Here is a 57,671-nt window from a genome sequence, read left to right on the forward strand (position 1 = left end):
CGGCCGGGATTGTACGGACGGTCGAGCAGAACGGTGGTGCAGCCGGCGGCCTGGCCGCAGGTGACGTCGCGGGCCTGGTCGCCGACCAGCCACGAGCGCGAAAGGTCCACGCCATGCTCGCGGGCCAGATCCAGCACCAGGCCGGGCTTAGGCTTGCGGCAGGCGCAGGCGTCGGCGTTGTCGTGCCGGCAGGCGGCGACGGCGTCGACGGGCAGGGCGGCGCGCAGCTTGTCGTGGATGGCGTCCAGCGTCTCGCCGGCCATCAGGCCGCGGGCGACGTCGGGCTGGTTGGTGACGACCAGCAGCAGATAACCGGCGGCCTTCAGGGCCTCCAGCGCCTCGCGGGCGCCGGGCTCGATGATCAACTCGTCCGGCGAGCGGGGAGAGGCCGGCGTTTCGCCGCGCCAGACGATGCTGTTGAGCACGCCGTCGCGGTCGAGAAATACGGCTGGGCGGAGGGCGCTCACAGCACGATCCTCCCCTCGGCCAGCAGGCGTTGGCCTTCGGCATGGCTGGCGGGCGTGTCGAGGCCCAGGCAGAAGCCGTCCGTCTCGATGACCTGGCCGCGCAACGAGCGGCCGGCGGCCAGCATCTGCGGGAAGACCTTGCGGCCGAAATCGACCAGGCGGCCGGTCTCGATCAGGTCGAGGATCGAGGGCTCGACGGCATAGACGCCGGCGTTGACCAACGGCGAGCGGGCGGCCTCGCCCTCGGTGAAGGCGACGATCGCGCCGTCGTCGGCGATCTCGACCCTGCCGCCGGCGATGCCGGTGTGGACGTGGGCGCCCTGATCGAACAGCGCCAGGGTCGCCTCGGCGCCGGCCGCGCGATGGCCGTCGATCAGGGCGTCGAGGTCGCAGCGCAGCAGGTTGTCGCCGTAGACGACCAGCATGGTGGCGTCGAAGGCCTGACCCAGATTGGCCAGGGCGCCGGCGGTGCCCAGCAGCGCGGGTTCGAACAGGTAGCGGACGTTCAGCCCGAAGGCCGAACCGTCGCCGACCTCGGCGCGGATCGCGTCCGCGCCGTAGTGCAGGTTGATGAAGACGTCGCGCACGCCCGCGCTCGCCAGCCAACGCAGGTTGTGCGCCAGGATGGACGCACCGCCGAACGGAAGCAGGGGCTTGGGCAGGTCGCCGGCCACCGACCGGATCCGACTGCCCATGCCTGCAGCCAGCACGAGCGCCTTCATCGCGTCTGTTCCCTAGAGCTGGAAGCCGGCGGCGACGGCGTCGTCGTAGAACATCGCCACCGTCTCCTGCGAGAGATCGGCGAGGTCCTTGCCGGCCATGGACAGCTTCTTCAGCACGTCGGGGGTCGAGGTGATGATGTGGCAGCCGCAGTCGCGGGCCTGGTAGATGTTGAGCACCTCGCGGACGCTGGCCCACAGCACTTCGGCCTTGGGACGGCGGGCGGCCATGGCGACGGCGGCGCGCATCACCGGCATCGGATCGACGCCGGTGTCGGCGATGCGGCCGGCGAAGACCGAGATCACGGCCGGCACGTCGGCGTGCAGGGCGTCGACGGTCTCGGCGACCTGCTCGAGGGTCAGGATGGCGGTGACGTTCAGCTTGACGCCTTCGGCGGCGAGCTCGCGCACCATCGGCAGGCTGCTTTCACGACGCGTGTTGGTGATCGGGATCTTGACGTAGACGTTCTCGCCCCAGGTCGCGATCTTGCGGGCTTGGCGGGCCATGTCCTCGAACTCGTCGGAGAACACTTCGAACGAGATGTGCTTGTCGGGAATGCGCGCGATCAGCTCGTGGGCGAAGGCCTCGTAGTCGGTGATCTGGGCGCGGCGCATCAGCGTCGGATTGGTCGTGAAGCCGGCCGCGTCGCCCTGTTCGTTCAGGCGCGTGAAGTCGGCGAGGCTGGCGCCGTCGGCGAACAGCTTGATCTGCGACGCCAGTGAGGCAGTGACGATCTCTTGCGGGGCGAGACGTTGCAGCATGGGACGATCTTTAGCTTTCGGGGTTGGCTTGTGGACCGGATCGGGACGCGGTGGCTACTTGGCTGGCTTGGATTGCAAGGACTTTGCCAAGGTGAAGCTCAGCTCGAACCTGCGCTCGGCTCGGCGATGTGGCCGACCGCGCGACGCCAGCCGAGCTTGCCCAGGCCGTGGGCCATCAGCAGGCGGCCGTTCAGGCGGCGGCGGGACGCGAACTCGCCGGTGACCAGGGTGATCAGGCCGCCGGCGACCACCTGGATCAGGCCCTTGGACATCAGCTCGCACCAGGCCAGCGCCGGGTTGCGCGCGCCGTCGATATAGATGGTGACGTAGTGCTGGGTCTCGCGGCGGGTGCGCAGCAGGCGGTAGGGAATCTCGGTGCGGTGTGGGGCCACGGCCTCGGTGACGAAGGCCTTGCCGGCCCAGACGATGCGGCGGCCCTGCCGGTGCAGGCGGGCGAACAGCTCGGCGTCCTCGCCGCCGGCGTCGCCGAAGGCCTCGCGCATCGGCGCCTCGCCGTTGGGAAAGCAGCGGGCGGCGTCGAACAGAGAATTACCCGTGCCCAGGCCGTAGCGCGGCTTGCCGTCGGCGCGGGTCAGGTCGATCAGGGCGTGGTCGGCCAGATGCAGGTCGCGCACGAACTGCGAGCCCGTCGGGTCGTAGGCCGGCGGCCGGCCATTCTCGAAGGTCGCCAGGCGCGGACCCACCGCGATGTCGGCGTCCGTGGCGCGCAGGGCGCCGACCAACTGGTCCAGCCAGTCGGCGGCGGCGACCTCGTCGTCGTCGATCATCGCCAACAGCGGGCCGCGGGCTTCGGCGAAGCCGCGATTGCGCAGGGTCGACATGTTGCGGGTCAGATCGACGACGTAGCGGAGCGGGAAGGGGGCCTGGGCCGCCAGTTCCTCGACCACGGCGCGGCCGCTGCCACTGGGATGGTTGTCGACCACCACGATCTCGATCGCCAGGCCCAAGGCATTGGTCTGGGACAGGCACGAGCGCAGGGTCTCGGCCAGCGAGACGGGCCGATCATAGGTGGCGATGGCGATCGTGACGTCGGTCACGCGGCCTTCTCGTCGATGAAGCCGATGGGCGCGCGGTAGGTCAACTTGCCCAATCCCTTGGCCATGCCGATCCGATGGTCGAAGCGTTCGCCGCCGACCCATTCGAAGGATACGACATAAAGGCCGGCGTGGATGCAGAGCTGAGCCATTCCCACCAGCGTCACCTTGACGCGGGTCAGCAGGGGGCGGTCGTTGGTGGCGATGCGCGAAGCGGCATAGTGCTGCGAGCCGCGCTTCATGCGGGTGATCATGTAGCTGGGCTTGGTGCGGTCGGTCTCGATGAACTCGCGGACCATCGCGGTCGGGCACCAGACGAAGCGCTTGCCCGACAGGGCTAGGCGGAACAGCAGGTGGGTGTCCTCGCCGTTGCCGTCGCCGAAGGCCACGCTGAACGGCTCGGCCATGTCGAAGCAGGTGGCCACGCGGAAGGCGGCGTTGCCGCTGCCCAGGCCCTTGCCCTTCTTCCGCAGCCGCCCGAACAGGTGGATCGGGGTGTCGGAAGGCTCCTGATAGTCCAGCGTGTAGCGCCAGCCGTGCGGATCCCACGACGGCGGCGCGCCGGCCTCGAATTCCGGATGCTTGGGACCGAACGCGGCGTCGGCGCCGGTGCGCTCCAGGCAGGCGAGCAGCTCCGACAGCCAGGCCGCATCGGGGGCCTCGTCGTCGTCGATGAAGGCCACGTAGCGGCCCTTGGCGGCCTTGATGCCCAGGTTGCGCACGATCGAGACGTTGCGGCGCGGATCGGCCAGATAGGTCATCGGCGCGACGCCTAGGGCGGCCAACCGCTCCACCAGGCCCTCGGCCAGGCGGTCGGGATGGTTGTCGACCACGATGATCTCGAAGGCCACGCCCGGCGCCACGTCGGGCCTCAGGCAGGCGACGAGCGTGCGTTCCAGCAGGTGCACACGGTCATAGCTGAGAATGACCACGCTGATGTCGATCGCCATGTTCAGACCCCCGTGCCCTTGATCACCACCAGGGCGGTGCGGGCCAGGATCTTGATGTCCAGCCACAGCGACCAGTTGGCGATATATTCCAGGTCGCGGGCGACCCAGTCGTCGTAGTCGTTGATGCGATGGCGGCCCTCGACCTGCCAAAGGCACGTGATGCCGGGCTTCACCGCCAGCTTCTGCTTCTGGTAGTCGGTGAAGCGCGCGTATTCCTGGGCGCGCGGCGGGCGCGGGCCCACCAGGCTCAGATCGCCCTTCAGCACGCTCCACAGCTGCGGCAGCTCGTCCAGGCTGTACTTGCGCAGCACGCGGCCCAGCGGGGTGACGCGCGGATCGTCGGTCAGCTTGAAGGCCGGGCCGCGCATCTCGTTGCGGGCCTGAAGCTGGGCCTCCATGGCTTCGGCGCCCTGGATCATGGTTCGGAACTTGTAGCCGGTGAACGGCCGTGCGTCTTGCCCCACCCATCGGCAGGGGAAGAAGGCGGGGCCGCGCGTGGTCAGCCGCACGGCGATGGCGATGCCGGCCAGGATCGGAGCGAGCACGACGAGAAGGCCCGCCGAGATCAGCAGGTCCATCAGTCGTTTCAACGCGCGTTGCAGATTCAAGCAAAACCCCTGGGAACGGCCCGTAAACCGATACTTGGCAGGTTAGGGGCGACCCTCGTAAGAATCCCCTACCTTGGCCGTCCTTTTCGCTTGGGCCTCTTAATGCTCCGTTCGTTGCCCGCTTCTTCGTCGCCGTTCGCGGAAGTGCTGTTCGCCGGCCTGCGTTTCACGCCGATGAGCGTGAAGCAGGCGGTGTCGGCGCTCGCCCTGCGGCCGGCCGCCCTGCCGTTCGCCACCTTCGTGACCCCGAACGCCGAGCACGCCTGGCTGAGGAAGTCCGATCCGGTCTTTCGCGCCCATACCGACGCCTGCTGGATCAGCACCAACGACAGTCGCGTGGTCGGCCGCGCCGCGCGCCTGGCCGGTCTGGAGCTGGACTTCGCGCCCGGCGCCTATGTGGTGCGGGCGCTGTTCGACGAGGTCATCAAGCCCGACACGCCGATCTGCATCCTCGGCGGCGCCCCTGACCTCATCGATCGCCTGAAGGCCCGCTACGGCCTCACCGCCGTCGCCCACCACAATCCCCCGATGGGCTTCATCCGCAAGCCCGAGGCGGTGGCCGAGACGATCGAGTTCGTGGCCGCCAACCCGACCGCCTTCGTCTTCGTCTGCATGGGGCCGCCGCAGTCGGAACTGTTCTGCCAGCACCTGATGGAAGACGGCCGGGCGACCGGCATCGGCCTGTGCGTCGGCAGCTCGCTGTCGGTGCTGACCGGCGACTCCAATCCCGCCCCCGACTGGATGGAGCGCTCGGGCCTCGTCTGGCTCTATCGCCTGGTCAAGGAGCCCGGCCGGCTGTGGCGGCGCTATCTGGTGCGCGGCTTCTACGCCCTGTTCCTGGCCTGCCGCGACATCCTCGCCCTGCGTCTTGGCCTGGCCAGGAAAGCCGGGCGCGCGGACACGAATGTCTGACGACGCGCCTCGCCGGCGCCACCTCGACGACTGGCGCGCGGCGGTCGACGCCGAGCGACGCGAGGAGGCCCGCAAGGGCGGCAACCTGATCGCCCTGTGGGCCGGGCTCGTGCTGGTGCTGACCCTGCTCTACGTGATGATCGGTTCGACGCCGTATCTGCACGAGCGCGACCTCGACCCCCTGACCGGGGCTGCGACCATGTCGCCGATCAACCGGACGATCTGGCTCAGCCTGCTGGTCCTGGCCCTGCCGATCCTGTGGTTCCGGCGCGGCGAGGTGGTCGAGATCTCCAAGCGGCTCTGGCCTTTGCTGCTGGCCTTCGCCTGGTTCGCCGCCACTTCGCGCTGGGCGCTGGACCCGGCCGCTTCCAGCCGGCGGCTGTTCCTCTACATCGTCGACCTGATCATCTGCGTGGCGGTGGTGGCGGGGCTGCGCGACGCGCGCCGCATCCACTTCGCCATGGCCGTGGCCTGCCTGATCGTCATGGCCATCGACCTGGGCTCGTGGATCTTCGCGCCCGGGATCTCGATGACCGACATTGGCCTGGCCGCGATCCACACCCACAAGAACACTCTCGGGGCGGCCATGCTGTTCTCGGGCCTGGTGATCAGCCCCTATCTGCTATTCCCGACGGCCCTGGGACCGCGCCTGTTCTGGAGCGCGATGTTCCTGATCTGCGTCGCCCTGCTGATCGCCAGCCTGTCCAAGACCAGCATGGCGCTGCTGGCGGCGTTCGTGGTGCTGATGCCGCTACTGATGGGCCTGCTGAAGCTGCGCGCGCCGCTGTTGCGCGCGGCGGCGGCGGCGGGTGGGCTGACGGTGCTGGGGCTGCTGGTCGGCTGGACGGCCTTCGCCTACGCCACCGGCCGCGACCCGCTGGAGCCGATCGCCGGCGTCACCTTCACCCAGCGCACCGACGTCTGGGCCTTCGCCCTCGACCAGTTCGCCCAGCATCCGCTGAAGGGCCTCGGCTTCGGCTCGTTCTGGGACATCGATCCCAAGGTCCAGCCCAGCCTGCAGAGCGACGCCTGGTTCGCCCAGCCCGACGCCTACACCAACGAGTCCCACAACGGTTACATCGACCTGCTGGTCACCACCGGCCTGCCGGGCCTGGCCGTGTCGCTGTTCCTGCTGGTCCGCTGGGGCGGGCGCGGCCTCGATCTTTTGCGCCAGGGCCTGGGATCCAAGGACGAGGCCGTGCGCGCCGACCTGCCGCACGCGGTGTTCCTGGCCGTCTTCCCGCTGGTGTTCTTCGTCCACAACTGGATGGAAAGCAGCTACTTCACCGCCAACGCCATGTTCGGGATCATCATCCTGCTGGTCGGGGTGGACCTCGACATGCGCTACACCCCGGCGACGCCGCCGCCCGAGCCTAGGGCGCGGCGGGCGCTGGACGCCGGCGCGCCGCGATTGCTGCCGCCAGGATGGCGGCCATGACCGCCAGCTCCAGGGCCTGACCCGCGGCGGTGCCGAGCACCGCGCCTGCCGGACCCAGACCCTTGATCAGCGCCAGGATCGCGCCGGCCGCCACTAGCGAGGCCGCGGCGTTGGCCAGGGCCAGGGCCTTGAACGCCTTCAGCACCTGGATCGCGGTGCTGACGACCGCCTGGCCAAAGCCCAGCGCCGCCGCCAGGCCCCACAGCGCCACCATCCAGTCGGCGTCCTGATACTTGCCGCCGAACAGCCGGGCGGTGATCGTCGGCCAGGTTTCGTAGATCAGCAGGGTCCACAGCCCGGCCACGACGGCGCCGGCCGCCAGGGCCGCGAGCACGAGGCCGCCATAGCCCAGCCAGTCGCCCGCGTCTCGGCGGCGGGCCAGGTCGCCGCGCGCCACCAGCCCCCAGGACGAGGCGAGCAGGGGGATCGGCCGCAGCAACTGCTGCGTCGCCGTCAGCGCGGCCAGGGCCGAAGGCCCGAAGGCGCCGGCGGCCACGAAGACATAGAAGCGGGTGAGGAGTTCGGTGCTGGAGACGCCCAGGAAGATCCAGCCCGATTGCCGGGCGTAGCCGCCATAGGTCAGCAGCTTCCGGCCGGGAACCCACCAGCGGCCTTGTCCGCCCGCCGCCACGGCCATCCCACCGACGCCGACGAGGGCATAGGCCGCACCCAGGGCCAGCAGCAGCGGATCGGCGCCGACCGCGTGGTTGGGGATCACGACCACCGCCAGCGACCCGGCCGCCAGGACGCACACCAGGGCCGTCTGGATCGTCGCCTGGCCAGGCCGGCCGCGTGAGAACACCAGGGCTCGCACGTACTGCTGCAGCAGATAGGCCGGCACGAACAGCGCCGCGGCGGGCGCGCCATAGGGATTGCCGCCGGCCCGCCAGGCCAGGGTCACGGCCAGCACGACCGCGCCGGTCGCCAGCAGGAACAGCAGGTTCACCCCGTGCATCAGCCGCTCGACCGGAAGTCGCTCGGGAGCGGTCGCTTCGCCGGGCGCCAGGACCTGCAGGTGGCAGACGGTCAGGGCGTTCTGCAGGCTCGACAGCACGAAGCCGACCGCGGCCCAGAACGCGAAGGCCCCGTACTGCTCAGGCGCCACGAAGCGGATCAGCAGCAGGTTGACGCCGAAGTTCAGCAGCGACCAGAGGGCCTGTTCGATCGCCGAGATCAGGTAACGCGACACCGAAGGTCCCCCTGGGGCCGCGTCAGTACCGCGCCCCGTTGTTGATCGTGTAGCTGAACGAGAAGGGCAGCACCCCGCTAATGTACTGCTTCACGAACAGATTGACCTCGGCGATGGCGCTGCGGGGCACGAAGATCAGGTCGCCGGGCAGGATGGCAAAGTCGCCGCCGTCCTGGCCGCCGAGGGCGGCGCGGACGTCGACCGTGCGCATCAGCAGGCGCGGATCGCCCGGCCGCTGGCGCAGCACAACGACCTTGCCCGTGCGGGCGGTGTCCTGGAAGCCGCCGGCCGCCATCACCGCCTGGGCGGCGGTCAGCTGGCCCTTGATGGTCTTGACGCCGGGCTCGCGCACCTCGCCGCCGACATAGATCTGCGCCGCGCCATAGCTGGCCACCAGGGTCTCGACCTGTGGATTGCGTAGCACCGAGGCGTAGGCGCGGGTCAGGGACTGGTTGAGCTCTTCGGCCGTCTGTCCGGCCACGGGCTGGCCGCTGACCAGCGGGAACACGCCGCGGCCGTCCGGCCCGACCAGCACCTGGGCGTTGAGGTCCGGCTCCAGCAGGAAGCGCACGGCCAGTTCGTCGCCCGGCCCGACGCGGTAGCGATAGTCCTGTGGCGTCCACGGGGCGAACTCGACGCCCGGATCTACGGCGCGTCCATAGGCCGGCCCCTGCGCGGCCGTCGGCGCCGAGGCGCAGGCCGTCAACATCAGCGTGGCGACGCCGGCCGCCGCCCATCGAGCCCAGGACAACACGTGAATACCTCCGCCGGCCAAGCCGTCTCGACGTTCACCATGACCGCCGCCGGTTAGGATTTCGTTGGCGAGCGACAAGCCTGTCCGGGCGGCGTCCGGGCGCGGCAAAAAGCAGCAGCGGGGCCTTGCACGGCCGGGTTTTGGCCCGAACGTCAGCGTAGCGCGGTTTGGGCGTCTCGGGCGTCAGTGTTTGTTAAGACGTGGCCCCGTATCCGATGGTTAACCGCCATGCTGGGCGGCCTACGTCCGAACGGGTGCGCCCTTTTCATGAACGCGGCGGTGATGGAGCAGGGCGCATACGCCCGCGGCGGCTCGACCGGCCGCATTCGCTCGCCCCTGACCGCTCGCGAACTGCTGACGCCGGCCTTCTACTACAAGCGCGAGGCGCTGCTCGCCTTCCTCATTCCGGTGATGCTGGCCGTCATCGCCGTGCTGCTGGCCCAGCCCATCTTCACCGCCCAGTCGCGCCTGCTGATCCTGTTGGGCGACGACTATGTGTTCCGTAGCGACGTGTCCGGCGCCCAGCCGGGCCTGTCCTTTGACCGCGCCCAGATCGTCCACGCCGAGATGGAGATCCTCTCTTCCAAAGACCTGCGCGCCAAGGCGATCGACAAGGTCGGGCTACAACGCGTCTATCCCGATCTCGTCGGCCAGCCCAACGCGCTGGAGACCGCCGCCGCGCAGCTGTCCAAGGACCTGGCGATCGACAACGTCCCGCAGTCGAACGTCATCGAGCTGTCGTTACGCAACCGCGACGCCCACGTGGCGGCCGAGGTGCTCAACACCCTGGTCGGCCTCTATATCGAGCGTCGCCGGGCGATCTTCGAACAGTCAGACCTGACCTCGGTCAATGACCAGCGCGACCAGCTCAACGCCAGGCTCGCCGAGGTCGAGGACCAGCTGTCCAAGTTCTCGCTCAGCCACGGGTTCGGCGACTACACCACCGAATTCGCCACCGTGCAGAGCCAGCAGGCCTCGCTGACCAGCCAGGTGCAGGCGATCGACCAGCAACTGGCCACCCGCGCCGGCCGCGCCTCGGCTCTGTCGCGCAAGCTGCGCGCCACGCCCCAGACCACCGAGCTGTCCAGCGACCGCGGCCGCTCGCAGCAGGTCGAGACCCTGACCGGCAAGCTGCTCGACCTTCAGGCCCAACGCCGCGCGGCCGCCGCCCGCTATGTCGACGGCTATCCGCTGGTCGCCGATCTCGACCGCAAGATCGCCGACCTCCAGGGCCAGATCCGCGCCGTCCCGAGCGACCAGGTGACCAACGTCCGCCGCGGGGCCAATCCGGTCCACCAGCAGATCGACACCGAGCTGGCCGACTCCGAAGGCGACGTCGCCGGCCTCAGCCGCGCCCGCGCCACCGCCGCCCGCGACCTCAAGGCCGCCGAGACGCGTCTGGCCGAGCTGGTCCGCCTGGGCCCCGAATATCGCGAGCTGCTGCGCAAGCGCACCATGCTCGAAGGCTCGTTCTCGGAACTGGCCAAGCGCTCGGAAGACACTCGCGTCTCCGACAACCTGTCGAAGTCCAAGGCCAATGTCCGCGTCATCCAGCGCGCCGACCCGCCGGTGAAGGGCAAGAGCGGCCGGGCGATCCTGCTGCTGGGCGGCGTGATCGTCGGCCTGGTCGCCGCCACCGCCGTGGTGCTGGTCTCGGCCGCCTTCTCCGACGTGATGATCTCGCCGCGCGACGTCGAGCAGAAGCTGGACCTGCCGATCATCCTGGCCGTGGCCGACGCCCCGCGCGCCAAGCGCCGCCGCGACGGCCGGGGCGGGGGACCCAGGGCCTCCTACCTGACCTATGAGGACAGCAAGCTCCTGATGCGGCTGCTGAGCAGCGTCGCACCGGGTCCTGGCCGCGTGATGCAGCTGATCGCCGCCAACGGCGAGGAGGGCGTCTCGAGCCTGACGCTCGACCTGGCGCTGCTGGCCTCGGCCCAGAGCGCGCGCCGCGTCCTGCTGATCGACATCGAACCGCCCGAGGACCGTCCGGCCGCCCAGGTGCTGGCCGAGAACGGCGCCAGCCTGACCCGCATCGCCGGCGACCGTTTCCAGGTCAGTGGCGGCTCGCTGCACGTCACCCTGCCGATCGGCGCCGGCGACCTGGCCGTGGCCGAGTCCCAATGGCGCGACATGATCGAAACCGCGCGCCGCGACTACGACCTCGTGCTGATCGACGCTCCGGCGGCGGCCCGTTCGGCGGCTGGCCTGATCGTCGCCCCGCTGGTCGACATGACCCTGCTGGTCGTCGAGGCCGAGGCCACCCGGGCCGCCGTCGCCCGCGCCCTGACCGAGCGCATCGATTCCGCCGGCGGCGAGGTGCTCGGGGCTATCCTCAACAAGCGCGGCTTCTATATTCCTCGCCTGATCTATTCCTGGATCTAGGAGCCTGCGCATGGGGCGTCCGCGCCTCTCCCGTCGCGCCTTGCTGGCCGCCGCCGCGCTTGGCGCGGGCGGTTCTGCTTTCGCGGCCACGCCCTTTCCGTCGCTCGCCAGGATCGCCGCCCGGTCGGGCCGGGTGTTCGGCGCGGCCGTCGAGCCCGAGCAGCTGGAGCGCGACCCGGCCTTCGCCGCCCTGGTCCAGGACCAGTGCGCCAGCCTGACGGCCGAGAACGTCATGAAATGGGACGCCCTGCGACCCGGTCCCGAGACCTTCGCCTTCGACCGCGCCGACCGCCTGGCCGCCCAGGCCCGGGCCATGGGCGCACAGCTCTACGGCCACTGCCTGCTCTGGCACGAGGCCTGGCCAGCTTGGTTGCCCAAGGAAATGAGCGCCGGCGCCGCGCGCTCGCTGATCGAGCAGCACATCCAGCGGGTGGCCGGGCGCTACGCCGGCGTCGTGACCGCGTGGGACGTCGTCAACGAAGCCGTAGAGCGCAACGATCGCCGACCCGACGGCCTGCGCGTCTCGCCGTGGCTGAAGGCTCTGGGTCCGGACTACGTGCCGCTGGCCTTCGAAGCCGCCCGATCCGCCGCGCCGCGCGCCAGGCTGGCCTTCGCCGACTACGGCCTGGAATATGACGACGTCAGCTGGATGGTCGAAAAACGCGGGACCATGCTGGCCCTGCTGAAGCGCTGGAAGGGGGAGGGCGTCCCGATCGACGCTCTGGCCATCCAGGGGCACCTGGACGCCTCGCGTCCGCCGTCGTTTGGAGCCGGACTGCGCCGGTTCCTGGCGCAGGTCGCCGACCTGGGCCTGGAGATCTACGTCACCGAACTCGACGTCGATGACCAGAAGGTCGTGGGCGATCCGGCCCGCCGCGACGCCGTGGTCGCCGACTGCTACGCCCGCTTCCTCGACGCCGTCATGGCCGAGCCGGCCGTGCGCCGGGTGACCACCTGGGGTCTTTCGGACCGCTACAGCTCCAAGGCCCAGTTCTCGCCCCGGCCGGACGGCGCCAAGGTCCGCCCGCTGCCGTTCGACGACGGACTACGCCCCAAGCGGGCGGCCGACGCCCTGCAACGGGCCTTCGACCACGCGCGCTGAGGCGGCCGGGCTAGCGGCCCGCCGCCTTGGGCTTCACCTCGATGATCGTTCCGTCCGGGCCGTGGGTCAGCGGCTCGATGGCGATCGAGCGGCGATGGTCGCCGCCGCCGGGCAGCAGCTTGTCGTGATAGAAGAACCAGGTCCGGCCCTTGTCCTGCAGGATGGCCTGGTGGTTGGTCGAGATCTTCAGATAGTCGAAGATCACGCCGCGATAGGCGTAGGGGCCGAGCGGCGTCTTCGAGGTCGCATAGACGATCTGGCCCGGCCAGCCGGTCGAGAAGCTGAAATAGTACAGACCCTTGCGCTTGTGCAGGAACGGGGCCTCGCCGTACTTCTTCTTCGGATCGTCGGTGGGAAAGCCGGTGACGGCGATGTCCTGGATCGGGCCGGCCAGGCTCTTCATGTCCTTGCCCAGCTTGACGATCTTCGGCACGCGGGTGCCGAACAGCATGTAGGCCTGCCCGTCGTCGTCGATCAGCACCTGCGGGTCGATCGGCTCGGCGCCGGCGTTGGCGTCGCGGGCCTTGTCGACCAGCGGCGCGCCGATGGCGTCCACGAACGGTCCCTCCGGACGGTCGGCCACCGCCACCCCGATCTTGTCGCCGCCGACGGGGGCGTAGAAGTAGTATTTGCCGTCGCGATAGGCGGCCTCGGGCGCCCAGGCCTTGGCGTCCGGCTTGGCCCATTTGAACACCGACACGCCCAGGAAGGCGCCGCCGTCCTTCCAGGTTTTCAGGTCCTTGGAGGTGTAGAGCCGCCAGGTCGTCGAGTCCCAGTACTTGCCCGAGTTCGACGCATCGTCGGTGGCGTACAGGTAGTAGCCGCCCTTGAAGGCATGCGGCGACGGATCGGCGTTGAAGCGCGGGCTGATCGGTTCGCCAGCCAAGGCAGGGCCCGCCAGCAGGGCGGCGGCAAGGCAGAGGGCGAGACGTTTCATCGAGAACTCCTGGGACGCGGCGGTGGTCATGCGGACGGCTATTGCGGCGGGGTGGCTTCGGCGGGGCGGGCCTTGTCGGGCGTCGTGCCCGCACCGGTGAACGGCTCCAGGCGGAAGCTGACCCGGGTCGGCTCCAGTCGCGTACGGTACTTCATGTGCGGCAGGCCGAAACCGTTCCAGGTGGTGTCGCCGCCGACGCCCCATTGAACCGCATCGACCAGCAGGGTCCCGTCGCCGTGCGGGACGATGTCGGACGACTTCCAGGTCCCCGGCGGGCGGCGATAGAGGTCCTCGTAGGGGAAGGCGAGGGCGGTCATCATCGAGGGCTTGTCGGCCTCGACGCGCAAGCCTTGGGCAGCGCCGCCGGAGAGCTCCAGCCAGCGCACGTCGATCTTGTTGCCGGTGTCCTGGGGCCGCATGTAGTCGTGGTTCTGGTCGGCGACCGCGCCTCGCCACAGGCCAATGGGCGCAGAGGTGTAGCGGTCGACATAGGTCTCGTGCGGGCCCCGGCCGAACCATTCGACGGTCTTGGGCTGGCCGGGCAGGGTGAACCACAACCCCACGCGCACCGGCGGCGGCAGATCGTCCTTCAACGGCGTCAGGTCACCCGTCACCGCCACCGTGCCGTCGCCGGCCATGGCGTAGGTGGTGACGAACTTTGCCGCCCCAGCCCCCAGGCCGTAGTCGACGACCACCTCCGCGCCCTGTGCCGTCTTGCGCGTGGTCACCGCGCGCAGCTGGCGCGTCTTGGTCATCACCTGCCAGGGACGTTGCTGGGTGGAGAGGCCCGTGCCGGCGTCGTTATCGGTCTCAGCGCGGAAGAAGTTGGGCTGGCCACCCTGGGCCAGGACGACGCCGTCCTTGGCATAGGCGGCGACGAGGCCGGTCGCGCGGTCGATCTTCAGGGTCGCACCGGCCGCTGACAGGGTGACGGCGTCCTTGCCGTCGGCGATGGTCACGACACCCGGACGGGCGACGACGGGCTTGGGCGTGGCGGAGACGGCGAACTGCTCCCAGCCGACCACGAAACCGGCCGGGGTCATCGGGACGGCGTCGGGCTTGGCCTTGGCGCGCACGGTGACGAAATATTCGACGCCCGGGACGGTGGCGATTGCGGGCAGCGGCAGGGCCAGGGTCTCGACGCCCCGCGCCTTGGTCGACAGGGCGGGCAGGGCGCCTGACGCCACCTCGACCCCGTCGGCCTCCAGCACCCAGTCGAAGTCGAAGCCCGACAGGTCGCGGAAATCGTGGCGGTTGGTGACCGTCACCTTGCCCGTCGCCGGATCGAAGCCCGAGAACTGGATCGGCGAGAGCACCTTGCGGGCTTCGTAGAACTGAGGGTTCGGCGTGCGGTCGGGCTGGATCAAACCATCGCCGAACTCGATCTCGCCGCCGGGATTGGGGCCATATTCGCCGCCGTCGCCCCAATAGCGCCGGCCGTCCTTGGTGTAGCGGTACATCGACTGGTCGACCCAGTCCCAGATGAAGCCGCCCTGCAGCTTGTCGTAGGCGTAGATGGTGTCCCAGTAGTCCTTCAGGTTGCCGCCCGAATTGCCCTGCATGTGGGCGTATTCGCACTGGATCATCGGCTGGGTGCGGGTGGGGTCGGTCGCCCAGTCCACCATCTTGGTCACGTCGTCGTACATCGGGGCATAGATGTCGACATAGGTGTTGGGCACGTGCTCCCAGGGGCGAGCCCCCCAGCCGAGATAGGAGATCAGCCGGCCGGGATCGCGCTTGCGGGCGGCCGCGGCGGCCTTTTCGAAGTTCTGGCCGACGCCGGCCTCATTGCCCAGCGACCAGAAGATCACCGACGGGTGGTTCTTGTCGCGCTCGACCATGTTCATCACGCGATCGACGTGAGCGCTTTCCCAGGCCGGGTCGAAGCCGATCTGGCGCTTGGCCCGCTGGTCGGGATCGGCGTTGCCCCAGCCCATATAGGCGTGGCTCTCGATATTGGCCTCGTCCATGACGTAGAGGCCGTATTCGTCGGCCAGGGCGTACCAAAGCTCGGCGTTGGGATAGTGGGCCGTGCGCACCGCGTTGAAATTGGCGCGCTTCATCAGCTCGATGTCGCGGCGCATCGAGGCCTCGGAGATGACGTGGAAGGTCTCCGGATCGTGCTCGTGGCGATTGACGCCGCGGATGACGATCGGGCGGCCGTTGACGCTCACCCGGCCGTCCTTGATCTCGACGGTGCGGAAGCCGATCCGCTGGGGCGTGGCCTGGACGACCTCGCCCTGGGCGTCGATCAGCTCGACCAGCAGGGTGTAGAGGTTGGGCGTCTCGGCGGTCCATTGGCGGACGTTCGGGACGGTGGCCGACAGGCTGACGGTGCGGGCCGCGCCGGCCGGGACCTTGGCCTCGGTCTTCAGCACCTCGCGCTCGCCGTCCAGCAAGGTCATCCGAGCCGTCAGCGGGGCCTTGCGGGCGGTCAGGGCCAGCTCGGTGGCCAGGGTCCCGTCGCGATAGGCCTTGTCCAGCCCAGCCTTGACGAACAGGTCGGACGCCCGGGCCTGCGGCACGGCCTTGAGATAGACCGACCGCTCGATGCCCGAGACCCGCCAGAAGTCCTGGTCCTCCAGGTACGAACCGTCGGCCCAGCGGTGCACCTGGATCGCCACCAGGTTCTGGCCCGGCTTGACCAGCTTGGTCACGTCGAACTCGGCCGGCAGCTTGGAGTCCTCATAGTAGCCGGCCTCCACCCCGTTGACCCAGACCTTGTAGGCCGCCCCGGCCGCGCCGATATGCAGGATGACGTCCTGGCCCGACCAGCCGGCCGGAACCTCGAAGGTCCGGCGATAGGACCCGACCGTGTTGGTCGCGTGCGGGATCAGCGGGCGGTTGGCCGGGAACGGGTAGGTGATGTTGTTGTAGCGGGCCTGGTCATAGCCCTCCGCCTGCCACATGGCCGGCACCTTGATGCTCTTCCACGACGAGGCGTCGTAGTCCGGCTTTTCGAAGCCGCTGGGCACATCGTCCGATGACGGACTGAACTGGAAGCCCCACTGGCCGTCGAGGGTCAGATAGCGCTCGGACCGGGTCATGTCGCCGGCCAGGGCGGCGGCGCGGCTCTCGAAGGGGAAGTGGGTCGCCACGGCCGGCAGCGTGCCGCGGGCGTTGACGGCGGGGTTCTCCCAGTCGGGGCGGGCGGCGTCGACCTGAACGGGGTCGACGCGGGGCGCTTCCTCCGCCTGGGCGGCGAGGCCGATCGCCAGCCAGGCCGCGCCCGCCATCATGCTTGCCTTCATTCGTCACGCTCCCTCGCGCGAGCCTTAGCCGGCCCGCGTCGCTTTTCCAGCCCGGTCGCGCTCGACGCTCAGGCGCGGCCGCGTCTTCCGTTGCGTACACCGTTCTATTTTTGGCCTGACCAATTTGCAATTTCGAAAAATATTTTCTAGATTGTCTCAAGAAAATAATATACAAACCAATTTAACAATACAAAAAAGCCCAGCGATATCAAAGCTATCGTCGTCTGGGTTCGGGCGCGGCGCCGCGTGGATCTGTCATCCACATTGCCCTGGCCAATCGAAAGATTGCTGGGGCCGGTAACGCGAGAGGGGCAGGCCGATAAGCCGTCATTCAAGACGGCGGCCATAACGAGGAGGGAACGACATTGAAGTCCAAGATCAGCCCGACGCGCGTCCTGAAGGTCGCGCTTCTGTCCGCAACCGTCATGGGCGGCCTGCCGGCTTTCGCCATGGCTCAGAGCGCCGCCGCGCCGAACGACACGGTCGACACCGTCATCGTGACCGGATTCAAAAAGAGCTACGCCGACGCCGTTCGCACCAAGAAAAACGCCGTCGAAATCACCGACGGCATCTCGTCCGACGGCCTGGGCCGCTTTCCCGACCTGAACGTCGGCGAGGCCCTGCAGCGCATCCCGGGCGTCCAGATCAATCGTGAGGCCGAGGGCCGCGACGCCACCATCAACCTGCGCGGCATGCCCGGCGAATACGCCCGCACCACGCTGAACGGCCAGTCGTTCGCGGGGCCGGCCCTGCTGCGCGACAACCAGGGCTCGCCGCTGGGCGCGTTCAACTCGGACATCTTCTCGGCCTTCGTGATCGCCAAGTCGCCGATGGCCAACACCACCTCGGGCGGCCTGTCGGGCAATGTCGACCTGCAGATCGCCCCGGCGCTGTCGCGCAAGGACGGCGGCTATATGAAGGCGTCCTACGAGTACAACACCCTGGGCGACCTGGGCGCGCCGGCCGCGACCCTGGGCTACAACAAGCACCTGACCGACGACTTCGCGGTGTTCGGGACGATCGCCTACAAGAAGGAAAACTTCCGCCGCGATACGATCCGCCTCAACAGCTACGACTATCTGACCTCGGCGATGACGGGCCTGACGCCGACCCAGTTCAACGCTACCTACGGCCAGTACTTCTCGGCCGCCGCCTGCCCGACCAGCGCCACCTCCTATTGCCGTTCGCTGGCCCAGGCCCTGGGCGTATCGCAGACGGACGCCCAGGCCTTCGTCACCAGCAACACCGGCTCGACCAGCAAGAACGGCGTCTGGGCCAACAGCCAGATCCGCCAGTACACCCGGATGAACGTCGGCAAGGTCTGGTCGGGTTCTGCGGGCTTCGAATGGCGGCCGAACGACAACACCAAGATCGGGCTGATCGGCTTCTCGACCGACCGCAACCTGCCCGACACGACCCAGTATTTCCTGATCAACACCGTGACGCCGTCATCGACGGCCGGGGCGGGCACGGTGATCACCCCGACGGGCACGCCGGTCCAGACCAACGACGGCCGCTACCTGTACCAGAGCTACTCGTTCACCAACATGAACGCCCTGTCCTCGACGCGCCTCTACTCGCAGCATCAGAAGTCGGACGGCCTGCTGGGCACGGTCGACTGGAGCAACGAGCAGTGGCGCGTCGCCGCCGCCCTGACCCTGTCGTCGGGCGCCAACTCGTCGGTCGAGACCGAGGTCGACGTCGTCAACTACACCCGGGCCGGCGGCAACGGCATCTCCGGCTCGCTGACCACCGGCCTCGATGACATCGGCAACTTCCACTACGTGACCAACCCGACGCCGCAGAACTCGATCACCACCGGCCAGACCTGGACCTGGGGCGAGGCCGGCGATCCGGTCGCCTTCTACAACAACGGGACCCGCGCCAACTCGACCAACGCGATCTGGATCCAGGGCACCGAGAGCTTCGCCAAGAACGAACTGAACAGCGCCGCCTTCGACGTCGAGCGCTTCGTCACCGTCGGCCCGATCAAGAGCGTCCAGGGCGGCGTCCGCCTCGAGCGCGAGAAGTACGTGTCGACCGGCTATCGCGTCTACGCCTACGGCGCGCAGCTGCAGAACATCACCTCCAGCATGATGGTCACGGCGCCCTTCATCGACGACTTCATGGGCGGCAAGGGCGGCGACTACAATCGCAACTGGCAGGTCCTGAACGTCCGCGACTTCCTCAACGCGGTGCGTCCGGTCACGGCCTATCAAAGCGGCGGCCTGTCGACCCAGGGCTTCAATATCCAGTACGCCGACAGCAGCTACTACGATAAGAACTTCACCAACGAGAACGACATCAATCAGTTCTACGTGCAGGCGAAGTACGACACCGAGATCTTCGGTCACGGCGTGCGCGGCAACTTCGGCGGCCGCTACGAAGACACCAAGAACACCATCACCACCCTGGACCGCACCAGCGCCCCGAGCGACGCCATCGGCTCGTCGACGGCGTTCAAGACGGTCGAGTACGTCAACAAGTACGACTACTTCCTGCCGTCGGCGATCTTCGTGGCCGACGTCACCGACGACCTGATCCTGCGCGGCGCCTACTACAAGACCTATGTCCGCCCGCACCCGCGCCAGTATTCGCCGTCGACCAAGGTCAACCCGACCCAGATCCTCAACAACAGCCTGAGCTCGGGCTCGACCAGCGTCTACGACGTCTCGGTCACGGTCGGGAACAACAAGCTGAAGCCCTATCTGGCCGAGTCCTTCGACCTGTCGCTGGAGTGGTACAACCGCCCCAACGCCCTGATCTCGCTGGCCTATTTCCGCAAGAATATCACCGGCCGCATCGCCACCACGACCGATCCGGCGATCCTCTGCCCGTCGGACGGCTCGACCTGGGGCTTCGGCGCCCTGTCGTGGGACGGAACCTACTGCAACGCCACGGCCCTGAGCAGCAGCACCAAGCAGGTGCACGTCAACGCCAGCGCCACCTACAACCTCGACAAGGAGACCACCGTCGAGGGCGTGGAGTTCAACATCCAGCAGAACCTCGACTTCCTGCCGGGCCTCTGGAAGAACTTCGGCGGCAGCTTCAACTACGCCTACACGACTTCGAAGAGCCCGGCGATCGCCCCGTTCCCGGGCATCTCCAAGCACAATGTCAACGTCATCGGCTACTACGAGACGCCGAAGTACGGCGTGCGCATGGTCTACAACTATCGCTCCGACTACGGCCTGAACGCCAACGGCACCTACAGCGGCGGCTCGCGCTCCGTGAAGCCGCGCGGCCAGCTGGACATGTCGGCCTCCTACAACGTCACCGACGCTCTGACCGTGTCGTTCGACGCCTACAACCTCACCGACGCGGTCCGCTTCGAATACGAGAACGACTACCAGGTCTCGCGTTGGGTCGATTACGACGGCCGCACCTTCACCCTGACGGCGCGCGCGACGTTCTAAAGTTCACTCCCCCAGTGAAGCACTTGATAGCCGGTCCATTCGTGGACCGGCTATGTTTTCTCTCCCTTCGCGCGAGTCGCCGAAGGGACCAGACCGCAAGGATTTCGATGCCGGGACGACGCGCTGGATTTTCCGCCCTGTTGGCGGCCCTCCTGGCCACGACCGCTCTGGCGGCCGCTCAGGCCGCTCCCGGTCCGTCCCTGTACAAGCTTCCCGCCCTCGAGGTCGGTCTCGGCAACGACAACGAAGGCGACACCATTCCCGGGCCGACCCTGCCCAACGGCTCGATCCATCCTTCGCCCGAGACGCCCAATCCCAGCAACGCCGGCTACAACGCCGCCGAGCCGATCAGCGGCTTCGCCCAGCTGCATTCGCAAGGCTCTGGCGGGGTCACCACCTACGGCACGTTCCTGCTGTCGCCCCAGGTCGGCCAGCCCCAGTTCGACGAGGCCGCCCACCTGTCGCCCAAGGCCGACGAGGTCTTGGCCGCCGACGCCTATTCGGTGCGGCTGTCGCGCTACGACACCAAGGTCGAGGCGACGCCTTCGCACTATTCGGCGATCTACCGCCTGACCTATCCCGACACAGACCAGGCCCAGCTGGTGTTCGACGTCACCCGCAAGGTCGGCGGGCTCGTGGCCTCCGACCAGGCCGAGGTGAAGCTCTATCCGGAGCAGGGCAAGATCGTCGGCCACGTGAAGGCCAAGGGCTACTGGAACCCGGCCCTGATCGACATCTGGTTCGTCGCCAAGTTCGACCAGAAGCCCGTCGCCTGGGGCGTGTTCGACAAGGCTGACCGGCGCGCCGGCGCGACCGAAGGCAAGACCGGTCCGGACGAGCGCCTGGGCGCCTGGCAGACCTTCAAGACCACGGCCGGCAAGCCGCTGTTGGTCAAGATCGCGGTGTCCTTCACCAGCGCCGAGACGGCCGAGGCCCTGCTGGACCGCGAGATCCCGGACTGGAACTACGACCGCGTCCGCCAGCAGGCCCAGACGGCCTGGAACGATCGACTGGGCGAGATTGATGTCTCGGGCCTGGACGCGGCGCAGACCCGCCGGTTCTACACGGCCTTCTACCACGCCTCGACCCATCCCCGGGACCGCAGCCTGGACCAGTCGGCCAAGGAACTGGGCCGCCCCAACTGGGACGACCACTACACCCTGTGGGACACCTACCGGACGCTGTTTCCGCTGATGTCGGTGCTGCGCCCCAGCGACTACGCGGCCAACATCAACTCGCTGATCCACACCTTCGACAAGTTCGGCGCGGCCGACACGGCCATCATCGGCGGCCAGAACTATCACGTGGGGCAGGGGGGCGACGAAGTCGACAATGTGCTGGGCGAGGCGGCCCTGCGCGGCGCCGCCGGCGTCAACTGGAACGACGCCTGGCGGCTGACCCACTTCAACGCCTTCGAGCGCCGCCGGCCCCGTTATCTGGAGAGCGGCTATTTCGGGGTCGGCGACAGCAGTCCCGAGCCCAATAACCAGCGCGCCAAGTCGGGCTCCTCCACCCTGGGCTTCGCGCTCAACGACTATTTCGCCGGGGAGGTCGCGGCCAAGGCCGGCCACGCGGACGAGGCCGAGACTCTGCGCAAACGCTCGGCCAATTGGCGCAAGATCTGGAACCCCGAAACCGAAAGCGATGGCTTCCAGGGCTTCCTGATGCCGCGCTATCCGGACGGCAAGTTCCAGGACATCGATCCCAAGCTCGGCTGGGACGGCAAGGTCCACAACAATGTCGGCTACTACGAGGGCACGGCCTGGATCTATTCCTACGGTGTGCTGCACGACCTGCCGGGTCTGGTCGAGGCCATGGGCGGCCGGGTGCGCTTCAACGAGCGCCTGAACCACGCCCTCGACGCGGGCCTGATCGACATCACCAACGAGCCGTCCTTCGCCACGCCCTGGCTGTTCCACAACCTGGGCCGGTCGGACCTGTCGTCCTACTGGTCGGGCGAGGTGTTCAAGCACTTCACCGCCACCGCCTATCCGGGCGACGAGGACGCCGGGGCGATGAGCTCCAACTATGTCTTCAACCGCCTGGGCCTGTTTCCGAAGCTCGGCAGCGACCTCTTCTACCTGCACGGCCCGCGTCACCCGAAGAGCGTTCTGCATCTGGAAGGGGGGCGCTCGCTGGAGGTCATGGCGGCGAACGCCGGGGCCGACCGTCCCTACATCGCCGCGGCCAGCCTCAACGGAAAGCCGTTGGCCGGTCCCTTCATCACCCAGGCCCAGGTGCTGGCCGGCGGGGTGCTGAGCTTCACCATGAGCGAGAAGCCCGGCCAGTGGGCCTATGACGGCGCGGTGCTGGCCAGCGAGGCCGCCGTTCCGGCCCTGGCCGACGGCAAGACCTCGACGGTCTGGACCGCCTCGGCCGGGCAGTCCGCGGTGTTCACTCGTCCGACGACGACCTGCTTGAAGGCCTACACCGTCAGCGTCGGCGCCAATCCGGCCGACCCGACCGCCTGGCGGTTCAGCGGCTTCGACGGCAAGCGCTGGCTGAAGCTGGACGAGCGGCGTGGCGAGCGCTTCGACCATCGTCACGCGACCAGCAGCTTCGACCTCAAGACCGGCAAGGCCTATGCCCGCTATCGCCTGGAGCTGACCGCCGGCAAGGCCGTCGAGGTTTCCGAGGTCGAGCTGATCGCCGGAACCGCCTGCCGTTGAGGTTGGCGCGCCGCAGACCGTCTATTCAGTACAAGACCCGCCACGCGTAGGGAGGCCAGGGCCCATGAAGATGTCGAAGTCGATCTGGCGCGGCGCCCTGGCGCTCGTGCTGTGCCTCGGCGCCGTACAGGCCGCTCAAGCCCAGAGACGCGGCGAGGCGGGCGCGATCTTCACCGACAGCCTCTCGCGCGGCGGCTTCGTGCTGCTCGAGGCGGGCAGGGCGCCGACCATCGTGGTGGATCCCGCCGACGCCGCCGTCGTGCGCCACGCCGCCGACGACCTCGCCGACGACCTCAAGACCGTCACCGGCCAGCCGGTCTCCGTGTCCGACGCCCCCGCCGGCAAGACCGCGATCCTGGTCGGCACGCTCGGTTCCAGCAAGGTCGTCGACGCCCTGGTCGCGGCCAGGAAGATCGACGTCTCGCGACTGTCAGGAGCGTGGGAGAGCTTCGTCATCGCCTCGGTCGACCGCCCGGCGCCCGGCGTCGACAAGGCCCTGGTGGTGGTCGGCAGCGACCGGCGCGGCACGGCCTTTGGCGTCTATGAGGTGGCGCAAGGCATGGGCGTCTCGCCCTGGGCCTGGTGGGCCGACGTCACGCCCAAGCATCGCGACAAGCTGTTCGTCGCCGCCGGCGTCCACCGCTTCGGCCCGCCGTCGGTCCGCTACCGTGGCGTCTTCGTCAATGACGAGGACTGGGGGCTCTATCCGTGGGCGCTGAAGACCTTCGATCCCGAGCGCGGCGACATCGGGCCCAAGACCTATCGCCGGATCTTCACCCTGCTGCTGCGCCTGAAGGCCAACACCCTGTGGCCGGCCATGCACCACACGACCGCGCCGTTCAATTCCGATCCGGAGAACGCCAAGCTGGCGCAGGAGTACGGCATCGTCATGGGCTCGTCCCACGCCGAGGCCATGCTGCGCAACAATGTCGGCGAGTGGAAGGGCGACCCGGCCAAGTTCAACTACGCGACCAACCCCGACGGCGTGAAGGCCTATTGGGAAGAGCGTGCCAAGGCCAACGGTCCCTATGAGAGCCTTTGGACTCTGGGCATGCGCGGCATCCACGACACCGGCATGGTCGGGCCCAAGACCATGGAGGACAAGGTCGCCCTGCTGGACAAGATCATCGCCGACCAGCGCGAGATCCTGGCCAAGACCGTGCCGGGCGACGTCTCCAAGGTTCCGCAGATCTTCGTGCCCTACAAGGAGGTGCTGGAGATCTATCGCGCCGGGGTGAAGGTGCCCGACGACGTCACCATCGTCTGGCCCGACGACAATTTCGGCTACATCCGCCAGTTCCCCAGCGCCGAGGAGGCCGGCCGAAAGGGTGGGGCGGGCGTCTATTACCACCTGTCCTACCTCGGCTATCCGCTGGCCTATCTGTGGCTGGGCACGACCCCGCCGGCCCTCGTCCAGGAGGAGATGATCCATGCGTGGGACAAGGGCGCGCGCAGCGTCTGGATCGCCAATGTCGGCGACATCAAGCCGGCCGAGATCGGCGCCAGCCACTTCCTCGAGATGGCCTGGGACATCGACCGCTGGCGGGGCAAGAGCCAGCGCCAGTTCCTGGCCGACTGGACCGGCCGCGCCTTCGGCCCCGCCCTTGGCGGCAAGGCGGCCGACCTGCTCGACGCCTATTACCGGCTGAATTTCGAGCGCCGGCCCGAGCACCTGGAATGGCAGCCCCAGGCCGAGAACCGGCACCTGTCGAGCTACACCCCCGACGAGGTCAACGACCGCCTGCGCGCCTTCCGCAAGCTGACGGCCGACACCAAGGCGGCGACCGCCGACGTGCCGCCGCAGCTGGCCGACGCCTGGTTCGAGCTGGTCGAGTTCCCGATCCGCGTCTCGGCGGCCGCCAACGTGCGGTTCTTCGCGGCCGAGCGGTACAACGAGCTGATCGACAAGCAGCAGGCCATGGCCCGCTCGGCCGGCGGCGCGGCCGTCGAGGCCCAGACCGAGATCACCGCCCTGACCGACAGGTTCAACAACCAGGTCGCCGGCGGCAAGTGGCGCTGGCTGATGCCCGAGGAGCCGGCCGACAGCCAGTGGCGTATCTATCGCGCCCGTCCGGTGCCGATGCCGGGCGGCGGCCTGATCACCGATCCGGCCCCGTTCCTGGCCGTGGTCGACGGCAATGCGCCGGCCGGCTCGCCGATCGTCGAAGCCGAAGCCTTCGCCGCCAACAGCGGCTGGCGTCTGGTCGAGGGCGTGGGCCGAGGCCGCGGCGTCATGCTGGCCGACGCGCCGGGCGCGACCCTGACCCTGTCGGTCGATGTCGCCAGCGCCGACGGCCGCCGCGTGCAACTGGGCGTCCTGCCGATCTTCCCCGACGGCCAGGCCCAGGACATCGCCTTCGACGTCAGCATCGACGGCGGCGCGCCCGAACACGTGACCCTGCCGCGCAAGGTCGGCTCGCCGGCCTGGGCCGAAGGCGTGCTCGACAACCTGCTGAAGCCTGTCGTCGGCCCCTCGCTGTCGCCCGGGCGGCATACGGTGGTGGTGACGGCGCGTGTTGGCCGCGTGGGCCTCGACCGCGTCCGCCTGGTCGTTCCCGAGCAGGTGGCGACGCACGAGAACCACTGAGGGCGCTTCTCCCTCCCCCATCAAGGGGGAGGGGGCTTAGACAGTTCTGCTAAAGCCCGTTCGGCGGCGCGGTGAAGGTCGTCGCCCAGGCCGACGGCGCAGGGCCCATGGTCAGCTCCAGAACCCCGCCCTTGGCCAGTTCATCATGCGTGATCCAGGCGCGATCGATCGGCTTGCCGTTCAGCCTGGCCGCCGTGACGTAGCGATTGGCTTCCGACGCTTCAGGCGCGGAGACCACGAAGGTCTTGCCGCCCTCCAGCGCGATGGCGCTGCGCGTGAACACCGGCGAGGCGATGTAGTAGTAGGGCTGGCCCGCGTTCGGATAGAGGCCGACGGCGTTCCAGACGTACCAGCTCGACATCGCCCCGGCGTCGTCGTTGCCCGGCAGGCCCGTGCGGGTGGCGCGATAGTGCTTGGCCATCAGCTGGCGGGCAATCTCGGCCGTGCGGTCGGGCCGGCCGGCGTGGATGTAGAGGTACGGCGCCAGGATGTCCGGCTCGTTGCCCTGCGAATAGTGGCCGTCGAACAGGTGGTCGAGCCAGGTGACGAAACCCTTGGCGCCGCCGGTCTTGGCCATCAGCCCGGCCACGTCCTGCGGGACATAGGTCGAGTACTGCAGGGCGTTGCCCTCGTAGAACACCGCGTCCCACCACGGTCCCGAGCGGTCGGGATATTCGTAGGTGCAGCTGTAGTTCTCGACCCACTCGCCATTGGGATAGCGGGGACGCACGCAGCCGAGACTGTCATCCCAGATGTTCTTCCAATTGCCGGAGCGGGCGATGTAGCGCTTGGCGTGGTCGGTCTTGCCCAGGGCCTTGGCCACCACGCCGATGGCGTAGTCGTCATAGGCGTATTCCAGGGTGCGCGAGGCCGAGCGGGTCTGGGTGAACGGCACATAGCCGAGCTTCAGATAGTCCGCCAGCACGCGGCCCTGCAGGAAGGGCTGGTCGCTGTCGACCTCGCCGTTCTTGCGCAGCGCTTCATAGGCCAGGTTCAGGTCGAACCCGCCCAGTTTCTTGACCACGGCGTCGGCCACCAGGATGTCGCCGTTCGAGCCGCCCTGGGTCATGCCGTTGGCCCCGGCGATCCGCGAGTCGGGCATCCAGCCGGTGTGCTTGTAGGTGTCGATCAGCGAGCGAAGCATGTCGCGCTGCCGCTGCGGCTGGATCACCGTCAGCAGTGGGTGCAGCGTCCGGAACGTGTCCCACAGGGTGTAGAAGTCCTCGTAGTGGGGCTCATCGGACTTCCACCAGACGTTCTCGCCCGAAAGGTCGTGCGGCATCGTGTGCGAGCGATAGAGGGCGGAATAGAAGATCCGCTGCTGCTCGTCGCTGCCGCCCTGCACCTGGATCTGGGCCAGGGCCTTCGCCCACTCGGCGCGGGCGGCTTCATGATAGGCGTCGAAGTCCCAGCCGGGCATCTCCTGCGCCAAGTTGGCGCGGGCCTGGTCGGCGCTGACGAACGACACGGCCAGCTTCATCTGAACCTGGCGGTCGGTCGTGGTGTCGAGGGTCAGCCAGGCGCCCAGGCGGTTGGAGAACTCGCGCTCGGTGTCGTACTCGATCATCAGGCCCTGACGGTTGGCGGCGCTCTTGACCTGCGAGCCGCCCTCGGCGCGACCGACGCCGTGCTTGGCCTCGAACCAGCCCTGGCCGGCCGTCCACGAGCCGAAGGCCTTGGCCGGACGATCGACGACGGCGTGGAAATAGAGGGTGTAGGGCGCCGGATTCCAGCCGCCCTCGACCGTGACCTCGCCGGCCAGGGTGTGGTCGTCGATCAGCGCCACCTTGGCCAGCCGCACCCGTTGCCCGCGGCCGCGCATGGCGACCACCGAGCTGACGTCGAAGATCAGTTGGCTTTGCGTATTGGCCGGATAGGTCAGGCGCTGGAAGCCGACGCGGCGCGAGGCGGTCAGTTCCACCTTGATCCGCTCGGCCTCGCTGTTACCCAGCCCCACGGCGTAGTAGCCGGGCGAGGCCCGTTCGTCGGTCTTGCCAAAATGCAGGTGGTTCAGCTTCAGCGGCCCGACGCTCGGCGTGACCCGGAAGTTGCCGTACTTGCCCGAGCCGCCCGTGCCGCTGACATGGGTGTAGCTGAAGCCGATGATCGGGCTCTTGGAGTCGTAGCCGTTGGTGTCGGCGTTGGTGGTGTCGGGGCTCAGCGACACGAAGCCGAACGGCACGCCGGCGCCCGGCACGGTGTTGCCGCCGGTCACCCCGCCGCCGTCGACCCCGACGAAGGGATCGACCTTGCTGGTGAGGTCAGGCGGCCCGGACTGCGCCAGCGCCGCCAGCGGGGTCGAGATCATGACCGCGCCGAGCAGAAGGGCTCGAAAGGAACGCATCGTCGCCATCCTGGATACCGGCCGAGTCGAGTCAGGCCTTGTGGGTGCGGGCGTAGTGGTCGAAGGCGACGGCGGCGACAATGATCAAGCCGATCACCACCTGCTGGAAGTACGAGGTGACGTGCATGATGACCAAGCCGTTGGACAGGACGCCTATCAGCAAGGCGCCCAGGATGGTTCCGCCGACATTGCCCGAGCCGCCCGACAGGCTGGCGCCGCCGATCACCACCGAGGCGATGACCCGCAGCTCGTAGCCGGTGCCGGCCACGGCCTCGGCCGAACCCAGGCGCGCCGACAGCAGGAAGCCCGACAGGCCGGCCAGGGCGCCGATCACGGCGTAGACGCTGGTGACGACGAAATCGACGTTCACGCCCGACAGCCGCGCGGCCTCCTTGTTGCCGCCCACCGCATAGACCTGCCGGCCGTAGCGGGTGTAGCGCAGCACCACGTGGCCAATGGCCGCCACCAGGGCGAAGACCACGATCGGAACCGGCACGAACAGGATCTGGCCCGTGCCCCACCAGCGATAGGCCGCGTCGAAGCCCGAGATCGGGCCGCCGTCGTTGAGCAGCAGCGTCGCCCCGCGCCAGACGGTCATGCCGCCCAGGGTGACGATGAAGGCCGGCACGTGCAGCTTGGTCACCACCTTGCCGTGGACATAGCCGGCGACCAGGCCCACCAGGCTCGAGATCGCCAGGGCCACGAACCAGCTGGCCGGCGAGCCGCCCATCAGGTTGGTCACCACATAGGCCGCCGCGATCGAGGCGCAGGCCAAGAGCGAGCCCACCGCCACGTCGATGCCGCCGATCAGGATGACGTAGGTCATGCCGACCGCGATGATCCCGTAGATCGACACCTCGCTGAGAATGTTCAGCGCGTTGCGCAGCGTCAGGAAGCGCTCGTTGACGGTCCCGAACACGGCGATCAGCAGCAGCAGGAACAGGATCGTCCGATGCCGGCGCGCGAAGGCCAGCAGGTCGAAGCCACGGCCGGGCGGCGGCGCGGCGCGATCGGCGGCCGGGTCGGGCGAAAGGGTGGGGGAGACGGTCATTGCGGGCGGTGTTCCATTCCTGACGACACCGGCCGGGCGCCGGTCGCCATGTAGGCCATCAGGCCCTCTTCGGTGGCCGCTTCGGCCTCGAGATCGGCGACGACCGCGCCTTCGCGGAAGACGACGATGCGGTCGCTGACGGCCATCACCTCGGCCAGTTCCGACGAGATCACGACGATCGCCACGCCCTGGGCGGCCAGGTCGCACAGCACCTGGTGCACCTCGGCCTTGGCGCCGATGTCGATGCCGCGCGTGGGCTCGTCGACAATCAGCACCCGCGGCGCCAGGGCCATGGAGCGGCCCAGCAGCACCTTCTGCTGGTTGCCGCCCGACAGCTTGCCGATCGCGGTCTCCTGGTCGGCCATCTTGATGCGCAGCTTCTGGCGATAGGTCTCCACGAGGTCGCGCTCGGCGCTCTCGTCGACCCACTGGCCCAGGCGGCTGAGCCCGCCCAGGCTGGGCAGGCTGAGATTGTGGCGGATCGAGTGGTCGAGGAAGCAGCCCTGCTGCTTGCGGTCCTCCGGCACCAGCATGACGCCGGCGCGGATCGCATCGCGCGGCGACTTCAGTTTCAGCGGTTTGTCGTCCAGCTTGATCGAGCCCGAGGCGATGGCGTCGGCGCCGAAGATCAGGCGGGCCAGATCCGTGCGTCCCGCGCCGACCAGGCCGGCCAGGCCGACGATCTCGCCGGCGCGGACCTCCAGGCTGATGTTCTTCAGATAGCCGGGCGCGGAGAGGCGAGGGCGGCGGGGCGTCACGCCGTCGACCTTCAGCACTACCGGACCGGCCGGTCCGCAGCGCGGGCGGCGGGTGAACTCGACGCTGCGGCCGACCATCAGCCGGACCATGTCGGCCACCTCGACCTCGGCGACGTCGCCGCTGGCCACCCAGCGACCGTCTCGCATCACGGTGTAGCGGTCGCACATGGCCTTCACCTCGGCCAGGCGGTGCGACACGTAGATCACGCTGACGCCGCGGGCCTTCAGCCCGGCGATGATGGCGTGCAGGCGATCGACCTCGCGGCTGGAGAGGGCGGCGGTCGGCTCGTCCATGATGATCAGCCGGGCGTTCAGGGTCATCGCCTTGGCGATCTCGACCATCTGCTGCTCGGCCACCGTCAGGTGGCGGACGACTTCGTTCGGATCGAGCGGCAGGCCCAACTCGTCCAGCAGGTTTCGGGCGTCGCTCCGTAGCCTGGCCCAGTCGACGAGCCCCAGCCGCTTGGGTTCGCGGCCGAGATACATGTTCTCGGCGACGCTGAGCTCGGGGAAGAGGTTGAACTCCTGATAGATCGTGGCGATGCCCAGCTGCTGGCGACGCAGTGGCGCATCGCGCGGGTCCAGCGCCTGGCCGTCGAAGGTCACGGCGCCCTCGTCTGCGGCGTGGGCGGCCGACAGGATCTTGATCAGGGTCGACTTGCCCGCGCCGTTCTCGCCCAGCAGGGCGTGGACCTCGCCGGTTCCGACGACCAATCGGACCTGGTCGAGGGCCAGGACGCCCGGGAAGCGCTTGCTGACCTTGCTGACGTCCAGGAGGGTCATGGCGGCCTATTTGACCTCGGAGATGCGCGAGGCCTCGGTCAGATTGGCGCTGGTGATCAGCACCGGCTTCAGGCTGACCGACTTGGGGGCGGCACCGGTCTTGATCTTGTCGACGGCCTGGCGAAGAGCGGTGCGGATCTGCAGGCCGGGGTTCTGCTCGACCGAGGCGACCATCTCGCCGGCCTTGATGCGGGCCAGGGCCTCGGGGATGGCGTCGAAGCCCAGCACCTTGATCTTGGCCGAGCCGAAACCGGCGGCGCGCACGGCCTCCAGCGCGCCCATGGCCATGTCGTCGTTCAGGCACAGGATCACGTCGGGCGGGCTGTCGTGCAGCGAGGTCAGCACGTTCTGGGTGACGGTCAGGGCCTGGTCGCGCTTGGAGTTGGCGGTCTGCTCGGTGACGATCTTGAAGGCCGCGCCGCCGGCCGCCAGGCCCTCGTGCAAGCCCTTGACCCGCTCGATCGAGCTGGAGCTGCCGGGGTCGTTGGTGATCACCACCACCCGCGCGCCGGCCGGATAGGTCTTGACCACCCAGTCGGCCATGGCGCGGCCGCCGGCGACGTTGTCTGCGCCCACATGGGGAACAGGCGGCGTCGCGCCGGCGATGTTGCGGTCGACCGAGATCACCGCCACGCCCTGCCGTGCCAGCTCGTCGGCGGCGGTCGCCAGGGCCTTGGAGTCGGTCGGGGCGACGATCACCACCTTGGCGCCCTGCACGGCGGCGGCCTCGAGGTCGGCGATCTGCTTGGAGGAGTTGTTCTGGGCGTCCATCACCTGGACCTTCACGCCCAGCTTGGTCGCCTCGTCTTCCAATTCGCGGCGCATGGCCACGAAGAAGGGCTGGGACAGGTCGTTGAAGCTGACCACCACCTCGGCGTCCTGGCCGCCGCGCGCGCAGCCGCCCAGCAGCCCGCCCGCCACTGCCGTCGCCCCGAGTCCGGCTGCCAGACCAAGAAGGCGCCGACGCGACGTCAGGGGGCGGATCATGGCGTTTCTCTACTCGCTAATGGACTTGATTATCGGATGCTGAGCATCGCTTTCGTTACCCGACACATGCATGGAAGATAAATTCCATGTCAAGAATGTCGGGGAAATGACGTTTCATTTTTGCCGCCGCGACGGTGCGGCTGGCGAACGCCGTTGTCGATAGAGCCCTGGTTCGCGGCCGTTGTTAAGACGGATATCGGCCAACGACGGAATTCGAAGAAAAATTCCATCATGCTTGTATTTTGGAAAATCTGTTCGTATGGTGGCCGCGAATGGAACAGCCGGCGAGCCGGCCGCTCCTGATCACGATCTGGAACACCTAAGCGGCGGCTCGCGCCTCTCCTTGAGCCGCCGTTCTTTTTGCGTGGCTACAGCTTCACGAGCTGGCCGGTCCGGGCCGATTGGCCGGCGGCTTCGGCCAGGGCCAGGGCCTCCACCCCATCGACATAGCCGACCGACGGCGCGGCCTCGCCGCGGATGATCTGGGCGAAGTGGGCCATCTCGCGGCGGTAGGCCTCGGCGTAGCGGTCGAGGAAGAAGTTCTGGAAGGCGTCGCTGGCCGCGCCGGCCTCGCCCCAGACCGAGACGGTGCTTTCCGTGACGTTGTCGGCCCGGACCATGCCCTTGGCCCCGAAGGCCTCGATACGCTGGTCGTAGCCATAGCCGCTGCGGCGGCTGTTGCTGATCATGCAGATCTTGCCCGAGCCCGTGCGCAGCAGGATCTTGGCGGTGTCGACGTCGCCGGCCTCGCCGATCGCTGGATCGACCAGGCAGCTGGCGGCGGCGAACACCTCGGTCACCGGCTCGTCCAGCAGCCAGCGGGCCATGTCGAAGTCGTGAATGGCCATGTCCTTGAACAGGCCGCCCGACACCTTGACGTAGGCCACCGGAGGAGGGGCGGGATCGTGGCTGGTAATGTGCACCGTCTCCAGGGCGCCGACCACGCCGCCCGCCAGCCTGGCCTTCAGCGCCTGAAAGCTGGGATCGAAGCGGCGGTTGAAGCCCAGGAACAGCCTGGCGCCCGGCGCGCCCAGTTCGGCGGCCGCCGAGCGGGCGCGGGCCAGGTCCTGGTCGATCGGCTTCTCGCAGAACACCGCCTTGCCGGCCGCCACGGCCTTCAGGCTGTAGTCAAGGTGGGTGTCGGTCGAGCTGGCGATGATCACCCCGGCCACCGACGGGTCGTTCAGCGCCGTGTCGAGGTCGCTGACCTGGGCGCCGGTCTGCGCCGCCAGGCCCTCGGCCGCGACGGCGACGGGATCGACGACATGCTTCAGGCGCAGGCCCGGCTGGGCGGCGACGTTCATGGCGTGGATACGGCCGATGCGGCCCGCGCCCAGTATGGCGATGTCGTGCATGGGAACCTTCATGGTCTCGGGAGATTTCGCAGGGACGGATTTCGCGCGGGAGTGGGCGGCGCTGTCGCTGCCTGATCGTCCGATCGTGTCGCCTGGACCATGACCGCTCCCTCGTCCGGCTCGTAGGGCGGCCGGGACTTCGTGTTCCTGTAGCTTGGAATAAAAATTCCCTCTACAGGTAAAGTGGAATTCCTGGTCGCGAGCTGAACCCTGGCGTTCGCGCGCGGAACGGATATTCTAAATTTGACCGATCGTACGCAACCGATCGAGTGGGGGCCGGATGACCGAAGAGACCACGGCGGCGAAGGCGCCCGCCAGCGCCGACGAACTGCGGGCGGCGATTCTCGATCGCTATGAGACGCTCAGCAAGCGCCTGCAACAGATCGCCCGCTATGTGCTGGACGAGCCCAACGAGATGGCGCTGGAAACCCTGGCGGTGATCTCCGAGCGGTGCGGCGTGCAGCCCTCGGCCATCGTGCGCTTCGCCAAGACCTTCGGCTTCCCCGGCGCCAGCCAGATGCAGCGGCTGTTCCGCGACGGCCTGCTGTCGGGCCACGCGGCCCTGGGCTACGGCGAGCGGGTCCGCCACTTCAACGAGGCCGTCGCCCGCAAGCCCGAAGGGGGCGCGCAGGTGCTGGCCGAGTTCGTCGAGGGCAACACCCTGGCGCTCCAGAACCTGGGCCAGACGGTCAGCGAGGCCGACATGGCCAAGGCCGTGTCCCTGATCGACAAGGCCGAGGCGGTCTATGTGGCCGGCTTTCGCCGATCGTTCCCGGTGGCCTCGTACCTGGCCTATTCGCTGCAGCAGGTGAACAAGCGCACCCTGTTCATCGATGGCGTGGCGGGCCTGACCAAGCAGCAGGTCCAGACCATCGGCCCCAAGGACCTGCTGATCGCCGTCAGCTATCATCCCTATGCGGAAGAGACGGTGCAGGCCGTCGAGATGGCGGTGCAGCGCGGGGCCAACGTGCTGTCGATCAGCGACAGCTTGGTCAGCCCGATCGCCAAGCCGGCCGAACTGGTGCTGCACGTGCGCGAATCCGAGGTGCGGACCTTCCGCTCGCTGGCCGCCTCGATCTGCCTGGCCCAGGCCCTGGTCATCGGCTTCGCCTTCGAGGCCAGCAAGGAAAAGGGCAAGGGCCGCAAGGCCGTCTGAGCCCGTTCCACATCTCGTCAAAATGAAATGAATGTTGCGAGATTTTTAGAGTTAGAATATGCGTTACATAACGTCGGCGGGGAGGCCGGCCAGACAGTAGCGTGGAACCGGAATGGCGCACGACGCAAAGAGCCTTGATCTGATCACGGTCGGCCGTTCCTCCGTCGATCTCTACGGCCAGCAGACCGGCGGCCGGCTGGAGGACATGGCCTCGTTCGCCAAATATCTGGGCGGCAGCCCGACCAACACCGCCGCGGGCGGGGCGCGCCTGGGCCTGAAGACGGGGCTGCTGACCCGGGTCGGCTCCGACCACATGGGCCGCTTTATCCGCGAGCAACTGGTGCGCGAGGGCGTCGACGTCGCCGGCGTGCTGTCCGACCCCGACCGCCTGACCGCCCTGGTGATCCTGGGGATCCGCGACCGGGTGAACTTTCCCCTGATCTTCTACCGCGAGAACTGCGCCGACATGGCGCTGCAGCCGTCCGATGTCGACGAGGCCTGGATCGCCAGGGCCGGCGCCGTGCTGATCAACGGCACCCACCTGTCCCAGCCCAATGTCTACGAGACCAGCCTGAAGGCCGCCCGCGCGGTGAAGGCGGCTGGCGGCCGGGTGATCTTCGACATCGACTACCGCCCCGTGCTCTGGGGGCTGACCGGCAAGGACGCCGGCGAGAACCGCTTCGTCGAGAACCCGGACGTCACCGCCAAGCTGCAGGAGGTGGTCACTCTCTGCGACCTGATCGTCGGGACGGAGGAGGAGATCCACATCCTTGGCGGCTCGACCGACACGGTCACGGCGCTGCGAGCGATCCGCACGGGCGCGCCGAACGCCCTGCTGGTCTGCAAGCGCGGCGCGGACGGCTGTGTCGCCTTCCCGGGCGCGATTCCGTCCAGCCTGGACGAGGGCGTCAGCGCGCGCGGCTTCAAGGTCGAGGTGTTCAACGTGCTGGGGGCCGGCGACGCCTTCATGGCCGGCTTCCTGCGCGGCTGGCTGCGCGGCGAGCCCGTCGAGACCTGCTGCGAGTGGGGCAACGCCTGCGGGGCCATCGTCGTCTCGCGCCACGGCTGCGCCCCGGCCATGCCGACCTGGGTCGAGCTGGAGGCCTTCCTGTCCGACCGCGAGCGGCCGTTCCGCCTGCGCGAGGATCTCGAGTTCGAACACATCCACTGGGCCACCACCCGCGACCGCGTCTATGACGAGCTGACCGTCCTGGCCGTCGACCATCGCAGCCAGTTCCTCGACCTCGTCGAAGAAACCGGCGGCGATCCCGAGCGCATCCCGCACTTCAAGACCCTGGCCCTGCGCGCCGTCGAGACCGTGGCCGGTGGCGACGACCGGTTCGGCGTGCTGCTGGACGGCCGCTTCGGCTTCGAGGCCTTGGCCCAGGCCGCCGACCACGACTACTGGATCGGCCGCCCGATCGAGCTGCCCAAGTCGCGGCCGCTAATCTTCGAAAGCGCGCCCGACGTGGCGACCGAGCTGGTCGAATGGCCGCTGAACCACGTCGTCAAATGCCTGGTCTTCTACCATCCCGACGACGAGTCCGACCTGCGCGAGCGCCAGGAGCGCCAGTTGCTTCGCCTGTTCGACGCCTGCCGCAAGACCCGCCACGAGCTGCTGTTGGAAGTGATCCTGCCGGCCGGCCTGGACAGCGACAGCGGCACGGTCGCCCGCGCCGTCCGCCGCCTCTATGCGATCGGGCTTAAACCCGACTGGTGGAAGCTGGAGCCGATGGCCGATCCGGCCGCCTGGGCCGAGGTTTCGGCGGCGGTGGAGGAGAACGATCCGCTGTGCCGGGGCGTCGTGCTGCTGGGCCTGTCGGCGCCGGAGGCCGAGCTCCTGGCCTCGTTCGAGGTCGCCGCCCGCTTCCCGATCATCAAGGGCTTCGCCGTCGGTCGGACCATCTTCTACGACGTCGCCCGCGACTGGCTGGCCAATCGCATCGACGACGAGGCCGCCGTGGCCGCTCTGGCCGGCAAGCTTCGTGTATTGGTCGAGGCTTGGCGCCGCGCCCGCGCCGCCGTGGAGAAGGCCGCGTAGATGGCTCTGGTTCGTCTCACCGCCGCCCAGGCGACCGTCCGCTGGCTGGCTGCTCAGCATGTCGAGACCGGGCAGAGCGTGGTTCCGTACTTCGCCGGCGTCTGGGCGATCTTCGGCCATGGCAACGTCGCCGGCCTGGGCGAGGCCCTGCACGGCGCCCGCGACGTGCTGCCGACCTGGCGCGCTCACAACGAGCAGGGCATGGCCCACGCCGCCATCGCCTTCGCCAAGCAGTCGCGGCGCGAGCGGGCCATGGTCTGCACGACCTCGATCGGACCGGGCGCGACCAACATGGTCACCGCCGCCGCCTTGGCCCACGTCAATCGCCTGCCGGTGCTGTTCCTGCCCGGCGACGTCTATGCCAGCCGCCGGCCCGACCCCGTCCTCCAGCAGATCGAGGACTTCGGCGACGCCACGGTCAGCGCCAACGACTGCTTCCGGCCGGTGTCGCGCTATTTCGACCGCATCACCCGCCCCGAGCAGATCCTCGACGCCCTGCCGCGCGCTTTGGCGACCCTGCTCGATCCGGCCACCTGCGGCCCCGCGACCCTGGCCTTCTGCCAGGACGTCCAGGCCGAGGCCTTCGACTATCCGGAAACCTTCTTCGAGAAGCGCGTCTGGCGCATCCGCGCGCCGCGTCCCGATCCGCGCGAGCTGGCCGACTTGGTGTCGCTGATCAAGGCGGCCAAGCGACCGCTGGTCGTGGCCGGCGGCGGGGTGCTCTACGCCCGCGCCGAAGCCGCCCTGGCCGACCTCGCCACGGCCGCCGGCCTGCCGGTCGTCGAGACGCAAGGCGGGAAGGGGAGTGTGGCCTGGGATCACCCGCTGAACCTCGGCGCCATCGGCGTCACCGGCACGACCGCCGCCGTCGCCGCCGCGCAGCAGGCCGATCTCGTGATCGGCGTCGGCACGCGCCTCCAGGACTTCACCACCGGCTCCCGCGCCCTGTTCGGCGCGGAAGGCCGCAAGCTGGTGCAGGTCAATGTCGCCCCGCACGACGCCCACAAGCACGGCGCGGTCAGCGTCGTCGGCGACGCCAAGGCGGTGTTCGAGGCCCTCGCTGAAGCCCTGGACGGCTGGCGCGCGCCGGACGCCTGGACCGCCGAGGCGACCGGCGGCGTCGCCGGCTGGAACGCGATCTTCGACGCCGCGACGACGGCCGACGACCGGCCGCTGCCAACCGACGCCCAGGTGCTGGGCGCGGTGTGGCGGGCTTCGTCCGACGACAGCGTCGTGGTCTGCGCCGCCGGCGGTCTGCCGGGCGAGCTGCACAAGCTGTGGCGCACGCGCCAACCCGGCGGCTACCATGTGGAATACGGCTTCTCGTGCATGGGCTACGAGATCGCCGGCGCCGTCGGCGTGAAGATGGCCGCGCCGGACCGCGAAGTCCACGTCATGGTCGGCGACGGCAGCTACCTGATGCTCAATTCCGAGCTCGCCACCTCGGTGATGCTGGGCGCCAAGCTGATCGTCACCGTGCTCGACAACCGCGGCTTCGGCTGCATCAACCGCCTGCAAGCCGCCACCGGCGGGGCGGCGTTCAACAACCTGCTGGCCGACACGGTCCACGAGACCCTGCCGGACATCGACTTCGCCGCCCATGCCGCCAGCCTCGGCGCGCGGTCGGAGAAGGTCGCCAGCCTGGCCGAACTGGAGGCCGCGCTGCAACGCGCCAAGGCCAGCGACCGGACCTATGTCGTGGTCATCGACACCGACCCGGCGCCCAGCACCGAAGGCGGCGCCTGGTGGGACGTGGCTGTGCCCGAGGTCTCGAACCGTCCGGCCGTCAACGCGGCCCGCGCGTCTTACGAACACAAGATCAAGCAACAGCGTACGGGGGACTAAGCCTATGACCATCCGTTTCGGCGTCAGCCCCATCGCCTGGATCAACGACGACATGCCCGAGCTGGGCGGCGACACCCCGCTGGAGAGCGTGCTGGCCGACTGCCAGGCCATCGGCTTCTCAGGCGTCGAGCTGGGCGGGGTGTTCCCGCGCGATCCCTTGGTGCTGAAGCCGCTGCTCGACCGATACGGCCTCGACCTGGTCGGCGGCTGGTACAGCGGCAACCTGCTGGTGCAGTCGGCGCAGGACGAGATCGCGGCCCTGCAGCCGCACCTGTCGCTGCTGAAGGCCATGGGCTGCACCGTCTTCGTCCATGCCGAGACCAGCAACGCCATCCACGGCGACCGCGCCAAGGCCCTTTCGGCCACGCCGCGCCTCGACGCCGAGGGCTGGAAAGAGTTCGGCGCACGGCTGACGCAGGTGGCCGACTACATCCAGGCCCAGGGCCTGAAGTTCGCCTACCACCATCACCTGGGCACCGTCGTCGAGCGGCCCGAGGACCTGGAGGCCTTTCTGGCCCATACCGGTCCGTCGGTCGGCCTGACCGTCGACACCGGCCACGCGGCCCTGGGCGGTCTCGACCCCGTCTCGATCATCCGCAACCACCCCGAGCGCGTCGCCCACGTCCACTGCAAGGACATCCGCGGCGAGGTGTTCAGCAAGGTGATCTCGCAGGACGGCGGCAGCTTCCTGGAAGGTGTGCTGGCCGGCATGTTCACCGTGCCCGGCGACGGCTCGCTGGACTACGCCGCGGTGATGCAGGCCTTGGCGCAGATCGGCTATTCCGGCTGGATCATCGTCGAGGCCGAGCAGGACCCGGCCATCGCCAATCCTCGCGAATACGGCGAGATCGGCCTGGCGACCCTGAAGCGCGAAGCGGCTTCGGCGGGCCTGAGGGCGGCGTGAACCCTTTTGAACTCCATTCCTCGTCATCCCGGCCGCAGCGCGTAGCGCGGAGAGCCGGGACCCAGGGGCGACCGCAGTGCGCCGGCCCCTGGGTCCCGGATAGCCTCTGCGAGGCTTCCGGGATGACGGGCATTGGGATGGGCGGAGACTGTTGATGTCCAAGTTGCTCGTTCGCCCGCACGTGCCTGATGAGGCGGGGTCCGTCCTCGAGATCACCCCGCAGTCCGCCGGCTGGACCCATGTCGGCTTCCAGGTCGTCAAGTTGTCCGCCGGCGAGACCTTCGACGGCTTGGAACCGAGCCGCGAGACCTGCGTCGTGATCATGAGCGGGACGGCCGAGGTCAGCGCCGAGGGCGTTGCGTTCGGCCGGATCGGCGGCCGCGCTAGCGTCTTCGAGGACAAGGCTCCCGGCGCGGTCTACATCCCCGCCGGCGCCGGTTACGCGGTTGTCGCCGTGAGCGACGTCGAACTGGCCCTCTGCACGGCTCCGGGCAAGCGCGGCGGCCAAGCCCGCCTGATCGCCGAGGCCGACATGCCGCGCGAGGTGCGGGGCAAGGGGACCAATGTCCGCCACGTCCGCAACATCCTGCCCGAGACCGCGCCCGCCGACGGCCTGCTGGTGGTCGAGGTGATCACGCCTGGCGGCCACTGGTCCAGCTATCCGCCGCACAAGCACGACACCGCCGCCGAGGGCGAGGAGACGGCGCTGGAGGAGACCTACTATCACCGCCTGAACCCGCCGCAGGGCTTTGCCTTCCAGCGCGTCTACACCGACGACCGCAGTCTCGACGAGACGGTCTGCGTGCAGGATGGCGACGTGGTGATGGTGCCGCGCGGCTACCATCCGGTCGGGGCCCCGCACGGCTACGACCTCTACTACCTCAACGTCATGGCCGGCCCGCACCGGAAGTGGATCTTCCGCAACGACCCCGCCCACGACTGGATCATGCGGCAGGCCTGACCGCCGCCCGTTCAAGAAGGAGCGCGTCATGCGCAGCATCCCCCACTTCGTCGGCGGTCGCGCCGTCGAGGGCGTGTCCGCCCGCCTCGGCGACGTCTTCGATCCCAACACCGGCAAGGTGCAGGCCCGCGTCGCCCTCGCTTCCGCCGAAGAGCTGAACGCCGCCATCGCCGACGCCAAGGCGGCCCAGCCGGCCTGGGCCGCGACCAATCCCCAGCGCCGCGCCCGGGTGATGTTCGAGTTCAAGCGCCTGCTGGAAATCCACATGGACGAGCTTGCGGAGCTCTTGTCGTCCGAGCATGGCAAGGTGATCGCCGACAGCAAGGGCGACATCCAGCGCGGCCTCGAAGTCATTGAGTTCGCCTGCGGGATTCCTCACCTGCTGAAGGGCGAATACACCCAGGGCGCCGGCCCCGGCATCGACGTTTATTCGATGCGCCAGGCGCTGGGCGTGGTGGCGGGGATCACCCCGTTCAACTTCCCGGCCATGATCCCGATGTGGATGTTCGGACCGGCCATCGCCTGCGGCAACGCCTTCATCCTCAAGCCCTCCGAGCGTGATCCGTCCGTGCCGGTGCGCCTCGCCGAACTGATGATCGAGGCCGGCCTGCCGCCGGGCGTCCTCAACGTCGTCCACGGCGACAAGGACTGCGTCGAGGCCATCCTCGACCACCCGGACATCAAGGCCGTCAGCTTCGTGGGCAGCTCCGACATCGCCCAGTCGGTGTTCCAGCGCGCCGGTGCGGCGGGCAAGCGGGTCCAGGCCATGGGCGGGGCCAAGAACCACGGCGTCGTCCTGCCCGACGCCGACCTCGACCAGGCCACCGCCGACATCATCGGCGCGGCCTACGGCTCGGCCGGCGAGCGCTGCATGGCCCTGCCGGTGGTCGTGCCGGTCGGCGAGAAGACCGCCGTCGCTTTGCGCGAAAAGCTGGTCTCGGCGATCGGCGGTCTGCGCGTCGGGGTCAGCACCGACAAGGACGCCCACTACGGCCCGGTGGTCAGCGCGGCTCACAAGGCGCGGATCGAAGGCTACATCCAGCTGGGCGTCGACGAAGGCGCCGAACTGGTCGTCGACGGGCGCGGCTTCGCGCTGCAAGGCCACGAGGACGGCTTCTTCGTCGGCCCGACCCTGTTCGATCACGTCAAGCCGGCCAGCCGCTCCTACCAGGACGAGATCTTCGGCCCGGTGCTGCAGATGGTCCGCGCCCAGAGCCTGGAGGAGGGCATCCAGCTCGCCTCGCGCCACCAGTACGGCAACGGCGTGGCCATCTTCACCCGCAACGGCGACGCCGCCCGCGATTTTGCCGACCAGGTCGAGGTCGGCATGGTCGGCATCAACGTGCCGATCCCGGTGCCGGTGGCCTATCACAGCTTCGGCGGCTGGAAGCGCTCGGGCTTCGGCGACCTCAACCAGTATGGCCTCGACGGCGTGCGCTTCTACACCCGCACCAAGACCGTCACCCAGCGCTGGCCCAAGGGCGGCGCCGTGCTCGACCAGAGCTTCGTCATCCCCACCATGCGGTGAGCACGCCGCGCAGGCGAGCCTGACAGGTGGGCTGTCGGCCGGCGTCCGATCCTGACGCAGCGCGATGGTCCTTTGCCATCAGGCGGCGACTCGGGATGAGAAGGGCGTCGCGTCACGCGAGGATCTTCCATGACCCCAGAGGCCTTTTCGACCTTGGCCTTACGGCTCGGCGCCGCCGTGCAGGTGCGCCGCGTGCTCGACACCACCCAGTTTCGGGTCGGGAGCCGCGCCTTTGCGACATTGGGCTGGCCAGAGGCCGGTTGGGCGGTGGTCAAGCTCAGCCCCAGGGACCAGGTCGCGGCCCTGGCGCTCAGCGAAGCTGTGTCGATCGAGCCGCGGCGGCCGCGCAATTCCGGCGTGACCCTGGTCTGGCTGAAGGGGATCGACGAGGACGCCATGGCCTACATCCTGGCCGCCGCCTTCCGCGAGGCCTACGCCAAGGCCGCTCGCGCCCGTCCGGCCAGGGGCCGCGGCGCGGTGCTCGGCGCGGCCAAGACCGCGGGATGATCCGATGAGCGCGGGTATCAAGATCGTCGCTGTGCTCGCCGCCCGGCCCAGCAAGGGTGCGGCGCTCGAGGCGCTTCTCCTGGGCATGGCCGCCGCCTGCCGGGCCGAACCGGGCAACCTGCGCTGGGACGTCTGGCGCGACCAGGCCGACCCGACCCGCTTCGTTCTCGACGAACTCTATGTCGACGACGACGCCGTCGCCGCCCATCGCGCCAGCCCGCATTTCGCCGCCTATCTGGCGCGGATCGGCGACCTGGCCGAACGCACGGCGCTGGTGCTTGATCCGGCCGACCTGGGCTGAACCCGCCGTTGCGTTGACGGCGGTCGCGCCGGTTCTAATGTCAGCGCGTCCGGCCAGAGAGCGCGGTGATCACCAACAAGCAGGGGTAGGGAACATGGCCAAGGCGCAGGCGCTGAAGACGCTCGAAACCTGGCACGATCTTCTGGAAAAGCGCGAGTTCGACCGCCTGCGGCCGCTGGCGGCGCAGACCGTGGTGTTCCGCTCGCCGGCCTTCTTCACGCCCTATCCCGGCGTCGAGGCGCTGGTGCACATCATCGCGACCGTCAACACCCTGTTCGAGGACTTCGCCTATCACCGCGCGTTCTGGTCCGAGGGCCATGAGGCCGTCGTCCTCGAATTCAGCGCCCGGCTCGGCGACAAGATGTTCAAGGGCATAGACATCATCTCCTTCGACGACGCCGGCAGGATCACCGAGTTCGAGGTGATGATCCGCCCCGCCAACGCCGCCGTGGCGCTGGGCGAGGCGATGGCCGCCAAGGCCGGCCCCGGCCTGAAGGCGCTGCTGGGCAAGCCGGCCTAGCCAGATCCGTCACGCACCTCCGGACTGGGGCTCCCGGCCTGTGCGCTGGCAGGTGAAACGCGCGCCTGGAGCGGCGATTTTCGCCATGTCATTGCCGGCGAGATTCCGCTAAGTCCTTGAAAATCTTGCGAAGCCGCTGCAGCTCCAGTCTGCTTGCCTTTGCTGGGAATTCATTGAAATCAAAGCCTTATGACGAAATTCTCCGTTGCCCCGATGATGGATTGGAGTGACCGGCACTGCCGGTCGCTGCACCGCGTGCTGTCGTCGCAGACCCTGCTCTATTCGGAAATGGTCACCACCGGCGCGGTGCTGAACGGCGATCGTGAGCGTCTGCTGGGCTATACCAGCGACCAGCATCCAGTGGCGTTGCAGCTGGGCGGATCGGAGCCGGCCGACCTCGCCGCCGCCGCGCGCATCGGCGAGGACTACGGCTACGACGAGATCAACCTCAATGTCGGCTGCCCCTCCGACCGCGTGCAGAGCGGCCGGTTCGGGGCCTGCCTGATGCGCGAGCCCGACCTGGTGGCCGAGTGCATGGCCGCCATGGGGGCTGCGGTGAAGGTTCCGGTCACGGTCAAGTGCCGCATCGGCGTCGACGACCAGGATCCGGAGGAGGCGCTGTTCACCCTGGTGGACAAGTGCGCCGCCGCAGGCGTCACCAGCTTCGTCGTCCACGCCCGCAAGGCCTGGCTGCAGGGCCTGTCGCCGAAGGAAAACCGCGACGTGCCGCCGCTCGACTATCCGCTGGTCTATCGGCTCAAGCGCGAACGCCCGAACCTGTTCATCGCCATCAACGGCGGCGTGCCCGACGTCGACGCGGCGCTGGAGCACCTGCAGCACGTCGACAGCGTCATGCTGGGCCGCGCGGCCTATCACGAGGCCGGCCTGCTGGGCGAGGTCGATCGCCGGGTGTTCGGCCTCGACGTTCCGGACGTCACGGCCTTCGAGGCGGTCGAGCGCTACCGGCCCTATATCGCCCAGGCCCTGACCGACGGCTGGCGGCTGGCGGGGATCACCCGCCACATGCTGGGCCTGTTCCACGGCCTGCCCGGCGCGCGGGCCTGGCGGCGGATCCTCACCGTCGAGGGCGTCGCCGACGGGGCGGGGCTGGAGGTGGTCGATAAGGCCCTGGCCGCCGTCCGCCGGGCGGTCGACGAGCGCGAATCCAGGGCGCTCGAGACCACGCCGGAAAGCGCGATCGCACCAGCCGCCAGCTAGGTCACGGAACCTTGACGCCTTTCGACGAGTTTGCCGCCAGAGACTGGAAGGGAACTCGGATATGAAAACGCGGATTTTTGTTGCGAGCCTCGGCGCGGCCCTGCTGGCGGCGGCCGGCGGCGCTCACGCCCAGGAAGGCGGCAACTTCGCCGTCGGCGGCAACATCGGCACGCCCGGCGCCGGTATCGAAGCCCAATATCGCCTGAACGACAGCTTCGTGGTCCGCGGCGGCGGCGACTGGCTCGACTACGACCACGACGAGACCTACAGCGGCGTCGCCTACAAGGGCAACATCACCTCCAAGACCGGCGGCGTGTTCCTCGACTGGCACCCGATGCAGGGCGGGTTCTTCGTCTCGGGCGGCAGCTATTTCGGCAAGCGCAAGCTGGACCTGTCGGGCGCCCCGACCGAGAACACCGAGATCGGCGGCGCGACCTTCACCCCGGCCCAGATCGGCACGATCAGCGGCCACGTCGAGCTGTCGGACGCCCAGCCCTTCGTCGGCCTGGGCTGGGACAACACCTTCAGCGGCGACGGCGGCTGGGGCTTCCGCGTCCTGGGCGGCGTGTCGTTCAGCGACAGCCCCAAGGTCGACCTGACCGCCTCGGGCGGCACCCTGTCGAACGACCCGACCTTCCAGCAGCGCCTGCGCGAGGAAGAAGCCGAGGTTCGCGACGACGCCAAGGACTTCAAGTACTTCCCGGTGGCCCAGATCGGCCTGACCTACCGGTTCTAGGCCGCTTTCCCCCACACAGAAGTCATCGCCCCAACAAGTCGGGCGATGACCTCTTGAGGAGGGCAGGTGTGTCGCCCCCTCTAAGCCACCAGCGCCGCCCGGATCGCCCCCGCCGCGGCCATCGCGTCCGCCGGGGCCAGCAGCACCTGCAGGCCCCGCTGGCCGCCGTTGATGAACACCCGGTCCAGCCCGAAGGCCTCGTCCTCGATGGCGGTCGGCACCTTCTTGCGTTGGCCGAACGGGCTGACCCCGCCCACCTTGAAGCCGGTCAGGCGCTCGGCGTCGGCCGGCTTCATCATCGCCGCCGCCTTGCCGCCGAAGGCCGCCGCCAGCTTCTTCATGCTGACCTCGCGGTCGGACGGCACGATCACGCAGACCGGCTTGCCGTCGACCTGCGCCATCAGGGTCTTGAGCACCCGGCCCGGTTCCACGCCCAGGGCCTCGGCGGCCTGCAGGCCCACGCGCTCGGCATTGGGGTCATAGTCGTAGGTCGCCACCTCGAAGGCGACGCCGGCCTTGGAAAGCGCCAGGGTCGCGGGCGTGCTCTTGGACATCGGAACTCCCTCCAACTGCCGCGGTTGATGGCGCAAACCGCAAAACCCGTCTAGCAGTCGGCCCCTGTTTTCCGACGGACTCGCCTCAGATGACCCGCGCCGAGATCGAACCCTTCCACGCCATAGGCATCAGCCGCCTGGCGCATCAGCTGAAGGGGGAGGGCGCCTCGATCATCCACATGGAGTTCGGCCAGCCCTCGACCGGCGCCCCCGCGCCCGCCATCGCCCGCGCCCACCAGGTGCTCGACAGCGACGGCATGGGCTATTGGGAGAGCCCGGCGCTCAAGGCCCGCATCGCCCGCCTTTACCAGGAGACCTACGGCGTCGCCATCGAGGCCGAGCAGGTGATCCTGACCTGCGGCGCCTCGCCGGCCCTGGTGCTGGCCCTGTCCAGCGCCTTCTCGCCCGGCGACCGCGTCGCCCTGGCCCGGCCGGGCTATGTGGCCTACCGCAACAGCCTGAAGGCCCTGCATCTGACCCCGGTCGAGATCGCCTGCGGTCCGGAGAGCCGCTACCAGCTGACCGCCGCCGCCCTGGCCGCGCTCGATCCCGCTCCGGCCGGCGTGATCATCGCCAGCCCGGCCAACCCGACCGGCACCATCATCCCGCCCGACGAACTCGCGGCCATTGCGGAGGTCTGCCGCGCGCGGGGCATCCGCATCGTCTCCGACGAGATCTATCACGGCCTGTCCTACGTCGGCCCGACCCACTCGATGCTGGAGTTCGAGCCGTCGGCCCTGATCGTCAACAGCTTCTCCAAGTACTTCAGCATGGTCGGCTGGCGGCTGGGCTGGCTGGTCGCGCCGGCCGATCTGGTGGCCCGCGCCCGGGCCTTCGTCGGCAACCTGTTCCTGACCGCGCCCTCGCTCAGCCAGCACGCGGGCCTGGCCGCCATTGACGCCCGCGAGGAGCTGGAAGGCCACGTCGCCGTCTATCGCGCCAACCGCCAGCTGCTGCTCGACGCCCTGCCGGCCCTGGGTCTGAACGCCATCGCCCCGCCGGACGGGGCCTTCTACATCTGGGCCGATGTCGGCCATCTCACCGACGACAGCCTGGCCTTCTGCCAGCGCCTGCTGCGCGACACGGGCGTGGCCACCGCGCCCGGCCTCGATTTCGACCCGGTCGACGGGCGACACTTCATCCGCTTCAGCTTCGCGGTCTCGACGGCGGAGGTCAGGGAGGCTCTTGAGCGCATCACGCCGTGGTTCGCGGCTCAACCGGCATATTCCAAATAATGCATTGACTATCCATTATGTGAGAATAAACCTTCGCTCGTTCCGGTGTTGAAGGGTGGGGGAGTATCCACTCGCGCGGCGTCTCGACCGCCCCCGGTACGGGAGGGCGCACCGCCATGGATCCTTTCAACCGCCGCGATTTCCTGCGCACGGCCGCCCTGGCCGGCGCCATGGCCCCCGCGGCCGTCCAGGCCGCCCAGGCCGCGCCCCAGACCGCGCCGGTCGGCCTCGACGCTGACGGCGTCCGCTGGCTCGACACCGTTCCGCCCGCCGCCCACGAGGGCCAGACCTTCGGCCTGCCCTGGCCGCGCGGGACCCAGAAGGCCAAGGCGAGCTTCACCCTGAGCAGCTCAGACGGTCAGATCGTGCCCGTCCAGACCTGGCCGCTGGCCTACTGGCCCGACGGTTCGCTGAAGTGGACCGGCCACGCCATCCCCGCCGACGCCGGCCGGACGCCGTTCCTCAAGGTTACGCCCGGCAAGCCCGTCGCCCCGACCGGCGCCGTCTCGGTGCGCGAGACGCCCGACGCCGTCGAGATCGTCGCCGGCGAGCAGTCCTGGCTGATCCCCCGCAAGGGCCCCGTCGTCATCGCCCGCGCCACCGTGGCCGGCCGCGAGACCCTGCGCGACGTGTGTCTGGTGGCCCTGACCCAGGACAAGCCCGACTTCGATGACGGCCCCGTCACCGAGACCCGCTTCGAGGGCGAGGTCACAAGCCTGGTCGTCGAGCAGAAAGGCCCGGTCCGCGCGGTGGTGAAGCTGGAAGGCAAGCACTGCCAGGGCGACCGCGCCTGGCTGCCCTTCACCCTGCGCCTCTACGTCTATGCCGGCGCCCGCTCGCTGCGGATCATGCACAGCTTCGTTTTCGACGGCGACGAGAACCGCGACTTCATCCGGGGCCTGGGCCTTGTCGGCAAGGCGCCGCTGACCGACGCCCTCTACGACCGCCATGTCCGCTTCTCGGGCGAGGGCGACGGGGTGTGGGGCGAGGGGATCCGGCCGCTGACCGGCCTGCGCCGCGATCCCGGCAAGGCCTGGCGCGACGCCCAGGTCGCCGGCCAAAAGACCCCGGGCCTCGAGGGCATGGCCCCGACCGTCTCCAAGCGCCTGGACCTGATCCCGGCCTGGGGCGACTTCACCCTCAGCCAGCCCAATTCCGACGGCTTCTCGATCAAGAAGCGCACCAAGGCCGGCCACGGCTGGATCGACGCCGTCACCAGCGGCCGGGCCACGGGCCTTGGCTATATCGGCGGGGCCAGCGGCGGCGTCGCCTTCGCCCTGACCGACTTCTGGAAGCGCTGCCCCACGCGTCTCGACATCCGCCACGCCCAGACCGACGCGGCCGAGTTCACCGTCTGGCTGTGGTCGCCCGACGCGCCGGCCATGGACCTGCGCTTCTACCACGACGGCCTGGGCATGACCGACCACGCCGCCGAGCGTGAAGGGCTGGAGATCACCTACGAGGACTACGAAAAGAACTGGGGCCGCCCGCTGGGCATCGCCCGCACCAACGAGATCACCCTCTGGGCCCTGCCGACCACGCCCTCGCGCCAGGACTTCGCGGCCATGGCCGGCCGGCTGCGCGAGACCCCGCGCCTGGTCGCCACGCCCGCCCGCCTGAAGGCCGCCCAGGTGTTCGGCCTTTGGAGCCCGGTCGACCGCTCCACCCCGACCCGCCGGGTCATCGAGGACCAGAACGACGGCCTGCTGGCCTTCTACATGAAGGACGTCGAGCAGCGCCGCTGGTACGGCTTCTGGAACCACGGCGACGTCATGCACACCTATGACAGCGACCGTCACGTCTGGCGCTATGACATCGGCGGCTTCGCCTGGGCCAATTCCGAGCTGTCGCCGGACCTGTGGCTATGGCTGTCCTTCGTGCGCTCGGGCCGGGCCGACGTCTTCCGCCTGGCCGAGGCCATGACCCGCCACACGGGCGAGGTCGATGTCTGCCACCTTGGCCCCTACAAGGGGCTGGGCACCCGCCACGGCGTCCAGCACTGGGCCGACAGCTCCAAGCAGCCCCGCGTCTCCAACGCCGCCTATCGCCGCTACTACTACTACCTGACCGCCGACGAGCGGGTCGGCGACCTGATGCACGACCTGGTCGGCTCGGACGAGAGCCTGACCCGCGTCGACATCAGCCGCAAGCTGCCCGGCGCCCCCCAGTCGCGTCCGGAAGGCGCCGTCGACATGGGCTTCGGCACCAGCTGGAGCGCCCTGGCCGCCGCCTGGCTGACCGAGTGGGAGCGCACCGGCGACAAGCGCTGGCGCGACCGCATCACCGCCGGCATGGACAGCATCGCGGCCATGAAGCAGCAGTGGTTCGCCGGCGGCGCGGACTTCGACCTCAAGACCGGCAAGTTCCTGGGCAAGGGCGAGACCGTCAGCGTCTCGCACCTCAACGCCGTGTTCGGCGCGGTCGAGACCCACGCCGAGCTGTTCCAGCTGATCGAGGATCATCCAGCCTACCGCAACGCCTGGCTCGACTATTGCCAGTTCTACAACGCCCCCGACGCGGAGTTCCGGGCCAAGACCGGCGCGCCGGCCAAGGGCCGCAACCTCAAGGAAGGCCATTCGCGCCTGACCGCCTACGCCGCCGTCCAGCGCAAGGATCCGGCCCTGGCCCAGCGCGCCTGGCAGGAGTTCTTCAGCGGCGACGCCGGCCTGGGCATCGGCGCTGTCGCCACCGAGCGCCGCATCGACGGCCCGGCCGTCATCGAGCCGATCATCGAGATCCCCCGCGTCTCGACCAACGCCTCCTCGCAATGGGGCCTGGCCGCCATCCAGAACCTCGCCCTGGTCGGCGACGCCCTGGAGGCCGCCCGCGCCAACCTCCCCGCGCCCAAGGCGCGCGGTCAGGACCTCGGCAAGGACACGTTCTGATCGTTGCGAAGCGCTTGCGCTCTTTCCCTCTCCCATAGGGAGAGGGAGGGGCCCAGGCGATAGCCTGGGAGGGTGAGGGGTTACGCCCTCAACCGGCGTGCCGGCACGCCGTCTTCGGTCCCTAACCCCTCATCCGGCGCTTCGCGCCACCTTCTCCCTATGGGAGAAGGAAAACCCACGTCGGACGGGGATTGGCGAACGTCCATCCCCGTCGCGGCGCGACCGAACCCCAGCCAAATCAACGCCCTGCAACTTTATCACCCGAACTTATCAGACGCGTCGAAACCGCCCGCATAATCACAGCTGTCCCGTCGCAGGGAGAGGGCGCAAGGATCCGGCCCGAAGCGTGCGACGGCGATGCGATCGAGCGGGGCCGCCGGAGCTGCGTGAGCAGGGCCGAACGGCTTAAATGAGGATGGGGGACGTAAACCCGTCCATCGGGAGGCTGCCGACACTGGCCTCCCGCCCGTCCGAGGGTCCGCGCCGCATGCACGCCTGGCCGCCAAGAAACGGGGCGCATTGCATGGGGAAGGGGCACAGGGCGGAAGAGGCCCGCGCGCCCCGGCCTGAGGTTCAACGATCGCGCGGGGCGTCAGAGCTTCGTCGAAACGGTGTTCAAAACTCACACATCCGGGCGCAGCCCGGACGCCCCGCGCCCTCTCCATCACCTCAGCGCAATCGCGCGTGAGATCGCCCACCCGTTTCCTCTCCCCTTGCGGGAGAGGGTGGCCTGCGAAGCAGGTCGGGTGAGGGGTCTCTCAAAACTCAAAGCTGCGTGTAGCGGCTAGGCCGGGCGAAGCGTCTCCCCTCTGAGAGACCCCTCATCCGACGCCTGTCGGCGCCACCTTCTCCCGCAAGGGGAGAAGAATCATTCAGCCGCCAGCGGCACCGGCGGTTCCGTCTGCGAGCCGCCGCGCTGAGCCGCCAGCGGCAGGCGTACCTGGGCCATCAGGCCGCCCTCGACATTGGCCAGCCGGATGTCGCCGCCGTGGGCGCGGACCGTGGAGCGCGAGGTGGCCAGGCCCAGCCCGACCCCCTGCTTGGTCGAGGTGCGGGCCGCGACGCTGCGGTAGAAGGGGGTGAAGACGCGCTTCAGTTCGTCCTCGCTCATGCCGGGGCCGCGGTCGCGGATCTCGGCCACCGCCTCGTCGCCGTCGACATAGAGGCTGACGCGGGCGGCGTCGCCGTACTTGACGGCGTTGTCGACGAGGTTGGTGAACACCCGTTGCAGGCCCAGCACGTCGATCTCGACCTGCGGGGTCTGGCCCGGCTCCAGCGCCACGTCGCCGCCGGTGACCTCGGCGTCGTCGACCACGCATTCGAGCAGCGAGCGCAGGTCGACATGCTGGCGAGGGCCGGCCTCGGCGTTCTCGCGCATGAAGGCCAGCACCGAATTGATCATCGCCTCCATCTGGTCGATGTCCTGGCCGATTTCGCGGCGCAGGGCGGGGGTGGCGCGTTCCAGCCGGAAGCGCATGCGGGTCAGCGGCGTGCGCAGGTCGTGCGAGATGGCCCCGATCATCGCCGTGCGGTCGTTGATGAACCGGGTCAGGCGAGCCTGCATCTGGTTGAAGGCGCGGGCGGCGCGGCCGACCTCGGCCGGACCGTCGGCGGCCAGCACCGGCGAGGACGGGTCGCGGCCCAGGGCCTCGGCGGCGTCGGCGAAGCCGGCCAGGGGCGCGGCCAGGCGGCGGGCGAAGATGTAGCCGATCGGGCCGACCACGGCGAACGAGACCAGGAACCACAGCAGCACCCGGCGCTGCCAGCTGTTGGGGAAGCCTTCCGGCTTGGGCTGCAAGGTCACCCAGCGGTCGTCGCCGACCCGCACGGCGGCCACGAAGTCGCCCTCGATATAGGGCGCGGGCGCCAGGCCGAAGAGGCCGCGAGCCACCGGGGCGGCCAGCGGACGGCCCTGCGGCTGCGGCTTGGCGGCCGGCTTGGCCGGAGCGGCGGAAGCCAGGCGCGGCGGGGCGGCGACGGCCTCGCTGGCCGGCGTGGCGCGCGGGGTCAGGGCGGGGGCGGCGGCCACGGTGTGGGTGGTCACCGGCGCCTCGTCGTCACCGGTCGTTTCGGGCGGCAGGGCCTGGATCGGCTCGGCCGCCTGGGGCACGCCGATCGTGAAGCTCGACGAGCGGAACGGGGCGGAGAACAGCGGATCGGTGGCGAAGCGCGGTTGCAGGCGCTGGGCGGCGCGCGGCGGGCCGCCGATGACGCCGCCGGGCGGCTGGCCGCCGACGCCCGTGCCGGGAAAGCGCTGCTGCGGCTGGCCGTAGCGCGCGGCGCCGGCCGGGCCGACCGCTCCGCCCGGACGATAGTCGGAGCGGCTGTCGGACAGGGCCGCGCGGGCGGCGCGCCACATGGCCGGATTGTTCTGGGCGGCGCTGACCGGAAAGCCGACCGAGCCGGGGCCGACCGACGGCTGGCCCATCATGCCGCCGCCGGGCGGCGTCATCATCCGGCCGCCGGGGGCGGGGACCTGCGCATGGGCCTCCGTCGTCAGCAGCAGAGCCAGGGGCGAGGGCGCCTCGGTGCGACGGCCGCTGGCGCCGGCCCCGGCGAACGGCGGCGGGGCGTAGAACAGCAGGCGCACGTCGTCGGGATCAGCGTTCAGCATCCGCGCCAGATCGGCGCTCGACTTCTCCGACGCCACCCAGCCGGGGCTCGACAGCGACGGCGGCTCGTCCTCGACCGTGCGCACCAGGGGACGGGTCTCGCTGGCGTCGATCGGGCCGCCCTTCAGGGCCGCGGCGATGTCGGCCAGGCTGTGCTGGGCCGGCGGCTTGGGCGGCAGCAGCAGGGTCAGCGCCAGGGTCGCCAGCTGGGCCACGACCAGGCTGGCCACCAGCAGGGCGACGATCTGCAAGGCGATCGGGGCGCTGGGGCGACGCAATGAGGCGATCAGGCGGGTCACTCCACCACCACCTTGGCGTCGAGCACATAGCCCACGCCGCGATAGGTCTTGATCAGTTCCTGGTCGCACTGGGCCTCGATCTTGCGGCGCAGGCGGCTGATGTGCAGGTCGACGCCCCGGCCGACGGTCTCGGCGGCCTCGCCGCGGATCACGGTCAGCAGGTCCTCGCGCGACACCACCGAGCGGGCGTTGTCGAGCAGCAGCGACAGGATCGCCAGCTCGCCCCGCGTCAGCAGCAGCAGGGTGCCGCCCGGCGCGGTCAGTTGGCGGGCCGACAGGTCCAGCCGGAAGCCGGCGAAGGCGTAGGTGTTGCGCTTGGGGTTCTTGCCGGGCGGGCCGGCGGCGCTGCGCCGGCGCAGCAGGGCCTTGACTCGGGCCAGCAGCTCGCGGGGCGGGATCGGCTTGACCACATAGTCGTCGGCCCCGAGCTCCAGGCCCAGGATCCGGTCGACCGGCTCGCCCATGGCGCTGAGCATCAGGATGGCCGGGCCGTCGCCCCGCGCCAGCTGGCGGCACAGCGACAGGCCGTCCTCGCCGGGCAGGTTGACGTCCAGCACCACCACGTCGACGGCGCGAGCGTCCAGCACCTCGCGGGCCGCGCCGACCGTCGAGGCCTGACGCACGGCATAGCCCTGGGCGCCGAGATAGCCGGCCATCTCGCGGCGGAGGATGTCGTCGTCTTCCACCAGGAGGACGGTCGCGGTCTCGGTGATCGAGGCGTCGGGGGTCATCTTGTCGCGACTATGACACAGCGAAAGGCTCCGAGTCATAGGTTGAGGACCCGTAAGCGGCCCTCTCTGCGCGTCACGACGTCGCGCAGGGGTAGTGTTTGCGACTGTCGCGAGAGGCCGATTCATCGTTCCGCGCCGCAGTTGAGCGTCAGGATGTCGAGGACCCGCCGCTCGCCGCCGATTCGGCCCAGCTGCACGACCACGTCGACCATCGTCGAAACGTACTCGATGGTCTCGCGCCGCGAGAGGGCCAGGCCTGCCTGCATCGTCATGAGGGCGATCTGCTCCAGGGCGCCCCGCGGCGTGCTGGCGTGCACCGTGCTCAGCGAGCCGGGATGGCCGGTGTTGATCGCCCGCAGGAACGTCGCCGCCTCGCGGCCGCGCATCTCGCCCAGGATGATCCGGTCGGGCCGCAGCCGCAGGGCCGCCTGCAGCAGGTCGTCGACATCGACCCGGGCCTCGCCCTCGTCGCCCTTCACGGCCACCAGGCCCAACGCGTTGGGCTGCGACAGCGCCAGCTCTGGCGCGTCCTCGACCAGCACGATGCGGTCCTCGACCGGCGCCGTGCGCAGCAGGGCGTTGAGAAAGGTCGTCTTGCCCGACGAGGTGCCGCCCGAGATCAGGATCGTCCGCCGCTGCGCGACGGCCTCGCGCAGGAAGTCGATCGGATCCTGCCGCGCGGCCTCGTCCAGCGCCTGGGGCGAGGGCGGTGCGATCGGCGGCGGCAGCGGACCCTTGCGGAAGGCCTCCAGGTCGAGGTCGGCCAAGCGGTGGCGGCGAATGGCCAGGGCCCAGCCGGCCCGCGTCGCCGGCGGTCCGACCATCTGCAACCGCTCGCCGCCGGGCAGGGTGGCGGCCAGCAGGGGGCTTTGCCGATTGACGCCCTGGAAGGTCCAGCGGGCCACCTGGGTCGCCAGCCGCTCCATCAGCCGGTCGTCGATCTCAGGGACCAGCACGCGCTCCATGCTCGGCGCCCCGGCGGTCTCGATCCACAGCTCGCCGGGCCGGTTGACCAGGATCTCCGAGACGTCGCCGCGCGCCAGCCACGGCGCGAACGGGGCCAGATAGGTGCGCAGATAGACGTCCTGCAGCGGCAGGACCGCCGCCTCGCTCATCGGCCGAACTCCAGGTCGCGGGCGACGAACACCTGCACGGGCGTCCCCTGGGCCACGCGTATGGTCGGCGAGATCTTGCCGTCGGTCTGCAAGGCCTGGCCGGCCGCGCTGGACGCATCGCCGCTGGAACCGATGACCACCGTGCTCGACGATCCGTGGCCCAGGGACGAGGCCGCGCCCGAGACCACCGACAGCAGGATCGCCGCCCCGAACCTCTGGGCGAAGTGCCTGTCGACCTTGCCGCCGATCCCGGCCTGGCCGCTCTCGTCGGTCACCGGCGAGGCCAGCTGCACCGAGACGCCGTCGGGACGGATCAGCCGGGTCCAGACCACGAAGGCCCGGCTCTGGCCGGTGGCGACGCCGCTCTTGTACTGGCCGATCAGCCGGCTGCCACGCGGGATCAGCACCCGCGAGCCGTCGAAGCCCCGCACGTCGCGGCTGACGATGGCGCGGGCATAGCCGGGCAGGTCGGAGTTCAGCGCCGTCTCCAGCACCGCTGGGATGATCGCGCCCTGCACGACGGTGCCGGCCGGATCGGCGAGGCTGGAGGCGCGGGCGCTAGGCGGGGCGTCGTTTCCGGCCCGCAGCGCGAACTGCTCGTCGGCGCTGAGCTGGCCCTGCGGCGCGGTCGAGGCGGCGAGGCCGCCCAAGACACGTGGGGCGGCGGCCTCGGTGGCCGTATTGTCGATCACCATCGGTCCGGCCCGCGACTGGTTCGGATCGACCCCGGTCGGCGGCGGCGGGGCTGGCGCGACCTGGGGCGCGGGAACGGGCGGTGGCGGCGCTGCGGCCAGGACCACGGGCTGGGGCGCAGCCGGCGTCGCGGGCGCCGTGGCGACAGGCGCGGCTTCGGGCTTTGCCGGCGGCGCGGTGCGCTTGGCGTTCAGCGTCACCAGGGTCACCCCGCCCAGGGCCAGGGCCGCGACCACCCCGGCCGCCAAGCCCAGGCCGTCGGCGGCGGAAGCCGGGCGGGCGACGTCCGGGGCGGCGGTCGTCGAGGCCAGCTTCAGGTCGTCGGCCGAAAGCCGGCGTCGCGGATCGTGTCCGGAGGCTTCAGCGAACATCGGACTTGTCCTTGCGCGAGGAGAACAGCGCCAGCCGCGAGCGCTTCTGTGCCGGTTCGGCCCGCGGCTGCGGCGAGGCGGCGTCCAGCGCGGGGGTCTGGTAGGCGTCGTTGTGCAGCACCGCCACCGCGTTGCCCCGCCGCAGCACGAAGGCCGGCGCCACCTGGCTGGCCACCAGCCAGTCGCCTTGCGAAGTGAAGCTGACCAGGCTCTCGGACTTGTCGGCCGCCACGGCGTAGACGGCCGGGGTCGTGGTCCCCTCCGACCAGCGGAAGAAGGTCGCCTGGCCGTTGTCGAACACTCGCATCGGCACGGTCTCGGCCGCGCCGGTGAAGGTGTAGGCGGCGTTGCGCTGCTCGGGCGGCGGCATGGCGGGCTCGGTGGCAACGGGCGGGGCGGGCGCCGCGCCGGCCAGGTCGGCGGCGGGATCGGCCGCGTAGCGGAAGCGCAGATCGTAGACCACCTGACCCTTGGCGCAGGCCGCCGTCGGCCTGGCGACCAGTTCGAAGCTGTAGCGGCGCTTGTCGGTCGAGACCGTCATGTTGCTGTGGCTGGTGCGATAGGCCGGCTTCACGAACAGCATGTCGGCCCGCTTGTTGGGCGCGACCAGCCATTGGGCGGCGTCGCCCAGGCCGACGTTCTCGATCCGCTCGCCGGGGGCGAACTCGATCATGGTCTGGAAGCCGAAGCAGCCGTCGACCCGCACCACGACCGCGTCGTCATAGTCGACGAAACGGATGCGGCTATCGGCTTGGGCGGCGGCGAGCGGGGCGAGGGCGGCAAGGAGCGCCGGCAGGAGGGTTCTCATGAGCCAGGGTTCGCGGACAGAGGGGATGCGGCGGTAGAGGGCCGATGGCGCTGGCCCAGTCCCTCGGTGCGGGGGCGGGCGGCGGCGCGGCGGGGAGAGACTTGCGGGGCGGGAGTCGCGGGCGGCGGGGCGATCGCCGTGCGACGATCGACGTTGGTCTGGCGCGAGGCGATCGGCGATGCGGAGACGGCGGCGACCACGGCGGCGGTGCGGGCGTCCAAGGCCGGCCGTCCGTCCGCTCCGGCCAGGGCGGCGCCGGCGACGGCTTGCGGCGTAACGCTCGGATTAGGGGCCGCTTCGGCCGCGCCGCCGAATGGCCGCCAGCCGCGGGTGATGTTGGCCGCCGCCCAGGCCAGGGCGACCAGCAGCAGCACATAGATGGTCGCGCCGAGGAACAGGGTCAGGATCGGCCGGCTCTCGGCGATGGCGGCGGCCGGGTCCTCGCCGATGGCGGTGATCACCGGGCCCAGGGCCGCCAGCACGCCGGCCCCGCCCAAAGTCAGCAGCATCGGCGTGAAGGCCAGGGCGCAGGCGGTCTTCAGCCAGCCTTCGAACAGGCCGCGGGTGCGGGGAAACAGCGCCAGCACCACGAACACCGGACCCAGGGCCAGCAGCACGGCCAGCACGATGCGGGCGACGATCAACAGGCCCGCCGTGCTGACCAGCAGCATCAGGGCGGCGGCCCAGGTCAGCTTCACGGCGGTCTGCACCTGCGGGTCGTTGGCGGGCCCGGCCTCGGACAGGCTCTTGGCCAGATCCGCCACCTGCTCGAACACCAGGTCCAGACGCGCCGCGAAGGCCCGCGTCGCGCCATGCGGCGCGCCCAGCAGGGCGGCGGCGATCTGATCGGGTCCGCCGGTCAGCAGGCCATAGACCATCGCCTGATAGGCCGGCCAGGCGGTGGCGAAGGTCAAAACCAGCGCCAGGGCCAGCATGCGCGGCGTCAGGGTCGCCAGGCCAAGGCGCGTGCGGCCGGTGATCAGGCCAAAGGCGACGAAGGCGACATAGATCGTCAGCAGGCCTGTCAGCGTCGCGCCGAACGCGCCGCCACTTCCGAACAGGCGGCCATAGCCGGAGGTCACGGCCAGGTTCAGCTGGCAGTCCAGCCCGGCCATGCCCTGGGCCAGGCCGCCGTCGCCGGTCAGCAGGGCGGGGCAGGCGCTCACGAGACGGCGCTCCGCAGCGGGATGACGTCCTCGCTGGCGGCGGCGATGACAGCCACCGGCGTCGGACCCGGATAGGGCGTTCCGGTCAGCTCCGGCCACCAGAAAGCCGGATGGTCGCCCAGCCGCCGGCGCAGATCGTCCAGGCGCCTCACCGTGGTCTCGCGACCGGACAGCACGGTGACGATCTCGGGCATGTCCGACAGGTCCAGCCGAGCCACCACGCTGTGGGCGCCGTGCTTGACCAGGAAGCAGCGGGCGTGGGCGGGCAGGGCGCGGACAAGGTCCAGCTCGTGCTCGGTCAGGCCGAAGCCGTCGGCGTAGTCTTCCGCCTGGGCCCGGGGATTGGGCATGAAGATCTGGGTGGCGGCCTGCTCGATGATCGCCGTCGAGACCTGGCTCTCCAGCGCGTCGCGGGCGCTCTGGGTGCCGAAACCCAGGATGGCGTTGCGCTTGCGCAGGGTCTTCATCCAGTCGCGGATGCGGGCGGCGAACACCGGATCGTCCAGGGCCTTCCAGCCCTCGTCGACCAGGATCATGGTCGGTTCGCCGTCCAGACGCTCCTCGACGCGATGGAACAGGTACATCATCGCCGGCGTGCGTAGGACGGGAGAGTCCAGCAGCTGGGTCATGTCGAAGCCGAGCACCTTGGCGTCGAGATCCAGGCGGTCTGCCTCGTTGTCGAACAGCCAGGCGTGCGGACCCTCGCCGCACCACGGCGCCAGGCGCGCGGCCAGATCGCCGGGCGAGGGCCGGCGGCGACCGCCCAGCAGTTCGCGGAAATAGCGCAGGCGGCGGAAGGCCGGATCCTGATCGTAGTTGGCGTCGACGGCCGCTGCGACCAGCGCCGCCTCGTCCGGCGTCAGGGTTTCGCCCGGAGCGCAGGCCAGGCGGGCGATCCAGTCGCGCAGGAAGGCGCGGTTGACCGGGCTGTCGGGCAGTTGCAGCGGGTTGAAGCCGGTGGGCTCGCCCGGCCGCAACACCGCATAGCCGCCGCCGATGGCCCGCA

The 57,671-nt window shown here is 69.4% G+C and carries 42 protein-coding genes and 1 pseudogene (2 of these 43 cut by a window edge); 20 read left to right on the forward strand and 23 right to left on the reverse strand.

Annotated elements, in window-relative coordinates; translation table 11 throughout:
• From I4Q42_RS03955 to I4Q42_RS03980, 6 genes are all read right to left on the reverse strand, one after another.
• A protein-coding gene (locus I4Q42_RS03955) for a D-glycero-alpha-D-manno-heptose-1,7-bisphosphate 7-phosphatase (protein ID WP_198574765.1) crosses the window boundary here: on the reverse strand, positions 1-467 show its 5' portion. It extends 85 nt beyond the left edge of the window; only the first 467 of its 552 coding nucleotides appear in the window; the start codon lies at positions 465-467; its stop codon lies beyond the left edge, outside the window.
• Positions 464-1,189 carry a nucleotidyltransferase family protein gene (locus I4Q42_RS03960; protein ID WP_198574766.1) on the reverse strand — a complete coding sequence of 242 codons (726 nt, stop codon included), beginning with the start codon at positions 1,187-1,189 and terminating at the stop codon, positions 464-466. The genes I4Q42_RS03955 and I4Q42_RS03960 overlap by 4 nt, the downstream gene beginning before the upstream one ends.
• A 12-nt stretch (positions 1,190-1,201) precedes the next feature.
• A complete protein-coding gene (locus I4Q42_RS03965; protein ID WP_198574767.1) occupies positions 1,202-1,948 on the reverse strand; it encodes a transaldolase in 747 nt (248 codons plus the stop codon).
• Between the two features lie 98 nt (positions 1,949-2,046).
• Positions 2,047-3,006, reverse strand: coding sequence for a glycosyltransferase family 2 protein (locus I4Q42_RS03970; RefSeq protein ID WP_198574768.1), 960 nt, complete (start codon positions 3,004-3,006; stop codon positions 2,047-2,049).
• Positions 3,003-3,953, reverse strand: coding sequence for a glycosyltransferase family 2 protein (locus I4Q42_RS03975; RefSeq protein WP_198574769.1), 951 nt, complete (start codon positions 3,951-3,953; stop codon positions 3,003-3,005). Before I4Q42_RS03975 ends, I4Q42_RS03970 begins: the two co-directional genes overlap by 4 nt.
• Before the next feature lie 2 nt (positions 3,954-3,955).
• Positions 3,956-4,561 (reverse strand): sugar transferase, encoded by a 606-nt coding sequence (locus I4Q42_RS03980; protein ID WP_232792845.1) that lies wholly within the window; start codon positions 4,559-4,561, stop codon positions 3,956-3,958.
• Positions 4,562-4,663: 102 nt separating this feature from the next.
• Here I4Q42_RS03980 and I4Q42_RS03985 point away from each other — a divergent pair, with 102 nt between their 5' ends.
• Positions 4,664-5,473, forward strand: a complete 810-nt coding sequence (locus I4Q42_RS03985) for a WecB/TagA/CpsF family glycosyltransferase (RefSeq protein WP_198574770.1) — start codon at positions 4,664-4,666, stop codon at positions 5,471-5,473.
• The gene (locus I4Q42_RS03990; RefSeq protein ID WP_198574771.1) at positions 5,466-6,911 is read left to right on the forward strand and encodes an O-antigen ligase family protein; all 1,446 of its coding nucleotides are present in this window, start codon (positions 5,466-5,468) and stop codon (positions 6,909-6,911) included. Before I4Q42_RS03985 ends, I4Q42_RS03990 begins: the two co-directional genes overlap by 8 nt.
• Here the strand turns inward: I4Q42_RS03990 and I4Q42_RS03995 are convergent.
• Together I4Q42_RS03995 and I4Q42_RS04000 are read right to left on the reverse strand one after the other, a co-directional pair.
• Positions 6,847-8,100 (reverse strand): lipopolysaccharide biosynthesis protein, encoded by a 1,254-nt coding sequence (locus I4Q42_RS03995; protein WP_198574772.1) that lies wholly within the window; start codon positions 8,098-8,100, stop codon positions 6,847-6,849. The genes I4Q42_RS03990 and I4Q42_RS03995 overlap by 65 nt on opposite strands.
• A 22-nt stretch (positions 8,101-8,122) precedes the next feature.
• Positions 8,123-8,854, reverse strand: a complete 732-nt coding sequence (locus tag I4Q42_RS04000; RefSeq protein ID WP_198574773.1) for a polysaccharide biosynthesis/export family protein — start codon at positions 8,852-8,854, stop codon at positions 8,123-8,125.
• 267 nt (positions 8,855-9,121) lie between these two features.
• Between I4Q42_RS04000 and I4Q42_RS04005 the strand changes: the two genes are divergently transcribed.
• Both I4Q42_RS04005 and I4Q42_RS04010 read left to right on the forward strand, forming a co-directional pair.
• Positions 9,122-11,239 (forward strand): GumC family protein, encoded by a 2,118-nt coding sequence (locus I4Q42_RS04005; RefSeq protein WP_198574774.1) that lies wholly within the window; start codon positions 9,122-9,124, stop codon positions 11,237-11,239.
• Positions 11,240-11,249: 10 nt separating this feature from the next.
• A complete protein-coding gene (locus tag I4Q42_RS04010; protein WP_198574775.1) occupies positions 11,250-12,341 on the forward strand; it encodes an endo-1,4-beta-xylanase in 1,092 nt (363 codons plus the stop codon).
• Positions 12,342-12,351: 10 nt separating this feature from the next.
• Here the strand turns inward: I4Q42_RS04010 and I4Q42_RS04015 are convergent, their stop codons facing one another.
• Positions 12,352-13,278, reverse strand: a complete 927-nt coding sequence (locus tag I4Q42_RS04015; protein ID WP_198574776.1) for a family 43 glycosylhydrolase — start codon at positions 13,276-13,278, stop codon at positions 12,352-12,354.
• Positions 13,279-13,316: 38 nt separating this feature from the next.
• Positions 13,317-16,529: a glycoside hydrolase family 2 TIM barrel-domain containing protein gene (locus I4Q42_RS04020; RefSeq protein ID WP_198574777.1), complete on the reverse strand. Its 3,213-nt coding sequence runs from the start codon at positions 16,527-16,529 to the stop codon at positions 13,317-13,319.
• 425 nt (positions 16,530-16,954) lie between these two features.
• Here I4Q42_RS04020 and I4Q42_RS04025 point away from each other — a divergent pair, with 425 nt between their 5' ends.
• The 3 genes and pseudogenes from I4Q42_RS04025 to I4Q42_RS04035 form a co-directional block, all read left to right on the forward strand.
• Positions 16,955-19,945, forward strand: coding sequence for a TonB-dependent receptor (locus I4Q42_RS04025; RefSeq protein WP_198575168.1), 2,991 nt, complete (start codon positions 16,955-16,957; stop codon positions 19,943-19,945).
• A 107-nt stretch (positions 19,946-20,052) separates the two neighbouring features.
• Entirely contained in the window at positions 20,053-22,614 is a 2,562-nt protein-coding gene (locus I4Q42_RS04030; protein ID WP_198574778.1) for a GH92 family glycosyl hydrolase, read from the forward strand.
• 160 nt (positions 22,615-22,774) lie between these two features.
• Positions 22,775-25,201: pseudogene (locus tag I4Q42_RS04035) on the forward strand (glycosyl hydrolase 115 family protein); the annotation flags it as partial.
• Between the two features lie 49 nt (positions 25,202-25,250).
• Here I4Q42_RS04035 and I4Q42_RS04040 read toward each other — a convergent pair.
• The 5 genes from I4Q42_RS04040 to iolG form a co-directional block, all read right to left on the reverse strand.
• Complete coding sequence (locus I4Q42_RS04040) at positions 25,251-27,554, reverse strand: GH92 family glycosyl hydrolase (RefSeq protein WP_198574780.1); 2,304 nt, start codon at positions 27,552-27,554, stop codon at positions 25,251-25,253.
• Between the two features lie 22 nt (positions 27,555-27,576).
• Complete coding sequence (locus I4Q42_RS04045) at positions 27,577-28,596, reverse strand: ABC transporter permease (RefSeq protein ID WP_198574781.1); 1,020 nt, start codon at positions 28,594-28,596, stop codon at positions 27,577-27,579.
• Positions 28,593-30,137, reverse strand: a complete 1,545-nt coding sequence (locus I4Q42_RS04050) for a sugar ABC transporter ATP-binding protein (protein WP_198574782.1) — start codon at positions 30,135-30,137, stop codon at positions 28,593-28,595. Before I4Q42_RS04050 ends, I4Q42_RS04045 begins: the two co-directional genes overlap by 4 nt.
• A gap of 6 nt (positions 30,138-30,143) precedes the next feature.
• A complete protein-coding gene (locus I4Q42_RS04055) occupies positions 30,144-31,124 on the reverse strand; it encodes a sugar ABC transporter substrate-binding protein (protein ID WP_198574783.1) in 981 nt (326 codons plus the stop codon).
• Between the two features lie 368 nt (positions 31,125-31,492).
• Positions 31,493-32,479, reverse strand: a complete 987-nt coding sequence (gene iolG, locus I4Q42_RS04060; RefSeq protein WP_198574784.1) for an inositol 2-dehydrogenase — start codon at positions 32,477-32,479, stop codon at positions 31,493-31,495.
• Between the two features lie 280 nt (positions 32,480-32,759).
• Here iolG and I4Q42_RS04065 point away from each other — a divergent pair, with 280 nt between their 5' ends.
• From I4Q42_RS04065 to I4Q42_RS04115, 11 genes are all read left to right on the forward strand, one after another.
• Positions 32,760-33,635 carry a MurR/RpiR family transcriptional regulator gene (locus I4Q42_RS04065; protein WP_198574785.1) on the forward strand — a complete coding sequence of 292 codons (876 nt, stop codon included), beginning with the start codon at positions 32,760-32,762 and terminating at the stop codon, positions 33,633-33,635.
• Between the two features lie 112 nt (positions 33,636-33,747).
• Positions 33,748-35,676: a bifunctional 5-dehydro-2-deoxygluconokinase/5-dehydro-2-deoxyphosphogluconate aldolase gene (locus I4Q42_RS04070; protein WP_198574786.1), complete on the forward strand. Its 1,929-nt coding sequence runs from the start codon at positions 33,748-33,750 to the stop codon at positions 35,674-35,676.
• Positions 35,677-37,521: a 3D-(3,5/4)-trihydroxycyclohexane-1,2-dione acylhydrolase (decyclizing) gene (gene iolD / locus I4Q42_RS04075; protein ID WP_198574787.1), complete on the forward strand. Its 1,845-nt coding sequence runs from the start codon at positions 35,677-35,679 to the stop codon at positions 37,519-37,521. It begins immediately after the preceding gene.
• Positions 37,522-37,525: 4 nt separating this feature from the next.
• The gene (iolE, locus tag I4Q42_RS04080; RefSeq protein WP_198574788.1) at positions 37,526-38,425 is read left to right on the forward strand and encodes a myo-inosose-2 dehydratase; all 900 of its coding nucleotides are present in this window, start codon (positions 37,526-37,528) and stop codon (positions 38,423-38,425) included.
• A 151-nt stretch (positions 38,426-38,576) separates the two neighbouring features.
• Positions 38,577-39,386 carry a 5-deoxy-glucuronate isomerase gene (iolB, locus tag I4Q42_RS04085; protein WP_198574789.1) on the forward strand — a complete coding sequence of 270 codons (810 nt, stop codon included), beginning with the start codon at positions 38,577-38,579 and terminating at the stop codon, positions 39,384-39,386.
• 28 nt (positions 39,387-39,414) lie between these two features.
• The gene (locus tag I4Q42_RS04090; RefSeq protein WP_198574790.1) at positions 39,415-40,914 is read left to right on the forward strand and encodes a CoA-acylating methylmalonate-semialdehyde dehydrogenase; all 1,500 of its coding nucleotides are present in this window, start codon (positions 39,415-39,417) and stop codon (positions 40,912-40,914) included.
• A gap of 129 nt (positions 40,915-41,043) precedes the next feature.
• A complete protein-coding gene (locus I4Q42_RS04095; RefSeq protein WP_198574791.1) occupies positions 41,044-41,421 on the forward strand; it encodes an MmcQ/YjbR family DNA-binding protein in 378 nt (125 codons plus the stop codon).
• A gap of 4 nt (positions 41,422-41,425) precedes the next feature.
• Positions 41,426-41,722 carry a putative quinol monooxygenase gene (locus I4Q42_RS04100; protein ID WP_198574792.1) on the forward strand — a complete coding sequence of 99 codons (297 nt, stop codon included), beginning with the start codon at positions 41,426-41,428 and terminating at the stop codon, positions 41,720-41,722.
• Between the two features lie 94 nt (positions 41,723-41,816).
• Positions 41,817-42,242, forward strand: a complete 426-nt coding sequence (locus I4Q42_RS04105) for a nuclear transport factor 2 family protein (RefSeq protein ID WP_198574793.1) — start codon at positions 41,817-41,819, stop codon at positions 42,240-42,242.
• A gap of 189 nt (positions 42,243-42,431) precedes the next feature.
• Positions 42,432-43,460: a tRNA dihydrouridine(20/20a) synthase DusA gene (dusA, locus tag I4Q42_RS04110; protein ID WP_198574794.1), complete on the forward strand. Its 1,029-nt coding sequence runs from the start codon at positions 42,432-42,434 to the stop codon at positions 43,458-43,460.
• Positions 43,461-43,521: 61 nt separating this feature from the next.
• Complete coding sequence (locus I4Q42_RS04115; protein ID WP_198574795.1) at positions 43,522-44,196, forward strand: hypothetical protein; 675 nt, start codon at positions 43,522-43,524, stop codon at positions 44,194-44,196.
• Between the two features lie 80 nt (positions 44,197-44,276).
• Here I4Q42_RS04115 and ybaK read toward each other — a convergent pair whose 3' ends face one another.
• Positions 44,277-44,750 carry a Cys-tRNA(Pro) deacylase gene (gene ybaK, locus I4Q42_RS04120; protein WP_198574796.1) on the reverse strand — a complete coding sequence of 158 codons (474 nt, stop codon included), beginning with the start codon at positions 44,748-44,750 and terminating at the stop codon, positions 44,277-44,279.
• Positions 44,751-44,839: 89 nt separating this feature from the next.
• Between ybaK and I4Q42_RS04125 the strand changes: the two genes are divergently transcribed.
• Together I4Q42_RS04125 and I4Q42_RS04130 are read left to right on the forward strand one after the other, a co-directional pair.
• On the forward strand, positions 44,840-45,985 hold the full coding sequence (locus I4Q42_RS04125; RefSeq protein WP_198574797.1) for a pyridoxal phosphate-dependent aminotransferase: 1,146 nt from the start codon (positions 44,840-44,842) through the stop codon (positions 45,983-45,985).
• 116 nt (positions 45,986-46,101) lie between these two features.
• Complete coding sequence (locus I4Q42_RS04130) at positions 46,102-48,870, forward strand: exo-rhamnogalacturonan lyase family protein (RefSeq protein ID WP_198574798.1); 2,769 nt, start codon at positions 46,102-46,104, stop codon at positions 48,868-48,870.
• A gap of 868 nt (positions 48,871-49,738) precedes the next feature.
• Here I4Q42_RS04130 and I4Q42_RS04135 read toward each other — a convergent pair.
• The 7 genes from I4Q42_RS04135 to I4Q42_RS04165 all read right to left on the reverse strand — a co-directional run.
• Positions 49,739-51,781, reverse strand: a complete 2,043-nt coding sequence (locus I4Q42_RS04135; RefSeq protein ID WP_198574799.1) for an ATP-binding protein — start codon at positions 51,779-51,781, stop codon at positions 49,739-49,741.
• Positions 51,778-52,512 carry a response regulator gene (locus I4Q42_RS04140; protein WP_198574800.1) on the reverse strand — a complete coding sequence of 245 codons (735 nt, stop codon included), beginning with the start codon at positions 52,510-52,512 and terminating at the stop codon, positions 51,778-51,780. The genes I4Q42_RS04135 and I4Q42_RS04140 overlap by 4 nt, the downstream gene beginning before the upstream one ends.
• Before the next feature lie 122 nt (positions 52,513-52,634).
• A complete protein-coding gene (gene virB11, locus I4Q42_RS04145; RefSeq protein ID WP_198574801.1) occupies positions 52,635-53,627 on the reverse strand; it encodes a P-type DNA transfer ATPase VirB11 in 993 nt (330 codons plus the stop codon).
• A complete protein-coding gene (locus I4Q42_RS04150; RefSeq protein ID WP_198574802.1) occupies positions 53,624-54,691 on the reverse strand; it encodes a TrbI/VirB10 family protein in 1,068 nt (355 codons plus the stop codon). The genes virB11 and I4Q42_RS04150 overlap by 4 nt, the downstream gene beginning before the upstream one ends.
• A complete protein-coding gene (locus tag I4Q42_RS04155; RefSeq protein WP_198574803.1) occupies positions 54,681-55,499 on the reverse strand; it encodes a TrbG/VirB9 family P-type conjugative transfer protein in 819 nt (272 codons plus the stop codon). The genes I4Q42_RS04150 and I4Q42_RS04155 overlap by 11 nt, the downstream gene beginning before the upstream one ends.
• Entirely contained in the window at positions 55,496-56,665 is a 1,170-nt protein-coding gene (locus tag I4Q42_RS04160; protein WP_198574804.1) for a type IV secretion system protein, read from the reverse strand. Before I4Q42_RS04160 ends, I4Q42_RS04155 begins: the two co-directional genes overlap by 4 nt.
• Positions 56,662-57,671 carry the end of a VirB4 family type IV secretion/conjugal transfer ATPase gene (locus tag I4Q42_RS04165; RefSeq protein WP_198574805.1) on the reverse strand. It continues 1,456 nt past the right edge of the window, so only the last 1,010 of its 2,466 coding nucleotides appear in the window; the start codon falls outside the window, past its right edge — the gene reads right to left on this strand; the stop codon is at positions 56,662-56,664. The genes I4Q42_RS04160 and I4Q42_RS04165 overlap by 4 nt, the downstream gene beginning before the upstream one ends.

Origin of the sequence: Caulobacter hibisci, from assembly GCF_016135805.1 — a bacterium.
Classification (GTDB): Bacteria; Pseudomonadota; Alphaproteobacteria; order Caulobacterales; family Caulobacteraceae; genus Caulobacter; species Caulobacter hibisci.

Bases quoted from the DNA above. Each gene is read 5' to 3' on its own strand.
- I4Q42_RS03985 (WP_198574770.1), top strand. From the start codon at position 4,664: ATGCTCCGTTCGTTGCCCGCTTCTTCGTCGCCGTTCGCGGAAGTGCTG.
- I4Q42_RS04005 (WP_198574774.1), top strand. From the start codon at position 9,122: ATGAACGCGGCGGTGATGGAGCAGGGCGCATACGCCCGCGGCGGCTCG.
- I4Q42_RS04040 (WP_198574780.1), bottom strand. From the start codon at position 27,554: ATGGCGACGATGCGTTCCTTTCGAGCCCTTCTGCTCGGCGCGGTCATG.
- I4Q42_RS04015 (WP_198574776.1), bottom strand. From the start codon at position 13,278: ATGAAACGTCTCGCCCTCTGCCTTGCCGCCGCCCTGCTGGCGGGCCCT.
- iolG (WP_198574784.1), bottom strand. From the start codon at position 32,479: ATGCACGACATCGCCATACTGGGCGCGGGCCGCATCGGCCGTATCCAC.
- dusA (WP_198574794.1), top strand. From the start codon at position 42,432: ATGACGAAATTCTCCGTTGCCCCGATGATGGATTGGAGTGACCGGCAC.
- I4Q42_RS04025 (WP_198575168.1), top strand. From the start codon at position 16,955: ATGGGCGGCCTGCCGGCTTTCGCCATGGCTCAGAGCGCCGCCGCGCCG.
- I4Q42_RS04125 (WP_198574797.1), top strand. From the start codon at position 44,840: ATGACCCGCGCCGAGATCGAACCCTTCCACGCCATAGGCATCAGCCGC.
- I4Q42_RS04155 (WP_198574803.1), bottom strand. From the start codon at position 55,499: ATGAGAACCCTCCTGCCGGCGCTCCTTGCCGCCCTCGCCCCGCTCGCC.
- I4Q42_RS04020 (WP_198574777.1), bottom strand. From the start codon at position 16,529: ATGAAGGCAAGCATGATGGCGGGCGCGGCCTGGCTGGCGATCGGCCTC.
- ybaK (WP_198574796.1), bottom strand. From the start codon at position 44,750: ATGTCCAAGAGCACGCCCGCGACCCTGGCGCTTTCCAAGGCCGGCGTC.
- I4Q42_RS04150 (WP_198574802.1), bottom strand. From the start codon at position 54,691: ATGTTCGCTGAAGCCTCCGGACACGATCCGCGACGCCGGCTTTCGGCC.
- I4Q42_RS03960 (WP_198574766.1), bottom strand. From the start codon at position 1,189: ATGAAGGCGCTCGTGCTGGCTGCAGGCATGGGCAGTCGGATCCGGTCG.
- I4Q42_RS04130 (WP_198574798.1), top strand. From the start codon at position 46,102: ATGGATCCTTTCAACCGCCGCGATTTCCTGCGCACGGCCGCCCTGGCC.
- I4Q42_RS03965 (WP_198574767.1), bottom strand. From the start codon at position 1,948: ATGCTGCAACGTCTCGCCCCGCAAGAGATCGTCACTGCCTCACTGGCG.
- I4Q42_RS04050 (WP_198574782.1), bottom strand. From the start codon at position 30,137: ATGACCCTCCTGGACGTCAGCAAGGTCAGCAAGCGCTTCCCGGGCGTC.
- I4Q42_RS04065 (WP_198574785.1), top strand. From the start codon at position 32,760: ATGACCGAAGAGACCACGGCGGCGAAGGCGCCCGCCAGCGCCGACGAA.
- I4Q42_RS04095 (WP_198574791.1), top strand. From the start codon at position 41,044: ATGACCCCAGAGGCCTTTTCGACCTTGGCCTTACGGCTCGGCGCCGCC.
- I4Q42_RS04010 (WP_198574775.1), top strand. From the start codon at position 11,250: ATGGGGCGTCCGCGCCTCTCCCGTCGCGCCTTGCTGGCCGCCGCCGCG.
- iolE (WP_198574788.1), top strand. From the start codon at position 37,526: ATGACCATCCGTTTCGGCGTCAGCCCCATCGCCTGGATCAACGACGAC.
- I4Q42_RS04140 (WP_198574800.1), bottom strand. From the start codon at position 52,512: ATGACCCCCGACGCCTCGATCACCGAGACCGCGACCGTCCTCCTGGTG.
- I4Q42_RS04105 (WP_198574793.1), top strand. From the start codon at position 41,817: ATGGCCAAGGCGCAGGCGCTGAAGACGCTCGAAACCTGGCACGATCTT.
- I4Q42_RS04070 (WP_198574786.1), top strand. From the start codon at position 33,748: ATGGCGCACGACGCAAAGAGCCTTGATCTGATCACGGTCGGCCGTTCC.
- I4Q42_RS04030 (WP_198574778.1), top strand. From the start codon at position 20,053: ATGCCGGGACGACGCGCTGGATTTTCCGCCCTGTTGGCGGCCCTCCTG.
- virB11 (WP_198574801.1), bottom strand. From the start codon at position 53,627: ATGAGCGAGGCGGCGGTCCTGCCGCTGCAGGACGTCTATCTGCGCACC.
- I4Q42_RS04055 (WP_198574783.1), bottom strand. From the start codon at position 31,124: ATGATCCGCCCCCTGACGTCGCGTCGGCGCCTTCTTGGTCTGGCAGCC.
- I4Q42_RS03990 (WP_198574771.1), top strand. From the start codon at position 5,466: ATGTCTGACGACGCGCCTCGCCGGCGCCACCTCGACGACTGGCGCGCG.
- I4Q42_RS04045 (WP_198574781.1), bottom strand. From the start codon at position 28,596: ATGACCGTCTCCCCCACCCTTTCGCCCGACCCGGCCGCCGATCGCGCC.
- I4Q42_RS04100 (WP_198574792.1), top strand. From the start codon at position 41,426: ATGAGCGCGGGTATCAAGATCGTCGCTGTGCTCGCCGCCCGGCCCAGC.
- I4Q42_RS04115 (WP_198574795.1), top strand. From the start codon at position 43,522: ATGAAAACGCGGATTTTTGTTGCGAGCCTCGGCGCGGCCCTGCTGGCG.
- iolD (WP_198574787.1), top strand. From the start codon at position 35,677: ATGGCTCTGGTTCGTCTCACCGCCGCCCAGGCGACCGTCCGCTGGCTG.
- I4Q42_RS04090 (WP_198574790.1), top strand. From the start codon at position 39,415: ATGCGCAGCATCCCCCACTTCGTCGGCGGTCGCGCCGTCGAGGGCGTG.
- I4Q42_RS03975 (WP_198574769.1), bottom strand. From the start codon at position 3,953: ATGGCGATCGACATCAGCGTGGTCATTCTCAGCTATGACCGTGTGCAC.